General features: G+C 40.7%; 48 protein-coding genes and 1 pseudogene (1 of these 49 running past the window's edge). 48 read left to right on the forward strand and 1 reads right to left on the reverse strand.

Translation table 11 applies throughout. From position 1 onward, the window contains the following. The first annotated feature begins 137 nt into the window (after positions 1-137). The 43 genes and pseudogenes from OCV43_RS02435 (at position 138) to OCV43_RS02645 (ending at position 49,117) form a co-directional block, all read left to right on the forward strand. Positions 138-1,334, forward strand: coding sequence for a helix-turn-helix domain-containing protein (locus OCV43_RS02435; RefSeq protein ID WP_262623327.1), 1,197 nt, complete (start codon positions 138-140; stop codon positions 1,332-1,334). Between the two features lie 181 nt (positions 1,335-1,515). Continuing rightward, positions 1,516-2,421: a transporter substrate-binding domain-containing protein gene (locus tag OCV43_RS02440; RefSeq protein ID WP_262623328.1), complete on the forward strand. Its 906-nt coding sequence runs from the start codon at positions 1,516-1,518 to the stop codon at positions 2,419-2,421. 49 nt (positions 2,422-2,470) lie between these two features. Then, the gene (locus OCV43_RS02445; RefSeq protein WP_022243680.1) at positions 2,471-3,226 is read left to right on the forward strand and encodes an amino acid ABC transporter permease; all 756 of its coding nucleotides are present in this window, start codon (positions 2,471-2,473) and stop codon (positions 3,224-3,226) included. 11 nt (positions 3,227-3,237) lie between these two features. Then, on the forward strand, positions 3,238-3,978 hold the full coding sequence (locus OCV43_RS02450) for an amino acid ABC transporter ATP-binding protein (protein WP_262623329.1): 741 nt from the start codon (positions 3,238-3,240) through the stop codon (positions 3,976-3,978). A 15-nt stretch (positions 3,979-3,993) separates the two neighbouring features. Beyond that, positions 3,994-4,659, forward strand: coding sequence for a cytidylate kinase-like family protein (locus tag OCV43_RS02455; protein WP_227700658.1), 666 nt, complete (start codon positions 3,994-3,996; stop codon positions 4,657-4,659). Positions 4,660-4,904: 245 nt separating this feature from the next. Beyond that, positions 4,905-7,514, forward strand: a complete 2,610-nt coding sequence (locus tag OCV43_RS02460; RefSeq protein ID WP_262623330.1) for an ATP-binding protein — start codon at positions 4,905-4,907, stop codon at positions 7,512-7,514. Between the two features lie 17 nt (positions 7,515-7,531). Continuing rightward, positions 7,532-8,476 (forward strand): GTP-binding protein, encoded by a 945-nt coding sequence (locus tag OCV43_RS02465; protein ID WP_262623331.1) that lies wholly within the window; start codon positions 7,532-7,534, stop codon positions 8,474-8,476. Between the two features lie 414 nt (positions 8,477-8,890). Further along, complete coding sequence (locus OCV43_RS02470; protein ID WP_118541206.1) at positions 8,891-10,108, forward strand: aspartate aminotransferase family protein; 1,218 nt, start codon at positions 8,891-8,893, stop codon at positions 10,106-10,108. A 213-nt stretch (positions 10,109-10,321) separates the two neighbouring features. Further along, positions 10,322-10,927 carry a cytidylate kinase-like family protein gene (locus OCV43_RS02475; protein ID WP_022243674.1) on the forward strand — a complete coding sequence of 202 codons (606 nt, stop codon included), beginning with the start codon at positions 10,322-10,324 and terminating at the stop codon, positions 10,925-10,927. Between the two features lie 12 nt (positions 10,928-10,939). Further along, positions 10,940-12,463: an APC family permease gene (locus OCV43_RS02480; protein ID WP_262623332.1), complete on the forward strand. Its 1,524-nt coding sequence runs from the start codon at positions 10,940-10,942 to the stop codon at positions 12,461-12,463. 86 nt (positions 12,464-12,549) lie between these two features. Beyond that, positions 12,550-13,734 carry an iron-containing alcohol dehydrogenase gene (locus tag OCV43_RS02485; RefSeq protein ID WP_117841436.1) on the forward strand — a complete coding sequence of 395 codons (1,185 nt, stop codon included), beginning with the start codon at positions 12,550-12,552 and terminating at the stop codon, positions 13,732-13,734. A gap of 109 nt (positions 13,735-13,843) precedes the next feature. Then, entirely contained in the window at positions 13,844-14,407 is a 564-nt protein-coding gene (locus OCV43_RS02490; protein ID WP_022243671.1) for a helix-turn-helix domain-containing protein, read from the forward strand. 879 nt (positions 14,408-15,286) lie between these two features. Next, positions 15,287-16,678 carry a magnesium transporter gene (gene mgtE / locus OCV43_RS02495; RefSeq protein WP_227700669.1) on the forward strand — a complete coding sequence of 464 codons (1,392 nt, stop codon included), beginning with the start codon at positions 15,287-15,289 and terminating at the stop codon, positions 16,676-16,678. Positions 16,679-16,710: 32 nt separating this feature from the next. Then, positions 16,711-17,418, forward strand: a complete 708-nt coding sequence (locus tag OCV43_RS02500) for a YjjG family noncanonical pyrimidine nucleotidase (RefSeq protein WP_262623333.1) — start codon at positions 16,711-16,713, stop codon at positions 17,416-17,418. A 29-nt stretch (positions 17,419-17,447) separates the two neighbouring features. Continuing rightward, positions 17,448-18,392: a helix-turn-helix domain-containing protein gene (locus OCV43_RS02505; protein ID WP_262623334.1), complete on the forward strand. Its 945-nt coding sequence runs from the start codon at positions 17,448-17,450 to the stop codon at positions 18,390-18,392. Between the two features lie 227 nt (positions 18,393-18,619). Beyond that, entirely contained in the window at positions 18,620-19,897 is a 1,278-nt protein-coding gene (locus tag OCV43_RS02510; RefSeq protein WP_262623335.1) for an ABC transporter substrate-binding protein, read from the forward strand. A 55-nt stretch (positions 19,898-19,952) separates the two neighbouring features. Next, positions 19,953-20,840: a carbohydrate ABC transporter permease gene (locus OCV43_RS02515; protein ID WP_022243666.1), complete on the forward strand. Its 888-nt coding sequence runs from the start codon at positions 19,953-19,955 to the stop codon at positions 20,838-20,840. A gap of 3 nt (positions 20,841-20,843) precedes the next feature. Further along, positions 20,844-21,701, forward strand: a complete 858-nt coding sequence (locus tag OCV43_RS02520; RefSeq protein WP_022243665.1) for a carbohydrate ABC transporter permease — start codon at positions 20,844-20,846, stop codon at positions 21,699-21,701. A gap of 124 nt (positions 21,702-21,825) precedes the next feature. Then, the gene (locus OCV43_RS02525) at positions 21,826-24,453 is read left to right on the forward strand and encodes a GH36-type glycosyl hydrolase domain-containing protein (RefSeq protein ID WP_262623336.1); all 2,628 of its coding nucleotides are present in this window, start codon (positions 21,826-21,828) and stop codon (positions 24,451-24,453) included. Positions 24,454-24,457: 4 nt separating this feature from the next. Then, positions 24,458-26,752 (forward strand): hypothetical protein, encoded by a 2,295-nt coding sequence (locus OCV43_RS02530; protein WP_262623337.1) that lies wholly within the window; start codon positions 24,458-24,460, stop codon positions 26,750-26,752. Between the two features lie 214 nt (positions 26,753-26,966). Continuing rightward, positions 26,967-27,500, forward strand: a complete 534-nt coding sequence (locus OCV43_RS02535) for a hypothetical protein (RefSeq protein WP_262623338.1) — start codon at positions 26,967-26,969, stop codon at positions 27,498-27,500. A gap of 51 nt (positions 27,501-27,551) precedes the next feature. Continuing rightward, positions 27,552-28,079 carry a hypothetical protein gene (locus OCV43_RS02540; protein WP_262623339.1) on the forward strand — a complete coding sequence of 176 codons (528 nt, stop codon included), beginning with the start codon at positions 27,552-27,554 and terminating at the stop codon, positions 28,077-28,079. A 15-nt stretch (positions 28,080-28,094) separates the two neighbouring features. After that, complete coding sequence (locus tag OCV43_RS02545; RefSeq protein ID WP_331494958.1) at positions 28,095-29,447, forward strand: MATE family efflux transporter; 1,353 nt, start codon at positions 28,095-28,097, stop codon at positions 29,445-29,447. Between the two features lie 94 nt (positions 29,448-29,541). After that, positions 29,542-29,640: pseudogene (locus OCV43_RS13965) on the forward strand (hypothetical protein); the annotation flags it as partial. 9 nt (positions 29,641-29,649) lie between these two features. Beyond that, positions 29,650-29,826 carry a hypothetical protein gene (locus OCV43_RS02555; RefSeq protein ID WP_262623340.1) on the forward strand — a complete coding sequence of 59 codons (177 nt, stop codon included), beginning with the start codon at positions 29,650-29,652 and terminating at the stop codon, positions 29,824-29,826. Between the two features lie 132 nt (positions 29,827-29,958). Then, complete coding sequence (locus tag OCV43_RS02560) at positions 29,959-31,152, forward strand: ATP-binding protein (protein ID WP_262623341.1); 1,194 nt, start codon at positions 29,959-29,961, stop codon at positions 31,150-31,152. A 161-nt stretch (positions 31,153-31,313) separates the two neighbouring features. Continuing rightward, positions 31,314-31,862 carry a stage V sporulation protein T gene (gene spoVT / locus OCV43_RS02565; protein ID WP_022243657.1) on the forward strand — a complete coding sequence of 183 codons (549 nt, stop codon included), beginning with the start codon at positions 31,314-31,316 and terminating at the stop codon, positions 31,860-31,862. Positions 31,863-31,914: 52 nt separating this feature from the next. Beyond that, positions 31,915-34,026: a transglycosylase domain-containing protein gene (locus OCV43_RS02570; RefSeq protein WP_262623342.1), complete on the forward strand. Its 2,112-nt coding sequence runs from the start codon at positions 31,915-31,917 to the stop codon at positions 34,024-34,026. Between the two features lies 1 nt (position 34,027). Then, the gene (locus tag OCV43_RS02575) at positions 34,028-34,687 is read left to right on the forward strand and encodes a hypothetical protein (RefSeq protein ID WP_262623343.1); all 660 of its coding nucleotides are present in this window, start codon (positions 34,028-34,030) and stop codon (positions 34,685-34,687) included. Between the two features lie 143 nt (positions 34,688-34,830). Then, a complete protein-coding gene (srtB, locus tag OCV43_RS02580) occupies positions 34,831-35,946 on the forward strand; it encodes a class B sortase (protein ID WP_022243654.1) in 1,116 nt (371 codons plus the stop codon). A gap of 51 nt (positions 35,947-35,997) precedes the next feature. Next, complete coding sequence (locus OCV43_RS02585; protein ID WP_262623344.1) at positions 35,998-37,254, forward strand: leucine-rich repeat domain-containing protein; 1,257 nt, start codon at positions 35,998-36,000, stop codon at positions 37,252-37,254. Between the two features lie 335 nt (positions 37,255-37,589). After that, the gene (gene acpP, locus OCV43_RS02590; RefSeq protein ID WP_022243652.1) at positions 37,590-37,820 is read left to right on the forward strand and encodes an acyl carrier protein; all 231 of its coding nucleotides are present in this window, start codon (positions 37,590-37,592) and stop codon (positions 37,818-37,820) included. A 3-nt stretch (positions 37,821-37,823) separates the two neighbouring features. Then, the gene (fabK, locus tag OCV43_RS02595) at positions 37,824-38,750 is read left to right on the forward strand and encodes an enoyl-[acyl-carrier-protein] reductase FabK (protein ID WP_022243651.1); all 927 of its coding nucleotides are present in this window, start codon (positions 37,824-37,826) and stop codon (positions 38,748-38,750) included. A 10-nt stretch (positions 38,751-38,760) separates the two neighbouring features. Further along, positions 38,761-39,675: an ACP S-malonyltransferase gene (fabD, locus tag OCV43_RS02600; RefSeq protein ID WP_262623346.1), complete on the forward strand. Its 915-nt coding sequence runs from the start codon at positions 38,761-38,763 to the stop codon at positions 39,673-39,675. Next, positions 39,662-40,402, forward strand: a complete 741-nt coding sequence (fabG, locus tag OCV43_RS02605) for a 3-oxoacyl-[acyl-carrier-protein] reductase (protein ID WP_262623347.1) — start codon at positions 39,662-39,664, stop codon at positions 40,400-40,402. Before fabD ends, fabG begins: the two co-directional genes overlap by 14 nt. 94 nt (positions 40,403-40,496) lie before the next feature. Beyond that, positions 40,497-41,732, forward strand: coding sequence for a beta-ketoacyl-ACP synthase II (fabF, locus tag OCV43_RS02610; RefSeq protein ID WP_262623348.1), 1,236 nt, complete (start codon positions 40,497-40,499; stop codon positions 41,730-41,732). 14 nt (positions 41,733-41,746) lie between these two features. Continuing rightward, positions 41,747-42,184 (forward strand): 3-hydroxyacyl-ACP dehydratase FabZ, encoded by a 438-nt coding sequence (fabZ, locus tag OCV43_RS02615; protein WP_262623349.1) that lies wholly within the window; start codon positions 41,747-41,749, stop codon positions 42,182-42,184. 1 nt (position 42,185) lies between these two features. Next, positions 42,186-43,898, forward strand: a complete 1,713-nt coding sequence (locus OCV43_RS02620) for an acetyl-CoA carboxylase carboxyltransferase subunit alpha (RefSeq protein WP_227700682.1) — start codon at positions 42,186-42,188, stop codon at positions 43,896-43,898. Positions 43,899-43,909: 11 nt separating this feature from the next. Next, entirely contained in the window at positions 43,910-44,872 is a 963-nt protein-coding gene (locus tag OCV43_RS02625; protein WP_262623350.1) for a beta-ketoacyl-ACP synthase III, read from the forward strand. Positions 44,873-44,884: 12 nt separating this feature from the next. Further along, entirely contained in the window at positions 44,885-45,346 is a 462-nt protein-coding gene (locus tag OCV43_RS02630; protein WP_022243644.1) for a MarR family winged helix-turn-helix transcriptional regulator, read from the forward strand. Positions 45,347-45,584: 238 nt separating this feature from the next. Further along, the gene (gene gdhA / locus OCV43_RS02635) at positions 45,585-46,919 is read left to right on the forward strand and encodes an NADP-specific glutamate dehydrogenase (protein WP_022243643.1); all 1,335 of its coding nucleotides are present in this window, start codon (positions 45,585-45,587) and stop codon (positions 46,917-46,919) included. Positions 46,920-47,219: 300 nt separating this feature from the next. Then, entirely contained in the window at positions 47,220-47,915 is a 696-nt protein-coding gene (gene lepB, locus OCV43_RS02640; protein WP_022243642.1) for a signal peptidase I, read from the forward strand. A gap of 35 nt (positions 47,916-47,950) precedes the next feature. Further along, the gene (locus OCV43_RS02645) at positions 47,951-49,117 is read left to right on the forward strand and encodes a cation diffusion facilitator family transporter (RefSeq protein WP_022243641.1); all 1,167 of its coding nucleotides are present in this window, start codon (positions 47,951-47,953) and stop codon (positions 49,115-49,117) included. Positions 49,118-49,224: 107 nt separating this feature from the next. Here the strand turns inward: OCV43_RS02645 and OCV43_RS02650 are convergent, their stop codons facing one another. Continuing rightward, the gene (locus OCV43_RS02650) at positions 49,225-51,489 is read right to left on the reverse strand and encodes an LTA synthase family protein (RefSeq protein ID WP_262623351.1); all 2,265 of its coding nucleotides are present in this window, start codon (positions 51,487-51,489) and stop codon (positions 49,225-49,227) included. A gap of 262 nt (positions 51,490-51,751) precedes the next feature. Here OCV43_RS02650 and OCV43_RS02655 point away from each other — a divergent pair, with 262 nt between their 5' ends. The 5 genes from OCV43_RS02655 to OCV43_RS02675 all read left to right on the forward strand — a co-directional run. Next, positions 51,752-52,477: an ABC transporter ATP-binding protein gene (locus OCV43_RS02655; protein ID WP_227710795.1), complete on the forward strand. Its 726-nt coding sequence runs from the start codon at positions 51,752-51,754 to the stop codon at positions 52,475-52,477. Positions 52,478-52,491: 14 nt separating this feature from the next. After that, positions 52,492-53,409 (forward strand): SufB/SufD family protein, encoded by a 918-nt coding sequence (locus tag OCV43_RS02660; protein WP_117698645.1) that lies wholly within the window; start codon positions 52,492-52,494, stop codon positions 53,407-53,409. A gap of 229 nt (positions 53,410-53,638) precedes the next feature. Further along, the gene (locus OCV43_RS02665; RefSeq protein ID WP_022243637.1) at positions 53,639-54,490 is read left to right on the forward strand and encodes an EamA family transporter; all 852 of its coding nucleotides are present in this window, start codon (positions 53,639-53,641) and stop codon (positions 54,488-54,490) included. A 20-nt stretch (positions 54,491-54,510) separates the two neighbouring features. Next, the gene (locus OCV43_RS02670) at positions 54,511-56,814 is read left to right on the forward strand and encodes a glycoside hydrolase family 31 protein (RefSeq protein WP_262623352.1); all 2,304 of its coding nucleotides are present in this window, start codon (positions 54,511-54,513) and stop codon (positions 56,812-56,814) included. 41 nt (positions 56,815-56,855) lie between these two features. Next, positions 56,856-57,671, forward strand: partial view of a patatin-like phospholipase family protein gene (locus tag OCV43_RS02675; protein ID WP_262623353.1) — the 5' portion only. Its footprint extends 492 nt past the window's final position; the window shows 816 of its 1,308 coding nt (coding positions 1-816); it begins with the start codon at positions 56,856-56,858; its stop codon lies beyond the right edge, outside the window.

A 57,671-nucleotide genomic window follows, 5' to 3' on the forward strand; every position in this document is an offset into this window, starting at 1 on the left:
GATGCCGCCTGTACAATACAGGATAGCATCCATGTGTTCAGCCTAGTTCATAAATATGTGTCCAGGATTCTGGGTACATATCATCGCACTTCTCCGGGTTTTTTGCAACTTGCACACAACCAACAGAGGGAGACATTATGGTTACTTGTAGAGACGTCAATAATTTGGATCTGGATGGAGTAGAACTGCTGACAGGGGAAGTAGGACTGGACAGAGTGGTGTCCTGGACATATTTTGTGCAGACGAAGCCCTATGAAGAGCATATGAATCCTGGCAACTTCGCACTGATTGTAGTGGATTATCTGCGGTTTGACATCGAGAAGACCTTTGAAACAATGGTAGAACTGAATGCACTGGGAATTTCCGGGCTTGCAATATCGATTGTGGATGACCGGGAGAAGATTCCACAGAAAATGATAGACAAGGCGGTTGAATTGAAATTGCCACTGTTCTATGTCCGCTGGGAAGGCGCAACCTTCGTGGATATTGCACAGAGTATCGGGCAGCTGATACTGGAAACCAATATTACAAATAAGCGTACCGGGGACTATTTATATAATCTACTGTTTGGATATGAAGTAAATGATAAATATATTGAAAAAATATCCAGCCAGTTTGGACTGGCTTTCGACCGGGCATATCGTGTTGGAATCATTGTAATTGACCGGAAATATGGAATTAACCTGGAGCAGGATGAGCATACTTATCTCTATTATACGGACTGTCTGAACCGGGAAGTAATGCATATGGAAAATCGTCCGATGTATATGCGATTCTTAAATAAATTTGTGCTGCTGTTTGAGGCAACGGAGGATAAGGCGACAGAACGGCAGATTGAACAATTGCTAAAGAAGCTGGACAGCCGCCCACAGTTCGCTGGGCTGATACACAGTACCTGTATTTTGGGCGCAGCCTATACGGATCCGTCTGAATTTGGCAAGAGCTATCAGGAAGCAAAAAATCTGATTCCAAAGAAAGATTATCTGCCGAATCCTACTAATAAAAAAGTGCTTAGTGCCAGTTCCATGGGCATTTATAAATATATGTTTAACAATGGAAATCAGCAGGAGATATTGGACTACTGCAATGACAAATTAAAGAAGCTTGAGATGTATGACCAGACCAATGGGGCATTTCTGGTGGAGACACTGCTGACATATTATATGAGTGGATTTAATGTGGGAAAGACAGCAGAGGCTTTGTATATCCATCGGAATTCCCTGCAGTACCGCCTGAAGAAGATAGAAGAAATATTGGAGGTTGACCTGGAAGATTCCATGGAATATCTCGATATTGTAAACTGTATTCTGGTAAAAAGATTGATGTTTAATTAAGATGCTGTGCAAAATGCACAATCAAATTGTGCAATTTGAAAGTTGAAAAGAAGAAAAAGAAAGTATACTATACTGTCTATCAGCAAAGACGCTTTGAGAGAAAGAAATCTCAAGCGTCTTTTTTGATACTCTAGAGAAACAAAAAGTCGGCTTCACATTTGCATTTAAGGAGGAACATATTATGAATAAAAGAAAATTATTAGCATTGGTACTGACAGGAGTTATGGCAATATCTACATTGGCAGGATGTGGTTCATCAGATACAAAAACATCCGATACAGATGTGAAAGCCTCAGAGACAGCAGAGACATCTGATAAGAATGTATTAAGAGTTGGAATGGAATGTGCATATGCTCCATTTAACTGGACACAGGACAGTGATACAACACCGGATGGAAGCAAGGCGGTTCCGATTTATGGATCTGACTATTATGCATATGGATATGATGTGGCAGTAGCCCAGAAGCTTGCTGATGAGATGGGAATGGATTTAGAGGTTCATAAAGTAGAATGGTCTTCCATTGGAATCTCATTAGATGCAGGAGATTATGATGTAATCATCGCAGGAATGGGAAAAACAGCAGAAAGAGAAGCTTCTTATTCATTTACAGAACCATATTATTACAGAGATAACTGTATCGTAGTAAAAAAGGGAAGTGCTTATGAAAATGTAAAAGGACTTTCTGATCTGGCAGGAACCGGATGTAAAGTAACAACACAGTTAGGAACCGGCTGGGTACCTCTTTTGGATCAGATTGAAGGTGCAGAGCAGTCAGGAAATTATGAGACAACATCCGAATGTTTCATGGCAATATCCAATGGTGTTGCAGATGTATGTGTCGTAGATTTGCCAACCGCACAGTCAGCAGCACTTACCAATGATGACCTTGTGATTATTCAGTTAGATGCAGATGATTCTTTCACCGGTGATGATGAAATGGTAAATGTATGTATCGCTACCAGAAAAGATGATACCGCATTAAGAGATAAAATCCAGGATGCAATGGATGCCATTGGCTGGAATGATAAAGCCAAAATGGATGAGCTGATGGATACTGTTCTGACACAGCAGCCGGCAGCAAACTAGAAATATTTCCAGCGTGAGCTGAGTAACAGATAAAGTGAGGTAGAGAAATATGTTAGTAGAAAATCCGAGTAATTCGTTAGAGTGGATGATATTTTTAGCCCAGAAATATGCAAGTATGTTTATCAAAGGAACCTGGCTTACGCTGGAAATTGCTGTAATCGGAACGCTGGTTGGTTTTGTGTTAGGCTATATTGTCGGACTTGTAAATGATGCAAAAATCAGCGAGGGTGATAATGTTTTCAAGAAGCTTCTGATGCGGCTTTTGAAAATCATTTTTACCGTATATGTGGAAATCTTCCGTGACACTCCAATGATTGTTCAGGCAATGATTGTATACTATGGAATAAAAATGCTGGGAGTAGAAATGACACCGGTATTTGCAGGTATTGTGGTAACGGTATTAAATACCGGAGCTTACATGGGTGAGACAGTACGTGCCGGAATCGGCTCCATTGATATGGGCCAGCGTGAAGGCGCATGGGCAATGGGAATGTCGCCATTTAAGACAATGTTGTATGTGGTACTGCCACAGGCATTTAAAAATATTATCCCAGAGATGGCAAATACATTCCTGACAAACCTGAAGATGACATCCGTATTAAATGTAATTGCAGTACAGGAACTTTTCATGGCTGCAAAAACAGTCGGAGGAAATTATTACAAATACTTCGAGTCATACCTGGTAATTGCAGTGATTTACTTTGTATTGTGCTTTGTCTTTGATAAGATTTTCAAATTTATTGAAAAGAAAATGCAGGGCAAGACAGATTACGCACTGGCAATTGAGTATATGGATAATCAGTAGGAGGAACGGATATGGGAGAGACAGTAATTTCAATCAAGGATTTGAGCAAATCATTTGGGAATCATGAGGTTTTAAGAAAAATAGATATTGATATAGAAGCAGGAGAAATTATCTGTATAGTTGGTTCTTCCGGTTCCGGAAAGTCAACGCTGCTGCGGTGTATCAATAAACTGGAGCGGCAGACCTCTGGTAAAATCCTTTACCATGATAAGGAAGTCCGGAATGTACAGAAGGACATCAATGAATACCGCTCCAGGGTGGGAATGGTATTTCAGTCCTTTAACCTATTTAACAATATGACTGTATTGCAGAACTGCATGCTCTGCACCAGAAAGGTGCTTCACATTTCCAAAGAAGAGGCATTTAACCGGGCAATCACACATTTAAAGGATGTAGGAATGGCTCCTTATATCAATGCAAAACCATCACAGCTTTCCGGAGGACAGAAACAGAGGGTTGCCATTGCAAGGTCTCTTTGCATGAATCCGGAAGTACTTCTTTTCGATGAGCCGACTTCTGCACTGGACCCGGAAATGGTAGGAGAAGTATTAAATGTTATGAAAGAGCTTGCTAAGACGGGACTTACAATGATTATTGTTACTCATGAGATGGCATTTGCAAGGGATGTGTCCACCAGAACCATTTTCATGGATTCCGGCTATGTGGCAGAGGATGTAGCTCCATCCGAATTGTTTACCAATCCGAAAAATCCGAGAACACGGGAATTCTTAAGTCGTTATTTAGCAGGTTAAAGGAGGACAGAAAATATGGAGAATTTTGTAATAACCTTTGCAAGAGGATTCGGAACAGGCGGAAAGGCGATTGCTTCCCAGCTGGCAAAGGAGTTAGGTATTCACTGTTATGAAAACCGAATCTTAACGCTGGCAAGCCAGCTCAGTGGACTGGATGAGAATATTTTTCAGGAAGTAAATGAAAAAATGAGGGAGACCAGTGGATTTTCCAGCTTTTTAAGAGGGCTGCCACGGTCAAGACGTTACATTTCCAGAAATGAAAAATTCGTATCGGATGACAAGCTGTTTGAATATCAGAGTGAAATTATCAAGGATCTGGCAGAAAAAGAGTCCTGCGTCATCGTCGGAAAATGTGCTGATTATGTACTGAAGGGTAAACCAAATGTGGTGAGCATCTATATTGAGGCACCGAGAGCATTCTGCGTGAACCGTACCATGGAAAATATGGGTGTGACCGAAGAGGTTGCTAATGCAACCATAGAGCGGACGGATAAATTCCGGGCAGATTATTATGAATATTACACCCATGGAAATTACTGGACAAACCCGGTCAATTATGACATGACATTAAACAGTGAGCGGGTCGGCGTGCAGAACTGTGTAAAAACCATTGAGCAGTACCTGATTATCAAAGAGCTGATTACACCGGATATGATACATCCGGCAGGAGAATTAAAATAAGAGTTTGGGATAAGAGTTTGAAGTAAAAAGTTTGAAATAAAAGTTCAAAATAAAAGTTCAAAGTAGGAACAAAGTTGGAAAATTAGAAAAAGACAGAAAAAAGCAGGAACACCGAAACTGGAACGGAGCTCCTGCTTTTTTGCGGCAATAAGAAAATGCTGGTGGCAGCTTCTATAGGGATTGTTTTATTGCGAACAAACTGGATTTTATATATAATGAAGTAAAACAACTCGGGAGAAAAACTGATGGAAGCAGGTATGATTACAACAGTGCTTTTGGTAGCATGTGCAACTATATGTATTGGCGTTGGTATCTTTTATTTTTTTATTAATAATACGAAAAACAAGGGGCGGATTTGTATCCTGCTTCTGGGAATAGGAGGAGGAATCTGGGCACTGGGTTCAGCATTGTATGGAAATTGTACGGATGACAGATTGGCACAGGATTTCTTTTGCATGACAATTGTGGGCTTTAATTTATATGTCATTGCGATTGTAATTTATGTGGCGTGTCTGACTGGTGTAAAAATAAAGGGATATGGCCTGATGGTTGGATTAGGAATACTGACATCTCTGGTGGATGGTGTTTCTTTTGGAAGTATGCGGATCCGCCATTTTTACAGGGTCAATGGAAGAACCTGCTTTACCACAGAATTTCATGGCAGCGTGTTTTATCACTGGATGTATATTATGCTTTGCTTTTTGTGCTGCATCTATATTGTACTATATTGGTCGAAGAAAATTATGCGTAAAAGTCAGAGAAAATATGTGGCATATATCATTCTGGGAAATACAATTATGCTTCTTTCGGCAATTCCGGATACGGTGTTGCCATTTTATGGAATTAAATCTTATCCCAGTTCGGTTTATGGTGTAACAGTTTCATTTTTAATGACTGTATTTTTTAGTATCCGGTATGATACTTTTGGAATATCAAAATTAACAGTTTCAGATTATCTGTTTAATCAGATTGACTATGGTGTGATGGTATATGATTATCAGAGAACACATATTTTACATAATACAAATGCAGAAGTGTTGTTTGGCGCAGATGTGGAACAGCCTTTTGAAGAACTGGTAGCCTGCGGGGGCAAAAAGGAAGAATTTGCAGAACAGCTTTATCAGGGAAAATTAGAGCACTGCAAGGTGAAATGCCTGCAGGGCAATCAGATTTTATCGGTAACGTCTTCGATGGTCTGCGATGAATATGGCGAGATGCAGAACACTATCGTAACACTGGTGGATATTACTTACGAAGAAGAACTTTTAGAGCGGCTCCGGGTGTCAGACCGGGCGAAGACCGATTTTCTTACGAATATGTCCCATGAAATCCGTACGCCAATCAACGGTATTATGGGAATGAACAGTATCCTGCTCCGGCAGATTGATACGCTGCCAAGGGAGAAGATTGCAGAGTATGCAGGAAATATGCAGCGGGCCAGCAGAACCCTGCTTGCCATTGTAAATGACATTTTGGACATTTCCAAAATTGAATCCGGAAAGATGGAGCTGCTTTGCGAGGGTTATGAGCTGGCTTCCCTCATTAACGACTGCTATACGATAGTTGCCTCTAACTGCAAGAAAAAGAATCTGGATCTGTATATGGAAATTGATGAGAATCTTCCATCCATTTTATATGGAGATGATGTCCGCATCCGCCAGGTTGTAAATAATTTCCTGTCCAATGCGGTAAAATATACCAAGCGTGGTCATGTAATTTTAAAAATTTCTTATAGCAGGATAGACGAGGAAAATATCAACCTGCGTATCGATGTAAAGGACAGCGGAATTGGAATCCAGAAGAAGGATATGGAGAACCTTTTCCAGAATTTCACAAGATTAGAAGAGCATAAGAACCGCAATATCGAGGGAACCGGACTGGGACTGAGCCTGACGAAACGTCTGGTAGATATGATGCACGGAGAAGTGCTGGTAGAAAGCCGGTATGGTGAAGGCTCAACATTTACGGCAATCATACCGCAGAAGGTCATCTGCGAAGATGGCATTGGTGATATGAAGCAGATTTTCGAAAACTATGAGCTTTCTGTCGGTGCTATGATGCCGGTACCCCAGTTTGCCGGCGTGCATATCCTTGTGGTGGATGATATGGAAATGAACCGCATTGTGGCAAAAGAGATGCTGCTGCAGACTGGTGCAATCGTGGATGTGGCAGGCAGTGGGGAAGAAGGACTGACTCTGATGAAAGAACAGCACTATGATCTTATTTTCATGGATCAGATGATGCCGGATATGGATGGCATTGCCACCTTTGAGGAAATGAAGCGAATGAATCATCAGAATAAAACTACACCGGTAATTGCCATGACAGCCAATGCGGTAAAAGGAGCAAAGGAAATGTATCTGCAGCATGGATTTGCCTATTATATTTCCAAACCGATTTTTGAAGAGAAGATGTGGAAGATACTGGAACGTTTTCTGGTGGACAAGCAGACAGAGGCAGTGGAAAAGAAAAATTCTGACGGTGGAGCAGATGAAAATAAGAAATCATTGCAGGAGCGTTTTCCGTATCTTGATACGAAGCAGGGAATGTCCGTATGCATGGGAGATGAAGCGTTTTATTTTAAGATATTAAAAGTCTATCTGAAAGATGAGATGGTGGATACTCTGCAGCAGGATTATGAGGCAGGGGACTGGGCGCAGTATCAGATTCATGTGCATGGACTGAAAAATATGTCTGCGAATATCGGAGCCATGGAGTTGTCTGGGCAGTTTAAGGGATTAGAGTATGCCATCAAGAATCATGACATTCCGGATACGGATTATATCCGAAGTCATCATGATAAAGTAATGGAGGCATACCAGGAGCTCTTATGGCGGCTGGAGCGGGATATCTGAGAAGGAGGAAGACAAACATGGTAAAAATCGACTTAATTACCGGCTTTTTAGGTTCCGGTAAAACAACATTTATAAGAAAATACGCCCAGTATCTGATGGAACAGGGCATGAATATTGGAATCTTGGAGAATGACTATGGCGCAGTAAATGTGGACATGATGCTGCTGCAGGATTTGATGGGAGATAACTGTGAGCTGGAAATGGTAGCCGGAGGCTGTGATAAGGACTGCCACAGAAGACGTTTTAAGACAAAGCTAATCGCCATGGGCATGTGCGGATATGACAGGGTGCTGGTGGAGCCATCCGGAATTTTTGATGTGGACGAATTCTTTGATGCATTGCGGGAAGAACCGCTGGATCAGTGGTATGAGATTGGAAATGTAATTGCAATCGTAGATGCCAAGCTGGAAAAAGAGCTGTCTGATGAGGCAGATTTCATTCTGGCATCAGAGGTGGCAGATGCAGGCTGCATTCTATTAAGCCATGCTGATGAAGCTACAGCAGAAGAAATGGATGCAACGGTTGCACACATCAACGAAGCCTTGGAGAAGATTCACTGTAAGAGAAGACTGGGAAAAGAGATTCTGCGTAAGAGTACACCGCAGCTTACTTCGGAAGATTTGCATCGGATTATGAGCAGTGACTATGTGATGGAAAATTATGAGAAAATGGATCTGGAGGAACACTCCGGCTTCGAGTCACAGTATTTTATGAATGTACCTATGACGGCAGAAAAATTGCAGAAGGTCGCAAAAGAAATCTTAGAAGACAGTTCCTGCGGAGCAGTATTTCGGATTAAGGGATTTATAAAAGCAGAAGATAATTCCTGGATACAACTTAATGCTACCCATAACGGAGTGCGGATGGAACCGATTCAGGAAGGCCAGGAAGTTATTATTGTAATCGGAGAGCATTTACAGCGGGATAGAATCGAAGCTTATATCGGAGCGGAGAGTGTATAAAGTCAAAACGATACTATAGTGTACGAATGAATAATACAAATGTACAATATAATGTACAAAAACATACAATATATTCTATTAATTCTCATGAACAGACTGAAAAAAGCAGAAAAAACAGGAAAATGCAACTTTTTGTAAAAAAATATTGACAGAGCAAAAAAGACGTGATATTGTATAACTGTTCAAAATAATAGACAAACAAAAGCGAAGGCGCTTACCAATCGGTAAGTGCCTTTTTTTCGCGAGTAGCGAGAAAAATCGCATGCTTGCATGCAGATTTGGCGAGCACCGCGAAAACTCTAGAAACTCGCAAAGTGTGTTTCTAGAGTTGCGAAAGAAAGTCCATTGAACAAAACAAACCGGTTTAAAGAGAAAACAAAAAAGAGTAAAGAATATGTCAAGGAGGATTCAATTATGAAATTAAAAGACACAGGATTAAGCGTACAGGACATTAAAGATAAAGTAAATAAATATATGATTGAAACATATGAGCGTTTTGATTTTCTGGCTGAGACAGCAGAGGGCATGTACCTCTATGATGAGAAAGGAACACCATATCTTGACTTCTATGCAGGAATCGCTGTTAACAATGCAGGAAACCGTAACCCGAAGGTAGTAGCAGCAGTCAAAGATCAGGTAGATGATATCATGCATACCTTCAACTATCCATATACCATTCCACAGGCACTGTTAGCAGAAAAAGTTTGTAAGACCCTTGGCATGGATAAAATTTTCTATCAGAACTCCGGAACAGAAGCAAACGAAGCAATGATTAAAATGGCCCGTAAATATGGAATTGAAAAATACGGTCCAAATAAATATCATATCGTAACTGCTAAAATGGGATTCCACGGAAGAACATTTGGAGCAATGTCAGCAACCGGTCAGCCGGGAAATGGCTGCCAGGTAGGATTCGGACCAATGACTTACGGATTCTCCTATGCACCATACAATGACCTGGAGGCATTTAAAAATGCATGTACCGAAAATACAATCGCAATTATGATTGAACCGGTACAGGGTGAAGGCGGAGTACATCCGGCAACCATGGAATTCATGAAAGGCTTAAGAGAGTTTTGTGATGAGAAAGGAATGCTCTTATTATTAGATGAGGTACAGACCGGATGGTGCAGAACCGGTGCAGTAATGTCCTATATGAATTATGGCGTAAAACCGGATATCGTATCCATGGCAAAAGGTCTTGGCGGCGGAATGCCAATCGGTGCAATCTGTGCAACGGAAGAGGTCGCCAAAGCATTTACACCTGGTTCCCATGGAACAACCTTTGGTGGACATCCAATCAGCTGTGCAGCAGCTTTGGCTGAGGTGGGGGAGCTCTTAGACAATGACTTAGCCGGAAATGCAAAGAAAATGGGAGACTATTTCTCAGCAAAATTAGAAAAATTACCACATGTCAAAGAAGTAAGACATCAGGGCTTATTAGTTGGTGTAGAATTTGATGATACCATTTCCGGTGTAGATGTAAAACATGGCTGCTTAGACAGAAAGCTTCTGATTACAGCTATCGGTGCACATGTCATTCGTATGGTGCCGCCACTTATCGTATCCGCAGAAGAATGCGACAAGGCATATGCAATCATTGAAGAAACGGTAAAATCACTGGAAAAGTAAGAAATTTAGGAATCCGTGTCCTTCAAACCGGGCACCGGAAGAATAACAGAAAGATAAAAATAAGAAATAGAAAAGACGAGGATGTCACAGAAAATAAGTGCGCCCTCGTCTTTTTTATGCAGATAGTTGTCAGGCATCCATACGAAGCTGCCAGTGGCAGGTTCGTATGGATGAGAAAAAACGCATGTATATACATTAAGGAAGGGAAGCAAAATGGAACATCTTGTTATTACAATAGGATGCGAATATGGCGCAAAAGGAAATCAGATTGGGAAAAAGGTTGCACAGGATTTGGGCATCAAGTTTTATGACCGTGAAACGGTAGATGAGATTATCAAAGAAGTAGGAATTCCCAAAGATATTATGGAAAAGGTAGAAGAAGGAGTGACCATTGCCGGTAAAGGAGCAGAAGGCGATGTCAGGGGCTCTTTCTCCAAATACGCTGATTTGACAGAACGTGCAATTCACGTCCAGAAAACAATTATTCGAAAACTCGCAGCAAGAGAGTCCTGTGTGATTATAGGACGTTCTGCTGATTATATTTTAAAAGAACAAAAACCAATATTACGCATTTTCATTTATGCACCGGATGAAATACGGATAAAGAATGTAATGGAAAGCCACAATCTTTCGGCAGATGATGCAAAATTGCTGATTGTGGAAAAAGATAAACGTTATCACAAAAGACATATGGCACTGACCGGAAGCAATCGTGGAGACAGACATAACAGGGATATGCTGATTAACAGCGATTTGCTGGGTGTGGATGGAACTGCACAGTTGATTGAAGAAGTAGCCGGAAAAGTATTTCAGGAATAGGAGGTAGTAAATATGGAACAGAAGAAAACAGAATTCAATAAAGTATTTAATGCCTGGGATATTCTTGTCATTGCATTTGGTGCCATGATTGGATGGGGCTGGGTCGTATCCTCCGGTGGCTGGATTCAGAAAGGCGGAGTTCTTGGAGCAGCTATCGGATTTGTTCTTGGTGGAATCATGATATTCTTTGTGGGATTGACTTATGCAGAACTTACAGCAGCCATGCCACAGTGTGGTGGTGAGCATGTGTTCAGTTACCGGGCAATGGGCTCAAATGGTTCCTTTATCTGTACATGGGCAATCGTTCTGGGATATGTCGGAGTTACCTGCTTTGAAGCATGTGCATTTCCAACGATTCTGACCTATCTCTGGTCGGGATTTTTAAAGGGATATCTTTATACGGTAGCTGGATTTGATATCTATGCTTCCTGGCTGATTGTAGCAATTATCGTTGCATTTTTAATTATGATAATAAATATTTTTGGAGCCAAAACAGCAGCTATTTTACAGACCATTCTTACTATTATCATTGGTGGAGCAGGGATTTTGTTGATTGTTGCATCCGTCATCAATGGAAGTGTGGATAATCTTAACGGACAGATGTTTGCCGGCACATCAACCGGAGGTGGAATCAAGGCAGTACTCAGTGTTGCGGTGTTATCTCCATTTTATTTTATCGGATTTGATGTTATCCCGCAGGCGGCAGAGGAAATCAATGTTCCACCGAAGAAAATTGGAAAAATGCTGATATTATCTGTTGTACTGGCAGTGCTGTTTTACTCGCTGGTTATCATTGCAGTAGGTCTGGTATTAAAGCCGGATGCCATTGCAGCATCACAGACAGGAACCGGTCTTGTAACCGCAGATGCCATGGCAGTAGCATTTAAAACATCGGTCATGGCAAAAGTAATTATTGTTGGTGGAATGTGCGGAATCATTACTTCCTGGAACTCCTTTATGATTGGTGGTTCCCGTGCTTTATATTCCATGGCAGAATCCTATATGATTCCAAGAACTTTTGCAAAACTTCATCCAAAGCATAAGACCCCGTTAAATGCATTAATCCTGATGGGAATTCTTACGATGTTAGCCCCCTTTGCGGGACGTGTCATGATGGTATGGATTTGTGATGCAGGTAACTTTGGATGCTGTCTTGCCTATTGTATGGTATCCATTTCATTTCTGATTTTAAGAAAGAAAGAACCGGATATGCCTCGTCCGTATAAAGTGCCTGGTTATAAATTTGTGGGTGTAATGGCAGTCTTAATGTCAGGATTTATGGTATGCATGTACTGCATTCCGGGAACCGGCGGCAGCCTGATTCTTCCGGAATGGTTGATGGTTGGAGCCTGGAGCTTGCTTGGTGTTGTATTCTTTGTAATCTGTAAAAAGAAATACAAAGAGTCCTTTGGCAGTCTGGTACAGCTTATTTCAGATGAAGATGCAGCAACATTGATGCCGGGGGCAGATGATGTGGAGCTGGATCAGGTAATCGATGTGGCAATCGACCGTGTATTGGCGCGGCTGGCAGGATAATGGAATGTATAGAGTGAAGAAAGCAGAATATAGAAAAGTCGAGTAGTAAGTTCTGAAAATACCGACAGAAAATGAGAGGAAAAGCTATGAACGAATTTAATTTTTCAGTACCACAGAATATTATTGTAGGAAGAGGCTCTATGGCAAAACTTCCGGAAGTTGCAAAAAAAATGGGTGGAAAGCATGCGTTTATCATATCCGGACCGCATCTTAAGAAGATGGGACTGGTGGAGAAAGCTGCAGAATCTTTAAGAGCCGAAGGAATTTTGGTGGATGACTTTACGGATATCGAAGGAAATCCTTCCGTTACAACCGTGGAAGCAGCGACAGAAGCATTTCAGGCTTCCGGGGCAGACTTTATCGTAGCTTTTGGCGGCGGTTCTCCGATGGATGTAGCAAAGGCAGTCGGTGTAGTAGCAAAATACGGTGGAAGCATTACCGAATATGAAGGGGCACATAAAGTGCCGGGCAAAATTATTCCATTGGTGGCACTACCGACTACAGCAGGAACCGGTTCTGAGGTAACAGCATTTTCTGTAATTACAGACCACAGCAGAGACTATAAACTGACGGTATTTTCTTATGAACTGCTGCCGGCATATGCTATTCTGGACGCAGACCTGATTACAACGGCACCAGCCAGTGTGGCGGCAGCCTGCGGAATTGATGCATTTATCCATGCAGAAGAGGCGTATATTTCAACTGCGGCTTCTCCATTTTCCGACGCCATGGCAGAAAAAGCAATGGAGCTCATCGGAGAAAATATCCGGAGATTTGTGGCAAACCGCACCGATGTGGAGGCGGCAGAGGCAATGATGGTAGGCTCACTGTTTGCTGGAATTGCATTTTCTTTTGCAAGACTTGGAAATGTACATGCCATGAGCCATCCGGTCAGTGCATTTTTTGATGTGCCACACGGAGTTGCCAATGCAGTATTGCTTCCGGTAGTAGCGGAGTATAATGCCTTAGCTGACCATGGAAGGTATTATAAAATTTATAACTACATCAGTGAAATTCCGGCCTATGAAGATGAATTTGAACCGATGATGTTAGTGGATGCCATCCGTTCCTTATGCAAAGCCATCGGAATTCCGGCAAATCTTACGGAAGCCATCAATCAGGCAGGCAAAACAGGAAGCATCAGCCGGGAGACCATCGAAGAGAAAATAGAAGCAATGGCAGCAGATGCCATGAAGAGCGGCAATATTGCAGTGAACCCACGGTCATCCCGTCAGTGTGATATAGAAATGTTATACCGCAAGGCACTGTAAAATAGATATCTTTATCAAAAACATCGGTTAATATCATAAAAATTTGATGCGAAAAGTTTGATGTAAAAAATTTGAAGTGAAAGTTTCAAATGGAAAGAGAGGAAAATGTATGGATTACCTGTCACACAATGTATCGGAAAATTTAAAGAGACTGCGTCAGTCCAAGGGAATGAGTCTTGATCAGGTGGCAGAGCAGACCGGTGTAAGTAAGAGTATGCTGGCACAGATTGAAAAGGGAACGGCAAATCCATCATTGGGTGTACTTGGAAAGATTACAAGCGGACTGCGGATTGAATTTCAGACTTTAATTGAAGCTCCCCGTGTGGATTTCTGTCTGGTGAAGCCGGAAGAAATGATTCCAACCAAGGAACTGGAGGGACAGTATAAGGTCTTTACCTGCTTTCCATTTGAGGACTCCCAGTCCGTAGAAATCTACCGGATTGACGTAGAGCCGGGCGGTGTATACACCAGTGGAAGCCACGGTGAGCGGACGAGAGAATATATTACGGTAATTGACGGCGCGCTGACCATAGAATGCCATGACCACAGCCAGAAGGTGGAAAAGAGCCAGGTCTACAAATTTGAAACAGACCAGCCGCACATTTACCGGAATGAAGGAAGTGAGCGGGCAAGCTGTATGTGCTTTTTCTTAGACTATACAAATATTCGATAAATGTAGCAGGCAATTGCGAAAGAGGTAGAATATTTGGAGTAAAGGAATTTTGAGGTATTTCATGTACGTTGATTTTCAGATGATGAAATACCACAGTTCTAAAATGCGTGTTTTTCTTTTGGTCATAAAAACAGTCTTTCCAATGTTTGCCAGAATCACTGCACGGTTCGTCGAAGTACAGATGCCTGATAAGGGCTGTTAGGGGCACTTGGAATTTCGTCTGGCAACGGGCAACGCTGGTACAGGGATGTACCAGCGAGGCACAATTGAACATGGATGTGAATTTGTGCCGGTTGCCAGATGAAATTAAGATGATATCGAAATTCCCAGTGCCCCTTGCAGGCATTATGTGGCATCTGTTCTCGACGGACAGTGCAGCGATTCTGACAAAGCAACCGGAAAGACAGTTTACCAGCAAGAAAAACACGCATTCTAAGAACTGTTGGCATTTCACATCTAAGAAAATCAGCTGTACATGGAAAGCCTCAAAATTTTTTGCTCAAAATCTTTCTCAATCCCTCATTCACAATTGCCTGGAATATTTATGGAAGAAATAGAATAAAAAAATATATATTTTACAAAGATTATACAAATATCAGACAAAGCAAATCTTGACTTGATTCATTCCGAGGATTAGAATGGAAAAAAAGAATGAATTAGGAGGTGAAATGCATGGACAGTTGCGATAGTACTGGGCGAAGTAGTATCTGCGGTGGCAGACAGAAGATGATTTTGGCGCAATTGGCCATGGATTTCAGGTAAGAATCCATACAGGACAATTGCTCTTTTTACGCTGGAAATGCGATATGTGTTTCCTGTAATTGTGCGGGTATCATCGGGACTGCTGCCGCAGGAAAATGATATAAGGAGGCAGAAGCAGTGGACGAGAAATTAAAAGAGCAGAATTATGTAGAAGAGTTAATAGAGATAATCCGTAGTACGAAGAGCAATGAGGAACTGCGGGATAAATTATCCGATTATCATGAAAATGATATTGCGGATGCATTTGTGCGTCTGGATGAAGAAGAACGAAAGAGATTATACCCAATCCTGGGAGCGGAACAGGTTGCGGAAATCTTTACTTATATTGATGACCCGGATCTGTATCTGAATGAATTGGATCTGGATAAAGCGGCACGGGTTATTTCCTACATGGACTCCGATGATGCGGTAGATGTCTTAGACGAACTGGATGATTCCAAGCAGGCACAGCTGGTAGAGTTACTGGATGAAGAATCCAGTCATGACATTAAGATGATTCAGTCCTATGAGGATGACGAAATTGGTAGCAAGATGACCACGAACTTCATTGTGATTAAGAATGATCTTACCATCCGGCAGGCTATGCGGGAGCTGATTCGTCAGGCGGGAGAAAATGATAACATTTTGACAGTTTATGTTACCGATGAAGCAGGCAAATTCTATGGAGCCATCGATTTAAAGGACTTAATCATTGCCCGTGAAAATAATGCACTGGAAGATATCATCAGTACATCTTATCCGTATTTGCGGGATCATGAACAGATCAGTGAATGTATCGAGCGAATGAAGGACTATGCAGAGGACTCCATTCCGGTACTGGATGAAAATGATGAAATCTTAGGTGTTATCACATCTCAGGATATCGTAGAAGTTGTGGATGATGAGATGGGTGATGACTACGCAAAGTTAGCAGGTCTGACCGCCGAAGAAGATTTACAGGAAACGCTGGTAGAGAGTATGAAGAAACGTCTGCCATGGCTGATTATCTTACTGGTACTTGGCATGGGCGTATCTTCTGTAGTGGGGATTTTTGAGACCGTTGTAGCCGTAATTCCAATTGTCATGTGTTTCCAGTCGCTGATACTTGACATGGCAGGAAATGTCGGAACACAGTCGCTGGCTGTAACCATTCGTGTACTGGTAGATGAAAATCTTACATCAAAACAGAAGCGTCATCTGGTAGGAAAAGAAATGCGTGTTGGGTTTATGAACGGGCTTTTTCTGGGGATACTGGCATTTTCCTTTATCGGATTATATGTCTGGTTGTTAAAGAATAATCCGGTGAGTCATGCATTTATTATTTCAGGATGCGTGGGCCTTGCACTGATGATAGCAATGGTAATATCAAGCCTTGTGGGAACCTTGATTCCAATGCTTTTTCATAAGATTAAGATTGATCCGGCAGTGGCATCTGGTCCATTGATTACCACAATTAATGACCTGGTAGCAGTAGTAACCTATTATGGATTAGTCTGGCTGCTGTTGATAGATGTATTGCATTTTGCATAGCATAAAACCTTAGGATGACGAGGAAATAAAGGATGAATAAAATCCAGAATATAAAAGTCCTTTTTTGGGATATTGATAATACACTGCTTGATTTTGATGCGGGAGCAGAAGATTCCATGAAACAGGCATTTGCAGATTTGGGGCTGGAGTTTAAACCGGAAATGTTTAATGTTTTTCAGGAAGAAAATCATATTATCTGGGACAAAATCGAAAAGGGTGAATTATCAAGGGAAGACATTCCCTATGTCCGCTGGCAGATTATATTAAAACGGCTGGGATTAAAAGCCGATGGTGTGGCAATGGATCATGTGTTCCGAAGCTATCTTCATAATAGTGCAGTGCCGGTGAGCGGTGCATTGGAAACATTGGAAGCTTTAGCAGGAAAATACATATTCTGTGCGGCAAGCAACGGACCGTATGAGCAGCAGCTAAACCGCCTGGAACGAGGCGGCATGCGTAAATATTTTACACATTGCTTTGTTTCGGAAAAGGTTGGCGTAGAGAAACCGAGCCTTCGTTTTTTTGAAAAATGTATGGAAGAATTGCCTGGAATTGAACCGGAAGAATGCCTGATGATAGGTGATTCCCTGACAGCAGATATTGCAGGAGGGCATGCTGCAGGACTTAAAACCTGTTGGTATCATCCGGAAGATGCCATAACCAATGAAAAGTTAAGAGAGTTAGAGCAGCAGGCAGATTACAGAGTAGAAAAATTGGTGGATTTGACAAAAAAATTATAGCTTGGATGGGAGAGATTAACAGGAGAAAAATGGAAGACAAGAAAGAAATTATAAAAATCAAAGAACCCATATCAACTGCAAATAAGTTTCACTCTTCGGAGCTTTTTTATATTGAAGAGGCAAAATTACCGTTCTCAGCAGGAATTTATACTTTAACGGGGTGTGCGATGCACTGGCATCATTCATGGGAAATTTTGTGCCAGTTAGAGGGTGAAGCATATGTAAGATTTGGTGGGGAGAAGATTATTTCAAGACCAGGCGACATCACGGTCATTTCTGGGGAAGAACCACATGAAACGGAAAAAATTACAAAGCGACATAAAATATTGTTGTTACAGTTTCAAATGGAACCTGTTTTACCCTATTTTTCTGTGGCAAAGGAATATCAACACATTCCAAGTATATTATTAGATCCGTTTCGAAAAGTTGGACATTTTAATTTGAGAAGTAAAAAAGTAGAATCCATTATGTGGAAAATAGAGGGAGAATATAAAAAGAAGATTTTGGGATATGAGATTCGGATACCTGCGTATATTATGGAACTAATGGTATACTTTATGCGAAATGATTATATTTGTGCCAGAAGACCTGCGACAGAAGTTATGATAGCCTTGGAAAAAATCAGACCTGCGTTGTCTTACATAGAAGAAAATTATCAAAATCATATAGAGTTACAAAATGTAGCAGAATTGTGTTGCATGAGTATGTATACATTTTGCAGAGTGTTTAAACAGGCAACAGATTATACATTTGTAGAGTATTTAAATCATATCCGATTAAAATCTGCAGAAAAATTATTGCTTTCCACAAAACTCCCCATCAGTGAAGTGGCATATGAATCTGGTTTCTCAGGATTGAGCTATTTTAACCGGAAGTTTAAGGAAGTATATTCTATGGGACCAAGCAGATACCGTAAAATAAGTGGAAATGAAGAAATAAACAACTGTGAGGGTTATCATCATTCCAGAATTTAAAATATAGTAGTATATAAAGGAGACGAAATATACAAAATGTGATTAGTATATTTCGTCTTTTTTTAATTAAAAATGTCTTGCGCAAAATAGTGCAAAAATAAAGCAAGAATGAAATTGAATCATGAATATAAAATCGTTATATTTAAACTACAAAAAGCAAGGAGAATAAAGTAAAAGGCGCCAGGGGAGAAGAACAAAAAAGTATTAGTGTAAAAGGAGGAAAAAGAATGAAGAGATTAGTTGCAGTACTGTTGTGTATGACAATGGCAGTATCAATTACAGCTTGTGGTAACTCTGAAACAGAAAATAACAAAGTAGCAGGAACAGAAGCCGGAGATAAACCGGAAAGCATTAGCGTTATTTGTACAACCGACGAAGAAGGACTTTATGAGTATGCTGGAAAGAAGTACGAAGAAATGTATGGTGTAAAAGTGAATCTGATTTGTCAGTCCTATGATAGTACACACGAAAAAATTACTACAACATGGACCGGTGGAGGAGATGCGGATGTTTGCTATGTAGATATTCCCTGGGTTGCAGAATTTGAAAGTAAGGGAGTAACCATAGACTTAAGTGAATATATGGATGAAGATGTAAAAAACAGTTTGATTGAGAGTTCGTTAAATCAGATGATTTATAATGGAAAAACAGAAGCAATTCCGTTTGCAAATGGTGGAAAATGGATGTTTTATAATAAGCAGATGTTAGCGGATGCTGGATATGAGGAGCCACCAAAAACATGGGATGAATTAAAAGAAATGTCTCAGGATATGATGGATAAAGGCATTTGCAAGTATGGTATTGCGTGGGGGGCATCCCAGGCAGAAGGTTTGATTTGTGATTTGACAACCATGATTTACAGTTTTGGCGGAACATGGCAGAAAGAAGATGGCTCATTTGACATCAACAGTGAAAGTGCAAATAATGCAGTACAGTTTATGTATGATTCTATGCAGGATGGATGGGCAGATCCAGCATCAATTACCTACACGGACAGAGATTGCCTGGATCCATTCATGGCAGGAGATACAGCATTTGTTATGAATTGGGCTTATGTGTATGGATATGCAAATAATCCAGAAAATTCTACTGTTGCAGGAAATGTAGATGTATGCTTAATGCCTGGAACTGATAAAGCAGAAAGTGCTTCAGTAACTGGTGGCGGTGGCTTCGGAGTATTATCTACCTCAAAATATCCGGAGTATGCATATAAATATATTGAGTTATTTACTAGTGAGGATATTCAGAAATATGCATATGAGAATTATAATGTACTGCCGACAATTGATGCATTATATAAAGATGAGAATCTGGTGGCTGAACATGAAGAGCTGGCTAAGTTTTATCCGCAGTTTGCAACAGCACATCCAAGACCTCAGCTTGCTGATTATAGTGAGTGGTCTAATACAGTACAACCATTATTTTCGGCAGCACTGTCAGGTTCAACTTCAATAGAGGATGCACTAAATCAGGCAGAAGAAGTATCAGAAAGTTTTGTGAATTAAATAGAGAATGGCAGGTAGGTAAACTGCCTGCCATTTTTAATATGAGGGTAAGAATATGAAGAGGAAGAATAAATCAAGTATATCACAAGCAAGAACTGCTTATGGAATGATTACTCCTGCCATGCTGATTATCATGGGATTAGGATTATTTCCTGTTTTGTTTACATTGTGGTTCAGCTTAAATGATGTAAATCCAGGTAGTCTTGTAACGAAATTTGTTGGATTAAAGAATTATGCAGAAGTTATGAGTACCCATGCATTTTGGAATTCTTTAAAAATTACTTTATATTTTTCAGTTGTATCAGTGATAATTCAGATTATATTGGGAACACTTACAGCATTATTGCTGAATCAAAATTTTAAGGGAAGAGGCTTTGTGCGTGGAATTATTCTGATTCCATGGGCAGTGCCAACGATTGTAAATGCAAATTTGTGGAAATGGATTTTTAATGCGAACGCAGGAATTTTGAATAAAGTATTATTAAAATTACATTTGATAGATGAAAATATAGTCTGGCTTGGAAGTGGTAAGCTTGCAATTAATATGATTATATTATCAGATACATGGAAGATGCTTCCACTTGTTATCATTATGCTGCTTGCAGGACTCCAGACCGTGTCTAATGATGCAAAGGAGGCATCAATTATAGACGGGGCAAATGCATGGCAGAGATTTAAAGTAGTGTATTTTCCTGCATTAAAGCCAATGTATATAGTGGTTCTTGTTTTGCGTACAATTCAGACGATTCGAGTTTTTGATATTGTATATTCGTTGACGTCAGGTGGACCAAATGACAGTACACAGGTAGTAAGCTTTTATGCGTATCATGAAATCTTTGATTACTTACATTATGGTAAAGGTTCGGCAATATGCGTAATTATAGCAGTTGTTATATTGTTATTGAGCCTTCTTTACCTGAAAGCAGGAAAAACGGAGGATTAAGATATGAATCGAACGGTAAAGAGAAGAATAGGAAGGATATTATTATATTTGGCAGTGATATTATTGGTTCTTTGGACGCTATTGCCAATTATCTGGATGTTTATATCCAGTATCATATCAGAAAATGAATTGTTAAGTAGTGACAAAATACTGCCTACATCAATTACCTGGGAACGATACAAAATGTTATTGTGGGATAAAAATCCAACAAAACAAGTTGAAGTATTCCGAATGGCAATAAAAAACAGTTGCATTGTTGCGGGTACAACAACAGTAATTAGTCTTGTATTAGGTGCAGTGGCATCCTATGCGTTTGCAAGATTACGCTTTCGAATGAAAAAACCAATGTTATTTGGAGTAATGTTTTTTCAGCTGCTACCACCAATTGCATTGGTAATACCGTATTATATCATGATTAGCCGGATGGGGCTGCTGGATCATTTGGGAACATTAATATTAATTAATACAAATGCAGTTCTTGCCTATGTAATCTGGGTCTTGAACGGATATTTTAAATCGGTTCCATTTGAACTTGAAGAAGCGGGACGGGTAGATGGTTGTAGTTGGAATCAGGTGTTTTGGAAAATTATTATGCCGACAGCATTACCGGGATATGTTGCAGTAGGTGTTCTTGCATTCCTTATGGCATGGGATGAATTTCTGTATGCATTAATTTTTACTACATCAAAAACTTCGAAGACATTAACGGTTGCGGTATCAGAGTTTGGAACAAAGTATGGAATTGATTATGGAATGATGATGACTGCAGGATTGCTGGCTACAGTTGTACCAATGGTATTAGCACTAATTTTCCAAAGATATATTGTAGGAGGATTAACGGCAGGAGCGGTTAAGGGTTAAGAAAAAGGAGTAAAGAATGGAACACGGATTTAAGTGGAATTTTATTGACAAAAAAGGGACGTTTGTTTGTGAAAATGCCCGGGAAGTAAATCAATTATATTTTCCTATATGCAATGAGGCTGGAATGAAAGCATCGGTGACACCCTGCTTAAATGGAGATGCCAAAAAGAATCAAAATGAATTTTTGTATCTGCCAGTTTCAGTAGAGGACTTACATAATAATCGTTCTGGAAGAAATTTCTGGGTTTATACAAAAGAGCAGGGAGCATTTTCTGTGGTGGGAAATTCTGCAAGACAGAGAGCAGAGCATTGTTTTAAGGATGAAGAAAAATGGAATAAAATAGAGTGCGGATTGCTATATCACAGCTTGTATTATACAATTCCTGAATTGAAATTAAACTGTATTTTTACAACGTTTTGTCCGGCAAATGAGGATGTAGTAGAAATTAACAGGGTTATTCTGGAAAATTACGGGTCAGAGATTCTGGAATTTGTGCCAACAGCGGCATTCCCTATTTTTGGACGATCGGCAGATAATTTAAGAGATCATAGACATGCAACATCACTGATGCAGAGGATAACATTGGAAGAAAACGGGATTGTTGTAAAGCCAACGATACACCATGATGAAAGAGGTCATGAACCGAATGATACAAGTTATTTTGTATATGGATCAGATGAAAGCGGGCAGGCAGCAGTAGAAATGTTCCCTACAGTAGAGGAGTTTATTGGAAAGGGAGGAACATTGGACTGGCCTGGAACAGTAGTAGAAAATAGTATACCAGAACATGATATGACATATCGGAAAGATGGTATGGAATGCATTGGCGCAATGCGTTTTGCAAAGGTACGGTTAGCACCAGGCGAGAAAAAAGAATATATTATCTGCGCTGGAATTACTGAAAAAGAAAATTTTAACAAGGAGTTTGAAAAGTATAACAGTAAAGAAAAGGTTGAAGCTGCGTGGAAACAAAATGAAGAGCATTGGAATGGAGAAGCTGACAAGATAAAATTTCAGGGCAATTCAGATAAGTTTGATGGCTGGTTAAGGTGGGTAAGTATACAGCCTGTTTTAAGAAAAATATATGGTTGTTCATTTCTTCCATATCATGATTATGGAAGAGGTGGTCGCGGGTGGAGAGATTTGTGGCAGGATTATCTGACATTATTATTACAAAATCCAATGCGGGTTCGAAGTGTTTTTGTTCATAACATGAAAGGTGTCAGACTGGATGGAAGTAATGCAACTATTATTTTGGACGGTGAGGGCAATTTTCAGGCAGACAGAAACAAAATATCCAGAGTTTGGATGGATCATGGTGTCTGGCCATTATTTACACTGTTGTTATATATGAATCAAACTGGAGATATTTCTATTTTAGATGAAGAAGTGTCTTACTGGAAAGATGCACAAATTGAAAGAGCGAAAAGGATTGACACAAATTGGAAAAAAGAAGATGGAAATAGTCAAAAGACAAAGGATGGTGAATGTTATACCGGAACAATATTAGAGCATTTACTTTTAGAAAATTTAATTTGCAGCTTAAATATTGGAGAACATGGGAATATAAAGCTTGAAGATGGGGATTGGAATGATCAGTTGGATATGGCTCCGGATAAAGGGGAAACAATACCATTTACGGCTTTTTATGGAAAAAATATATGTGATATAGCAGATTTACTTGAGATTCAAATAGAGAAAGAAGACCGAAAAACGATTTCTGTATTTGAAGAAATGGAAGTACTGCTTGAGGGATTAAAGGAAAAGGAACCCCAAAAAGAAGTGGAAGTATTAAAGAAATATTATGAACACATAAGATTTGGAATAAGCGGAAAAAAGAAAAAAATACCGGTTTTAGAATTAAAAGATATGTTGCGCTGGAAAGGAAAACAATTATTGCAGCAGGTCCGAGAAAATGAATGGATTGAATTATCATCAAAAGAAGGCTTTTTTAATGGTTATTATAACAATGATGGAAATGCAGTTGATGGAATTCTTGGAGATGGAAAATTGCGATTTGGATTGACAGCCCAGACCTTTTCTATTATGTCAGGGGCGGCAACGGATGAACAGGTTCAAAAAACAATCCATGCTGTAAATAATTATCTTCCAGATAAAAATACCGGAGGAATCAGGCTGACGTTACCATTGGGAGATAATACCTGGAATTTTGGAAGAGGATTTGCACTTATTTATGGAGAAAAAGAAAATGGTGGCATGTTTAGTCATATGACAACTATGTATGCTTATGCGTTATATAGCAGAGGGTATGCAAGGGAAGGTTATCAGATTATAAAATCTATTTATGAACTTTCTACAAATACACAAATGGCACAAATATATCCTGGTGTACCGGAATATATCAGCAGTAGAGGAAGGGGAATGTATTCCTATGTTACTGGTGCAGGAAGCTGGACAATTTTTCTGATGCTGACACAGGTATATGGCATACGTGGACAACTTGGAGACTTATTAATTGAACCAAAACTAGTAAAGGAGCAGTATGATTCCGGTGAAGTTTTAACAGTAGACACATTATTTGCGGAAAAAGAAGTATGTGTTTCCTTTTATAACAGAAAACATTTGGATTATGGAGAATATCAGTTGGGTGAACTTAGCATAAATGGAGAAGTATGGAAGAATCAGATAAATAGTACCTCTGTTGTGCTACATCAGGCTGAACTGGAAGAAAAGCTTATAGCAGGTAGGAAAAATCAAATTTGTATCGAATTAGTGGAAAGGAAGGGATGATGTGATGGAACTTAAATTTCCGGTGGGATTAGAAAAAAATGAAGTTTTAATAGAAAGGGACGGAATAAAAATAGAAGTACCGTGGCCGGTTCAGATTCAGATTTTAAAGGAAAGAAACAAGAAAGCAAAGTATGATGTAATAAGAAATGAAAAAAACATTTATATTGCAGAAGCAGACGTAGAAGTAAATAAAGAAAATAGATTTCATATTACTGATATGTGGGAACAAAATACAAATAATATAAAATTGAGCAGAAAGGTGGCCTGCATTTCAGCAGAAAAAGAGACTGCTATCCGGATATCTACGGAATTCCATTGTAAATCAAAACATGCAAAAAATTTTGACGATTATCAATTTGTAATACCGGGAGCTTTTTATAATAAGAATGATACAGACCAGAATGGACAGGATGATTATCTTGGAACTTTCGAGCAGGATTATAAGGATGATAGAAATCCAAATTTGTCAGTGACAGGATTTGCAAAAAATGACAAGCAATTTATTTCACTAATTCGGGCAGATATTCCAAAGGTGGATACTACAATAACCAGAAAACAGATAGCGGAAAGGCATTTTGTTCATAATACAGATATTGGATCCCTGGGAATTGCACCGTCTGCAAATAGAATGGAAGAATTTTTGTTACGTTGTGATTATCCATTTTATGAAAGAAATTCATTTTGCTTAAATGTAGATGGATCGGAGTGGGCTGCATATCGAAAGATAAAACAGGGAGAAGAATTGGAAGTTTCATATATCCTGCAGTTTGGAGAAGCTGAAAATCTGACAGAAGCATCGTGGAAGACGAGCGTATTTCAGATGGAACGAATTCTTAATGATGATATCAGGCATCCATTTAGTTTAGAAGAAACAATACCATACAGAAGAGACTTATTACACAATAGTTTTAGAGATTTTCCGGAAAAGAAAAATCATCCTTGTGGTTATGTGTGTCATTTCTCGCCGAGAGAAAATTATGGAAATCAAAACGTACTGGAATATGGATTTTCCGGAAATCAGACTATGGTTTGCTATGAAATGTTTCGGGCTGCAGAAGAAACAGGAAAGGAAGAATATAGGGAAAGGGCATTAAAAACAATACAATTTTTTGTGGAACACTGTATTGCAGAAAGTGGTTTGCCGAATGCGATGTACAGTGTAGAAAAAGAAGAATTTGTTTATTGGTGGACTGGCGTATTAATGCCATTTCAGTATTCGGAAAACAGAGAAGAATTAGAAAAATTTCTGGGCAATCAGGTCGTAGGTGCAATGATGGGAATTGCAGAAAAATTAAAAGGAACAAAAGGAAATTATTGCCGGACTATGACGGAGGCTATGTATTATTTAATGCTCTGTTTTCTTGAGGAAAAGGAAAATGGAACATTACATAAAGACTGGCTGGATGTAGTGGTTGCATTTTGTGATAAAATGATTGAAATTCAGAATACAGATGGCTCCTGGTATCGGGCATATACGATGGAAGGTACTCCAATGACTTATCCGGAAGAATGGTTTGGAAGTAATGTGATAGAGCAGGGGTCAGGAACAATTTTTCCGGGAGAAGTATTAGCATTAGTACATGAATACACCGGTAATGAGAAATATAGAAGTGCATTGTGTAAAGCTGCTGATTTTATTATGGAACATTATATAGAAGATGTTTTATATCTGGGAGGATTAAATGATACAACACATAAAAAGTCTGTAAAGATAGATGCTGTTGGAGTAATGTATAATATGCGGACATTGTTGTTGGCTTATGAAACTACCAAAAAAGAACGATATTTGTATGGCGCAAAATCAGCAGCACAGATTCTTGCATCATGGACTTATCTTTGGGATATTCCGTTTGATGAAAATACACTTCTTGGAAAGAATGATTTTGGAACAACTGGCTGGGCAGGGTGTGATGTTATTCCGGGATGTAGCTATGTGGACGATGAATTTGTAGAATTCGTACCAGATTTAATGCGAATTGCAGAGTATAGCGGGAATAAAAAACTGGCTATATTGGGAAAAATTGTAACATTAGGAATGCAGCACGGTTTATCTATGCCACAAAGAATGTATGGATATACAATGCCTGGAATTCAGTGTGAAGGATTTCTGACATCCTTATGGCTTTCTGATACAGATGATTTGGAATTTTCGGGAGCTGTAGCAAAAAATAAAGGAGATGATAATGATACTTGTAATGGACTGATAAATGGTCAGGCACTTTACAATCTCGATTCATTAAAAAGAAGATATCACACATTAGAGTTTGATAAAATAATTGAGCAGATATTTGCCGAGTAAAGTTATAATGCCTCATAGACATTTTATGCGTCTATGAGGCATTTTCTATAGAAGTCGGTATCGCACCGATTAGTATCAGCAGTGCTCCCAGAATTTCAAAAGGAGTCAGAGTTTCGTGCAAAAGCAGAACAGCAAAGGTAACAACCGATAGTGTTTGACAGAATAAGCAGTGTTCATTACAATGTTTTTAGAAAAAAGAAATGGGGGAACAGAGATGTTAGAATGTGAAATTGAAATCGGAAAAGAAGAGCAGGATGCGCTGCTTGAAATCACTTTGAATTCGAAGGAGTATCGAAAGAAAAGAAAAGCGGAAGCAATAAAATTTTCAATTCTGATTGTAGCTTGTATTTTGATTATAATATGGAGAGTAACAAATAGTGATACAAGGCTTGTTGTACTTTGCTCACTCCTGGCTGCATATAGTCTTTTTATGATATGCGGAGGAAGCAAGCTGATGCAGAAGACGGTATTAAAGAAATCTGTTACAGCAATGGATAAAGAACTAAAATCCGGTTATCGGAAGTATACTTTCAGTGAAGAGGGAATTCTTTTAAAATCAGAAGTTTCAGAAGGAAATACTGCATGGACACTTTATAAGGATTGGGAAATCTATGGAAATTACATCTGCATCAGGAATCTGTCGAATGAAAATGTTCTTGTAAAACAGGATAAATTGTCGGCAGAAGAGAGGACATGGCTGATTGATTTACTGACCCGTCATCTGGGAAAAGCAGTAAATGAGAAATGAATGGAAAGAAAATAAATAAAAAATAGATGAAAAGAAAATGGGGGAACAGAGATGTTAGAATATGAAATTGAAATCGGAAAAGAAGAGCGGGATGCGCTGTTGGAAATAACTTTGCAATCGGATGTATACCGGAAGAGAAGAAAAGTGGTAACGATTACTTCTGTGATTATGTGCATAATCTGTCTGCCGTCCGGAATGTTAAGCTTTATGCTTGGCAGGGCAGAAATGGGTTCACTTTTTATGATTCTTTGGGCAGCTTTTCTATATTTTGCATGCGGCGGGAAAAAGGTACAGCAGAAAGCACGACTTAAGAGATTTTACGCAAATGCACAGAAGGCACTGGTAAGTGGCCACCGCAAGTATATTTTCAGTGAAGAAAGCATCAGCATAAAATCAGAAATAGCGGAGGGTGTGAATCTGTGGACTGCCTATAAGGACTGGGGATTCTATGAAAATTATATTTATATCAGAAATCTGTCCAATCAGGTGATTCTGGTAAGACAGAGTGAGCTGTCAGCAGAAGACCATGCATGGCTGGTGGATTTGCTGACCCGTCATCTGGGCGCAGCACTGGCTTAGAGGAAGCAGAATGAAATGATGGAACGGAATCTTACTACAGGAAGTGTATTTAAAAATGTAATTATATTTTCGCTGCCATACCTTTTATCTTATTTTTTACAGACATTGTATGGAATGGCAGATTTATTTATCATCGGGCAGTTTGAAGGAGTTGCCAGCACTACGGCGGTATCCATTGGCTCACAGGTCATGCATATGATAACAGTTATGCTGGTGGGACTTGCCATGGGAACAACGGTCAGCATCGGACAGGCGATTGGAAGCAAAGATAAGAAACGGGTGGCAGAAGGAATTGGAAACACGGTAATCCTATTTATGGGAGTTGCCCTTGTGCTGATGATTGTGCTGCTTTTGCTGACAAAACCAATTGTAACAGTAATGTCTACACCACAGGAAGCAGTAATGGGAACGATATCCTATCTTACCATCTGCTTTATCGGGATTCCTTTTATTACAGCATATAATATTATCAGTGCAATTTTCCGTGGCATGGGTGACAGCAAGAGTCCGATGTACTTTATTACCATTGCATGTGTAGCAAATATTGTCTTGGATTATGTATTTATCGGCGGACTGCATCTTGGACCGGCAGGTGCAGCTCTTGGAACTACCTGCGCCCAGGTCATTAGTGTAATGATTTCCCTCGTTATGATTATAAGACAGCGGGAGAAATTTTCTCTTAGCAGAAAAGATTTCAGACCGAACCGAAATGTAATGGGACAGATTTTAAAAATCGGTATTCCCATTGCATTGCAGGACGGTTTCATCCAGGTGGCATTTATGATTATCACCATCATTGCGAACCAGCGTGGATTAAATGATGCAGCGGCTGTGGGAATCGTGGAAAAGATAATAAGCTTCCTGTTCCTGATTCCGTCCTCCATGTTATCAACAGTATCTGCACTTGGTGCACAGAATATCGGAGCGGGAAAGAGGCAGCGTGCCAATGAAACACTGCGCTATGCTGTGATGATTACAGTGGGCTTTGGAATTATCGTAGGAATCTTCATGCAGTTCTTCGCCAGTCCGGTGGTGGCGTTATTTACAGATGCATCGGATGCATCGGGAGCGGAAGTGGTACGTCTGGGAGGTCAATACTTAAGGGGATATGTCTGGGATTGCATGTTCGCAGGAATTCATTTCAGCTTCAGCGGATATTTCTGTGCCTGCGGCAAATCCGGCATCTCATTTTTACATAATATCATTGCAATTACACTGGTAAGAATTCCGGGCGTTTATCTGACTTCGACTTTATTCCCGGATACCTTATTCCCGATGGGGCTGGCAACGGCAGCAGGCTCCCTGCTTTCCGCAATCATCTGTGTTGTTGCATTTACAATCTTAAACCAGAAGGAAAGGCAGAAATGAACCAGCCATCTCTTAAGAAAATGACAGGCTTGGAGCGCCGATTGCGCTGCAGGATTTACTGGCATCCATTTTCTCTTCAGATGAAGCGGTTATTCTGGCGGCGGCAGATTACTTAAAGGCATACGCCATTGACTGCATGTTTACCGCAATCTTTTTCTGCTATACCGGATTTTATAATGGAATCGGCAGGACGAGATTTGTCATGCTTCAGGGAATCATCGGAGCCTTTGGTGTCCGTGTTCCGGTGTCCTATTTTATGAGTCTTCGTCCGAATCCGTCCTTATTTGAAATTGGACTGGCGACACCGATGTCATCCATTGTGCAGTTGATTTTATACCTTGGATTTATGGCGATTTTAAAGAGAAGAGAAAAACAGTAGTAAGTAGGAACTTAATTTCACAATATATAATATGTGTTTAGTTACAACTGTTAGCCAAAATTGAAAAAAGATTGATATTGGCTAATATACACAATATAATAAGCACATAATATGTATAAAGGATGGGTGTACATGAAACTGATAGAACGGCGACAGTATTTGAATAAGTTAATTAATGTACTTGGAACTCCGGATATCAAAGTTGTTACAGGTGTAAGACGAAGTGGAAAGTCTAAATTGCTGGAAGCGTTTAGAACATATGTTGAAAAAGAAATTCCAGATTGCAACATTATTCAGATTAATTTTAATTTACCGGATTATGATGACTTGCTAACATATCGTGCATTATATGATTATGTAAATGAACATTATGTGGCAGGCAGGGAAAACTTCGTATTTATTGATGAAGTGCAGATGTGCAAGGATTTTGAAAAAGCAGTAAATGGACTGCATGCAAGTGAAAAATATGATATTTATATTACGGGTTCTAATGCCTTTTTACTAAGTTCTGATTTGGCAACATTATTTACCGGACGTACTTTTGAAATAAAAATGTATCCTTTTTCATTCGGGGAATATATGGAGTATTTTGAATTAAAGAATCAGTATAAGGCATTAGATGAGTATGTGCTTGAAGGTGGAATGGCAGGTTCCTATCTTTATAAAGATCAGGAAGCTAAATTTGATTATGTGGCTGATGTATTTGATACTCTGATTATACGGGATATCAGAAAAAAATACAAAATACGGAATGTGCAGCTTATGGATAGAATTGTGGACTTTTTAATGGATAATATTTCAAATTTGTCATCTGCCCGTAGTATTACAAATACATTAGGAAGTATGCATGAAAAAATTCATCATACGACTGTAGGCTCTTATATGCAGTATTTGTGCAACGCATTCGCATTTTATAAAGTAAGAAGGTATGACATTAAAGGAAAAAAATATTTGTCGAGCAATGATAAATACTATCTGAGTGACCATACTTTTCGTTATGCAAAACTTGGAACAAAAAACATGGATTATGGTCGAATACTTGAAAATATTGTGGCAATTGAGCTACTTCGTAGGGGATATGAGGTTTACGTGGGAATATTGTATAAAAAGGAAATAGATTTTGTTGCAATTAAACGTAGCGAAAAAATTTATATTCAGGTATCTGATAACATAAGTGATGATAAGACTTTTGAAAGAGAGGTATCACCACTACTGCAGATTAAAGATGCATACCCTAAGTATGTTATTGCCAGAACGAGACATGATGCATATCAATATGAGGGAATCAAGATAGTCGATATTGCGGATTGGTTATTGGATAAATGAACTATTAGCCAAAAATGAAAAAAGATTGATTTTGGCTAATAAAAACACCAGTGATTTAAAAATGTAAATACGAGGAAGGTTTGCATAATTCCTCCTGTTTTCCACATACTACCCATACAGCACAAAAATGGAAAGTATGTAGGAAACAGGAGGAATTTTTAATGAAAGCAACAGGAATTGTACGTAGAATAGATGATTTGGGGAGAGTTGTAGTGCCAAAGGAAATCCGCAGGACACTGCGAATCCGGGAAGGTGACCCACTGGAAATTTTTACAGACCGGGAAGGTGAAATCATTCTTAAGAAATATTCTCCGATTGGAGAACTGAGCCAGTTTGCCGGACAGTATGCGGAGAGCCTGGCACAGAGCACTGGGCATCTGGTATGTATTACCGACAGGGACCATGTGATTGCGGCTGCAGGAAACGGAAAGAAGGAATTCGAAGGAAAGCCAATCAGCAGGCAGTTAGAGGAACTGATCGAAGACCGGAAAAATATTCTTGCACAGCAGGGAGACAGCAAATTTGTACGAATTACCTTAGATGATACCGGGAACTATCATGACCAGGCAATCAGCACGATTATCTGTGAAGGAGATGCCATCGGAGCAGTTGTTTTATATGAGAAAAATGAAACTGCAAAAATGGGAGAAACCGAAAGCAAGCTTGCTATTACAGCGGCGGGATTTTTAGGAAGACAAATGGAACAGTAGCCTTGTAACTTTTTATGGAACAGTGTAAAATAGAGCAATATGGAGGAATCCCATGTCCCATAAAGAGAAGAAAAAAAGAAAAAAGAAATACCGTGGTTTCTGGCTTTTTGTAAAGCTGCAGATAGTTCTGATACTTCTGGTAATCGGCGGGCTGGCGTATTACTATTTTGGCGGGTATGCCAGTCAGGTCAGTGCCATGCATGAAGAGGCAGTCCGGTTTGTAAAAGAGTCGACGAAGGACACATTTCGGGCGGAGCAGACCAGCCAGGTTTATGATGTGAATGGAACGAGAATCATGTCACTTCGTGGCACCAAGGATGTAAGCTATCTGACCAGTGATGAGATACCGGAAGAAGTCAAAGAAGCTATGGTCAGTATTGAAGATAAAAAATTTTACAGTCATGGCGGAATCGATTTTAAGGCAATTATCCGTGCAGTCTGGGCAATGGTGCGTAACGGAGAAGTAACCCAGGGCGGAAGTACCATTACGCAGCAGCTTGCAAGAACCATTTTCCTAAATAATGACAGAACGTGGCAGCGAAAAATGGAAGAAATTTTCATTGCCACAGAGCTGGAAAAGAAATATACCAAGGATGAAATCTTAGAGTTTTATCTTAATAATATTTATTTTGGAAATGGATATTATGGCATTCAGGCGGCGAGCCGGGGATATTTTGATACAGATGTTTCATTTTTGTCATTGTCCCAGATGGCATATCTTTGTGCGATACCGAATAATCCGACGATGTATAATCCTTATAAGAACCCGGATAATACGTTAGGAAGACGTGACCGCATTTTAAAAAACATGTATGAGGATGGCAAAATCAGCCGCAGGGAATATAAGGATGCCAGACAGGAAACGATTGTACTCAGCACAGCAGAGCCAACAAAGCGTTATGATGCGGTAGAGACCTATGCCTGCTATTGTGCAACACGGGCATTGATGGAGCAGCAGGGCTTTGAATTCCGGACAGATTTTTCTTCGGAGGAAGATCGAAAGACCTATGAAGATGCCTATCAGGAGCAGTATAAAACCTGCGAACAGTCTCTTTATACAGGAGGCTATAGAATCTATACTTCCATTGATTTAAATATGGAAGAGCAGCTTCAGAATGCAGTGGATGAGAAGCTGCAGGATTTTACCGATGTCAATGAAGAGGGCATTTATACATTGCAGAGTGCGGCAGTATGCATTGACAATGAGACCGGTTTTGTAAAAGCAGTCGTAGGCGGAAGAAGTCAGGAATATGACGGGCATATGCTAAACCGCGCCTATCAGAGTTACCGGCAGCCGGGCAGTGCCATCAAACCGTTGATTGTATACACACCGGCGTTGGAGCGGGGCTATACCCCGGATACTGTGGTGGAAGATGCACCGATTGAGGATGGACCGGAAAATGCCAGTGGCAGGTATCTTGGTAGCGTAACCTTGCGTTATGCAGTAGAAAATTCCATTAATACAGTGGCGTGGAATCTTTTAGAAGAGATGACTCCCGTTACAGGAATTTCCTATCTGAAGGAGATGAATTTCGCAAAGCTGTCCCCGGAGGATGAAAGACCTGCCGCATCCCTGGGTGGATTTACCAATGGAGTCTCTCCGGTAGAAATGGCGGCGGCTTATGCCACCATAGAAAATGATGGAAAATACCGGGAGCCTACCTGCATTGTAGAGATACAGGATGCAGACGGAAACGCTATCTATCAGAAAATTGTCGATGAAAAGCAGGTTTATAAAACCAATGCAGCCCGTTGGATGACCAATATATTAGAGGGTGTTCTGACACAAGGAACAGCAAAGGGAATGGCATTGTCCGAGACTGCCAGTGCAGCGAAAACAGGAACCACCAATTCCAATAAGGATGGCTGGTTTGTAGGCTATACAAAGTATTACACCACCAGCGTCTGGGTTGGATATGATATTCCGGCAGAACTTCCAGGACTGACAGGAGCCAGCTATCCGGGAGAAATCTGGTATGATTATATGGAAAATTTACATAAAGAATTACCGTATGCAGATTTTGTGGCACCTCTTGGTACAGGCAATGATGCTGATGCGGAGAGTGGCACAGATGTGACAGAGGGTAATGCGGCAGAGAATGACACCATAGAAAATGACACTACAGGAGATAATACAGCTCCGGCAGAGGAAGAAAGGCGATAATATGGAAAAGAAAGCTGATTTAAAGACAATGACCTGGAAACAGCGGATCGGATTTGTCTGGGACTATTACAGACTTGTAATACTGGCAGTAGTTGCAGTGATTATTTTGATTGGTATGACGGTATATCATTATATGACCACAAAGGAAGATATTTCCCAGATTGTATTAGTAAATGCAAAGAGTATGCCAGCAGATGAAGAACCGGATTTCTCAGAATTCATGGAGCAATATGGATATGATACAGCAGCCCAGGAGGTTGTGGTAAATGATGCATATTATGTGGATTTAACCAGCACAGATACCAGTAATCTCTATTCCTATCAGTCCCTGCAGACAGTGATTGCAGGCGGTGGAGTAGATGTTTTGGGTGCTGATGAAATGGTTTTTGAAAATCTTGCCCAGTCTGGTGCCATAGCAGATTTGACGCAGTACTTTTCCAAAGACGAGCTGGAACAGTTAAAGGATTATATCTTCTATGTAGAGGATAAGGACACCGGAGATACTTTTGCAGCAGGCATCCGTCTTGGAGCCGGAAGCTGGCCGGTTGAACACGGTTATTATGAAAAGGAATGTATTCTTGGTATTGCCCTTGGCTCCGAACATAAGGAAGCAGCGGAGCAGATGTTCCGTTATTTGCTGGAAAAATCCAATTTAGACTAAAGAAAGTGCAAGATATAGACGATATAAAAATAAGAAATGGTACATTGTGTATATCTTGCGGAAAAATCTTGCGAAAGATGACAAAATGACCTATAATAAAACTACCTGGACCATGAGAAGATAAGGCAGATGAATCATAAATTATGGATGAAAAGATTTATAAAATAGGTGATTATGAATTCGAAACCTTAAGGGAATACAGGCAGGCGCAGGAAGATTTAAAGAAAATCAAGTATATTACCGATGAACTGGATATTTATGATCCAGAAGTAGCAATCCGGTTGTATACCATGATGCGCACGAAGAAAATCCGTTTTAAAAGTGAAATCGGAAAATCGTTCTTCTGGTGCATTTCAGATATTGTTGCGGATAGTTCGCAGAACATGATAGAAGAAAAAATTGCCAAGGAAGAAGCGGAAGCAGAAGCAAAGCTGCCATTTCATTTTACCTGGCAGAAGGTGGTCGGCATCGTATGCATCATTGTTGCGACAGCCTGTATCGGATATTATGCGATTTCGGAATATGCGGATTATAAAGCTGCTAACAGGCTTAAGGATTTACAGAATAAGAAACAGAATAATGTAGTAGAGCACCTTGTAACAGGAACGGAGCAGATGAATCCGGAAATCACAGAAGATGCAACTGAAACAGGAGAGACAACAGAGCAGCCACTGATTATGTTAGAGGATTATGTTTCCCTGTATGCGGAAAATCCGGAATTAATCGGATGGTTACATATTCCGGATACGGATATTGATTATCCGGTCATGCAGTCTTCACAGGAAGAACCGGATTATTATCTGAAACATGATTTTGATAAAAATGACGACCTGAATGGCACCCTTTTTATCGATGCCAGAAATGATTACATAAACAGGGATACCAATATCATCATTTACGGACATAATATGAAAAGCGGAATGATGTTTGGCGAATTAAAGAAATATCTGGACGAAGATTTCTACAATGCCCATAAGACGATAGAATTTAATACTCTTTATGAAAGAGGAGTCTATGAAGTCATTGAAGTGGGATTATCGGAGGTCCAGTATCAGGATGAAAATGTATTCCGGTATTATAATTTTCTGAATGCAGATTCCGAAGAAGAATATCAGGAATATTTAAATAATGTGGCACAGCTTTCTGTATATGGCACAGAGATAGACAGTACTTATGGAGACCAGCTACTGACTCTTTCTACCTGCAATAATTATACACAGGACGGAAGAATGTTTATACTGGCAAAGCGTGTACAGTAAGCAGATAAGAAGTATAATGTATCAAGCAGATAAAGCTAGGAGAGATGAGAGATGCAGATATTGAAAAAAGGATTTTCTATTTTTGCAGCAGTATGTTTGCTGCTGGCAGTGATGCCGGGACAGACAGTCCGGGCAGACGAGACAACAGATGAAAATGGATTTACAGTAGATGACAGTGGAACACTGGTTGCCTACAGCGGAGCCGGTGGAGCAATTACAATTCCAGAGTCAGTATCTACAATTGCAAGTGGTGTATTTGCATCCAATACATCCATTACAAGTGTAACGATTCCATCTTATGTGACTGGAATGGGAACCGCAGTTTTCTATAACTGTACAAGCCTTGGTTCTGTCAGCATAGAAGGAGATATCGGTTCTATTCCGGCAGAGACATTTTATAACTGTACAAGCCTTACCAGTGTATCTATTGGAACTTCAATTTCATCCATTGGTTCCCAGGCATTTGCAGAGTGCAGTTCATTATCCCAGTTTACAATTCCTGAATCCGTAGGAAGCATCGGGGATAAAGCATTTTATGATTGTACGTCTTTAACCGGAATTACAATTCCGGCTGGCGTTTCCAGCATCGGAAGCAATGTATTTACCGGCTGCAGCAGACTGGCATCCATCAGTGCTGCATCAGGAAATGGTACATATGCATCCAGTGACGGATGCCTTTATAACAAAGCAATGACCAGGTTAATCCGTTGTCCGGAGGGAAAATCCGGTGCAAAAATTGCGACCAGTACTGTAACCATCGGAGCAGGTGCTTTTGCAAACTGCAAGTCGGTTACTTCACTGACAGTTCCGGATTCTGTTAATACCATTGAAACAGATGCGTTCAGCGGCAGCAGTATCAGTACAATTTTGATTCCGGCGAGTGTAACGTCAATCGGAAGCCAGAGCAGCTGGAGTCCATCCACAATTTCCGGTTATTCAGGAACACAGGCACAGGTATATGCAACCGGAAATGGAATCAGTTTCCAGAGCCTTGGAGGAGAGAATCCACAGCCGACTCCGGATAATGGAAATAATTCCAATAGCAATGGTTCAACAGATACTTCCAACAGCAACAACGGAAGTGGTTCCGCTACTACAGTAACCGGTGGAGGCACAGCAGTGACTGGCGGAAATGTGATTGGCGCAACCAAGTACAGCAATTCCGGTAAGACAGTAACTTCAGGCAGCCATGAGAAGGACAGCACACCGAAGACAGGTGACGGTATCAATCCGGTATTCTTCTTATGCATCGGAGTATTATTAGTAGGTGTTTACTTTGTAGTATCAAATCGTAAAAAAGCTGCATAAGTGATAAAAAATAAAAGAAGTAACTAACATAAGACAGTGAAAGAACAGAAAGTTCCGACACTGTCTTTTTTACGCGAGTAGCGAGAAAAAATCTGAGAGAAAAGAAAGAGCCAGGCTTGCCTGAGCGAATTTCTTTTCTCAGCAGATTTTGGCGAGCACCGCGATAACTCGAGAAATACGCAAAGCGTGTTTCTCGTAGTTTACGCGAGTAGGTAAAAATATAGTTGACAACAGAAATGCTTATGTATATACTTTGAGTTGCAAATAATTTGACAATCAAAATATTTGCAACTCAAAGTATTATCAAAGAAAAGACAAAAAAGGAGAACGAAATAATGTTAGAAAAATTAGCAGAATTAATCAAAGAGCAGTTAAACTATGATGGAGAGGTAAAAGCAGAATCCAATTTCAAGGATGATTTAGGAGCAGATTCTTTAGACTTGTTTGAACTGGTTATGAGCATGGAAGAAGAATTCGGTGTAGAGATTCCGTCAGAAGATTTAGAGAAAATCGCAACTGTAGGAGATGTTATTGACTACTTAAAAGCAAAGGGCGTTGAGGAATAAAATATGAAAACAAGAATCACAGAACTGTTAGGAATAGAAGAGCCTGTTATTCAGGGCGGAATGGCATGGGTTGCAGAATATCATCTGGCTGCTGCAGTATCTGAAGCAGGTGGACTTGGTATTATCGGTGCAGCCAGTGCTCCACCTGAAGTGGTTCGGGAGCAGATTCGCAAGGTGAAGGAACGCACCAGCAAACCATTTGGTGTAAATGTCATGTTGATGAATCCGAATGCACCGGAAGTGGCAAAGGTGGTAGTTGAGGAGCAGGTTCCGGTTGTCACAACAGGAGCCGGAAATCCAGCCAAATTCATGAGCCTCTGGAAAGAAGCAGGTGTTAAAGTAATTCCGGTAGTAGCAAGTGTAGCTATGGCAAAACTTATGGTCCGCGGTGGCGCAGATGCTGTTGTGGCAGAGGGAATGGAATCTGGTGGCCATATCGGTTCCACTACAACCATGGCATTGGTGCCACAGGTGGCAGATGCCATTGATGCACCGGTGATTGCAGCCGGAGGAATTGCAGATGGAAGAGGAATGGCTGCAGCATTTATGCTGGGTGCAGAAGCAGTTCAGATGGGAACAAGATTTGTGGCAGCCAAAGAATCTATCGTACATGCAAACTACAAAGAGAAGCTGATAAAATCCAAAGACATTGATTCTGAAATAACAGGTTCCAGTACCGGACATCCAATCCGTGTCATCCGTAATAAGATGAGCCGTGAGTATCTGAAGATGGAAAAAGAAGGCGCAACATTAGATGAATTAGAACAGCTTACCCTTGGTTCCCTCCGCAAAGCAGTGATGGACGGCGATGTGGTAAATGGAAGTCTGATGGCAGGTCAGATTGCCGGAATGATACAGGATGAATTGTCCTGTAAGGAAATTATTACTTCTATCGTATCAGAAGCAGAACGTCTGATGAATCGAAAATAAGGAGAAGAAAATGAGTAAGGTTGTATTCATGTTCCCTGGACAGGGAGCGCAGTATATTGGAATGGGCAAAGATTTCTATGATGCCTGTGAAGAGAGTAAAGCCGTATATGAGCTTGCTTCAAAAGTAACCGGACTTGACATTGCAAAGCTTTGTTTTGAAGAAAATGAAGAAATCAATATTACAGAGTATACACAGATTGCCATGCTGACCACAGAGGCAGCAATTTATGCAGCATTAAAGAAAGCTGGAAAAGAACCGGCAGCTTGTGCAGGATTAAGCCTTGGAGAATACGGTGCATTGATTGCATCCGGTGTCATGAGTATGGAAGATGCATTCCGTGTCATTCGTGTAAGAGGAATCTTTATGCAGGAAGCAGTACCAACCGGCGGAGCAATGGCAGCCGTTTTAGGACTGGATGCGAAGGCAATTGAAGAAGTATGCAGCAATACCGAAGGAATTGTATCTATAGCAAATTATAACTGTCCGGGACAGATTGTAATTACCGGAGAAGAAGCAGCAGTAGAAAAAGCCGGTGCAGCATTAAAGGAAGCTGGAGCAAAGCGTGTGGTTCCGTTAAAAGTAAGCGGACCGTTCCATTCCGCCATGTTGACCGGAGCCGGAGAAAAATTAGCAGAAGTATTGGAAAATACAAAGCTGCAGGAATTTAGCATTCCGTATGTAACCAATGTGACAGCAGATTACGTTACCACAACAGAACCGGTAAAAGAGCTGTTAAAGAAGCAGGTATCTTCTTCTGTAAGATGGCAGCAGAGCATTGAGCGTCTGATCGCGGACGGTTATGATGAATTCGTAGAAATCGGACCGGGACATACTTTATCTGGATTTATGCGTAAAATCAACCGGGATGTCAAAACGGTAAGCATTGAAAAACTGGAGGATTATAAAGCTTATGTTGGAGAATAAAGTAGCACTGGTAACCGGTGCAGCCAAAGGGATTGGTCGTGCCATTGCACTTCGTCTGGCAGAAGACAAAGCAACGGTAATTGTAAATTACAATGGCAGTAAAGAGCGGGCAGAAGAAGTAGTAAAAATGATTACCGATATGGGTGGCAGAGCAGAATCCTATCAGTGCAATGTGGCAGATGACGAGGCATGTCAGACCATGATCAGGGATATCATAAAGAAATACGGACATCTGGATATTCTTGTAAATAATGCAGGAATTACAAGAGATAATCTTGTGATGAAGATGAATGATGAAGAATTTGATGCAGTTTATGAGACAAACTTAAAAGGCGTATTCCATACCATTCATCATACATCCCGCTATTTCTTAAAACAGAAAAGTGGAAGGATAATCAATATATCATCCGTATCCGGAATTACCGGAAATGCCGGACAGGCAAATTATTGTGCAGCCAAAGCCGGAGTCATCGGATTGACTAAGAGTGTTGCAAGAGAACTGTCCTCCCGTGGTATTACTGCAAATGTAGTAGCACCGGGAATGATTGAGACCGATATGACAAAGGATTTGCCGGATACGGTAAAAGAAAATATGCTTCATAACATTCCGCTGGGAAGAATCGGAAAGCCGGAAGAAATTGCGGCAGCAGTTGCATTCTTAGCATCCGAAGAGGCAGGTTATATCACAGGACAGGTGCTGGCTGTAGATGGCGGAATGACTATGTAGATGCAGAAATAATACTGGCTGATGAAAAAGCTTAGAAAGAACAGCGGATGACGAATGACATAAGATGGATTGTTTAGATAGAGAGGATAAGAACATGAATCGTAGAGTTGTAGTAACAGGATTGGGTGCAATTACCCCGATTGGAAATAATGTGCCGGAATTCTGGTCTGCAGTAAAGCAGCAGAAGGTAGGTATTGGCGAGATTACACATTTTGATGCAACAGACTATAAATGTCATCTTGCAGCAGAAGTAAAGGATTTTGATGCAAAAGAATATATGGATTTCCGCTCTGCAAAGAGAATGGAAGCATTCTGCCAGTTTGCCGTAGCGGCAGCCAAAGAGGCACTGGAGGATTCCGGACTTTCCATGGAAGCAGAGGATGCATACCGTGTGGGTACTTCCATCAGTTCCGGAGTCGGAAGTTTACAGGCAATCGAAAGAGAGCATAGCAAATTATTGGAAAAGGGACCGGGAAGAGTAAATCCTTTATTTGTTCCGATGATGATTTCCAATATGGCAGCAGGAAATGTATCCATTCAGTTTGGATTAAAAGGAAAGAGCTTAAATATCAGTACCGCCTGTGCATCCGGAACGAATGCCATTGGTGAAGCCTTCCGTACCATCCAGTATGGTGATGCAGAAGTGATGGTAGCAGGTGGAACAGAAAGCTGCATTACTCCGCTTGGAATAGCAGGATTTACATCTTTAACCGCACTTACTTCTTCAGATGATCCAAAACATGCATCCATTCCGTTCGATAAAAACAGAAGTGGATTTGTTATGGGAGAAGGTGCCGCAATTGTAATTTTAGAAGAATTGGAGCATGCAAAGAAACGTGGAGCAAAGATTTATGCAGAAGTAACCGGATATGGATGTTCTTCGGATGCATACCATATTACATCTCCGGCAGAGGATGGTGCAGGTGCAGCAACTGCAATGATAAATGCAATGAAGGATGCCGGTGCAAATCCGGAAGAGATTACTTATATCAATGCTCATGGAACCAGCACCCATCATAATGACTTATTTGAGACAAGAGCAATCAAGCTGGTGTTTGGTGAGCATGCAAAGGATATCCGGATTAATTCCACCAAATCCATGATTGGACATCTTCTTGGAGCAGCAGGAGCCATCGAGTGCCTGACCTGTGTAAAGGAAATCGAGGAAGGTTACATTCATGCAACCGTAGGTTATGAGACACCGGATGAAGAACTGGATCTGAATTACTGCAAAGAGGCATATGAAGAAGAAGTACCATATGCCATCAGTAATTCACTGGGCTTTGGCGGACATAATGCAAGTCTGCTTCTGAAAAAATATCAGGCATAAAGGAGAAGGGAACAATGTCAGTACTGACAACGAAAGAAATTATGGAAATCATCCCACATCGTCATCCGTTTCTTCTGATTGACACGATTGAAGAACTGGTGCCGGGACTTCGTGCAGTAGGAAAAAAATGTGTTACCTTTGATGAACCATATTTTGCAGGACATTTTCCGGGAGAACCGGTAATGCCGGGTGTTTTAATTATAGAAGCACTGGCACAGACCGGCGCGGTAGCAATGCTCTGTCAGGATGAATTCAAAGGAAAAACCGCATATTTTGCAGGAATCAGCAATGCAAAATTTAAGAAAAAGGTAGTTCCGGGGGATGTACTTGTTTTGGAAACAGAAATCATAAAAGTAAAGGGACCGATTGGAGTTGGAAAGGCAACCGCAACAGTAGATGGAAAAATAGCTGCAACGGCAGAGTTGACATTTGCGATTGGAAGTGGTGAGTAAAGTGAGCAGATTACTGGATAAAATCAAGGAAAATAGAGCCGTAAAGGATGCCACAGAAGGTATTTTACAGGAAGAAAAAAAGAAAGAGGAAGTACTTTGTAAAGCCTGTGGCAAAATGGTAAACAAAGCAGAGGTAGTAAGAAACCGCTATGTCTGTTATGAGTGTGGAGCATATTTCCGCGTAAAAACCGGAAACCGCCTGAAGATGGTATTAGACCCACAGAGCTTTGAAGAATGGTTTGCCGAAGAGCATGGAACGAATCCGCTGGATTTTCCGGGCTATGTCGATAAGCTGACAGCAGTTCGTGAGAAAACCGGATTGAAGGAAGCCGTAACCGTAGGAAAAGGTAAGATTTACGGAGAAGATGCGGTCATTGGTGTGTGTGATGCCAGATTTATGATGGGAAGTATGGGGCATGCCGTCGGAGAGAAAATTGCGGGGGCAGTAGAACGTGCCACGGAAGAAAAACTTCCGGTTATTCTTTTCTGCTGTTCCGGTGGAGCCAGAATGCAGGAAGGTATTGTATCCCTGATGCAGATGGCAAAGACGGCAGCAGCTTTAAAGAAACACTCCGATGCCGGACTTTTATATATTTCCGTATTAACTGACCCGACAACCGGAGGAGTGACAGCAAGCTTTGCCATGTTAGGTGATATTATTTTAGCAGAGCCTGGTGCACTGATTGGATTTGCCGGAGCAAGAGTAATTGAGCAGACCATCGGACAGAAGCTGCCGGAGGGATTCCAGAGAGCAGAGTTCCAGTTAGAGCATGGTTTTGTGGATGCCATTGTAGAACGGAAGGATTTAAAGAAACGTCTGTATGAAATCCTTCGTATGCATAAAGTAAGTGGATATGCCAAATTTGATCCGGCAACTGAAGTAGACGGAAGACCGACAGAGTTGATGCGGGAACGCGCTTACAATACAAAAGAAAAGAGTGCCTGGGAAAAGGTTAAGATGGCACGTAAGGTAGACCGTCTGTCAGCAGAGGATTATATCAACAGTATCTTTACCAAATTCATAGAATTTCATGGAGACCGTTATTACAGGGATGACCCGGCAATTGTGGGCGGTATCGCATACCTTGACGGACAACCGGTTACGGTAATCGGAATCCAGAAGGGAAAGGACATGAAGGACTGCATGCGTCATAATTACGGAATGCCATCTCCGGAAGGATACCGTAAAGCAATCCGCCTGATGAAGCAGGCAGAAAAATTCCATCGTCCGGTTATCACCTTTGTTAATACAGCCGGAGCATTCTGCGGTATGGAAGCAGAGGAAGGCGGACAGGGAGAAGCTATTGCAAGAAATCTTTATGAAATGTCAGGGTTGAAAGTTCCGGTTATTACCTTTATGATAGGAGAAGGTGGAAGCGGCGGTGCATTGGCACTGGCAGTTGGAAATGAAGTCTGCATGATGGAGAATGCAACTTATTCCGTACTTTCTCCGGAAGGCTTTGCATCTATTCTCTGGAAGGATGGCAAGCGTGCCAAAGAAGCAGCAGAAGTAATGAAAATAACAGCAAAGGATCTTTTAGAACTTGGCATTATCGAGAAAATTATACCGGAGTATGGTGGAGCAGATGATGAGGCATTGAGTTCCATTGCAGTTTATATGCATAAATGTATCCGCGAATTTTTAGAATCATATGAAGGAAAAAGCGGAGAAGAGATTGCAAAAGCACGTTATGAACGTTTCCGTAAATTTTAAAGGAGCAGAGCATGAACATTCGAATATGTGGAACTGGAAGTGCGTTACCGGAAAGAAAAATTACCAATGACGATTTAAGTCAGATTATGGATACTTCCGATGAATGGATTTCCAGCAGAACAGGAATAAAAACAAGACACCTTGCAACGGAAGAGACAACAACATCACTTGCCACAGAAGCTGCAAAAAAAGCACTTGCAGATGCAGACATGAAGCCGGAAGAAGTGGAACTTATCATTGCAGCGACGGTAACACCGGATCATCTTGTGCCGACACTTTCCTGTGAAGTGCAGCGGGAAATCGGAGCAGTGAATGCCGTAGCCTTTGACCTTGGTGCAGCATGTTCCGGATTCTTATTTGCATTGAGTACAGCACAGGCATATATTGCCAGTGGCAGATTTAAAAATGCACTCTTAATCGGAGCAGAAGTACTTTCTAAAATTATGGACTGGAATGACCGCAGTACCTGTGTTCTTTTTGGAGATGGCGCAGGAGCAGCGGTAGTCCGGGCAGACGAAGAAAATATCTGTCATGTGGTGCAGGGCTCAGACGGTGCGAAGGGACTGGTACTGGCATGTGAGAACCGTCCGGTCAATAATCCATATCATAAGATGGAAAGTCCGCTGGGTTATGTAAGCATGAATGGACAGGAGGTTTATAAATTTGCTGTCCGCACAGTTCCGGCAACCATTACAAAGGTGCTGGAAGAGGCGGATTTAGAGACAGAGGAAATTTCACTTTTCGTATTACATCAGGCAAACTTAAGAATTATTGAAGCGGTAGCAAAACGATTGAAACAGCCGATGGAGAAATTCCCGGTAAATTTGACGGAATGTGGCAATATTTCGGCAGCAAGTGTGCCGATTTTACTTGATAATATCAACCGGCATGGTATGATACATAGAGGAGATAAAGTTGTACTGGCTGGTTTCGGCGGCGGACTCACATGGGGCGCAGCGGTACTGGTCTGGTAAAAGGAGATAAGAATGAATGCGGATAAAACCTTAAATGACATTCTGGTAAAGCTGTTTAATGATTTGATGGAAATTGAGGAAAAATGCTTAATCTCCGGAGAATTCATGAACATTTCCGGAAATGATATGCATATTATTGAAGCAATTGGTCTGGATGAACCAAAGCGGATGTCGGAAGTGGCGGCGAAGATGAATGTTACAACAGGAACCCTGACAAAAGCAATTGAAGCACTGGAACAGAAAGGTTATGTAAATCGTTGCAGAAATGACAGGGATAAAAGGGTGGTCCGTGTATCACTCACCGATTCCGGAGTCCGGGCATATGAGCATCATGCACGTTTTCACAGCAATATGATACATGATATCAAGGAAAGCCTGACTGACCAGGAGAGTGAGATTCTGATTGGAACACTGGGAAAACTGGTGAAGTTCTTCCAGAAGAAATATGAATCATATCTGAAAAATAAAAAATAGTATATTTATACAAAAAAAGAAGTGGAGAAGGGAAATAAAAAACTGTTTTCTACTTCTTTTTAATTATAAAAATGAATTTTACTGGTACAAAACTTGCAAAAAAGAAGAAAAAGTACACAAAAGTATAAAGTTTTTGACACAAATATGAAAAAAACGTTGCGAAAAAATTCATTTCATACTAAAATAGTAGTGTTGATGTATATATAATACTCAAATTAATATGTAAAGGAGATATAATATGAGCTACGTTGATGAAGTATTAGAAAGAGTAAAAGCAAAAAACGCTTCTGAGCCAGAATTCCTTCAGGCAGTAGAAGAAGTACTGGAGTCTTTAAGACCGGTAATCGAAGCAAATGAGGAGAAATATCGTAAAGAAGCATTACTTGAGAGAATAACCGAGCCGGATAGACAGCTTAAATTCCGTGTACCTTGGGTAGATGACAAGGGACAGGTTCAGGTTAATACAGGATACAGAGTACAGTTCAACAATTCTATTGGACCGTACAAGGGAGGTCTTCGTCTCCATCCTTCCGTAAATATCGGAATCATCAAATTCTTAGGATTTGAGCAGGTATTTAAAAACTCTTTAACAGGACTTCCAATCGGCGGTGGTAAAGGTGGTTCTGACTTTGATCCTAAGGGAAAATCAGACCGTGAAGTAATGGCATTCTGCCAGAGCTTTATGACCGAGCTTTGCAAATATATTGGTGCTGACGTTGACGTTCCGGCAGGAGATATCGGAACAGGCGCAAGAGAAATCGGATACATGTTTGGACAGTATAAGAGAATCCGTGGAATGTACGAAGGTGTTCTGACAGGTAAGGGACTTACCTATGGTGGATCTTTAGCTCGTACAGAAGCTACCGGATATGGTCTTTTATACATTACAGAAGAATTAATGAAATGCCATGGTGAATCTATGGAAGGTAAGACAGTTGTTGTATCTGGTGCTGGTAACGTTGCAATCTACGCTATCCAGAAAGCACAGCAGATGGGTGCAAAAGTTGTTACCTGTTCTGATTCTACCGGATGGATTTATGATCCGGAAGGAATCGATGTTGCATTATTAAAAGAAGTAAAAGAAGTAAAACGTGCTCGTCTTACCGAGTATGCTGCTGCAAGAAAGAGCGCAGAATATCATGAAGGCCGTGGCGTATGGCAGATTAAATGTGATATCGCTCTTCCATGTGCTACACAGAACGAGCTTCTTATCGATGATGCAAAACAGTTAGTAGCAAATGGATGTAAAGCAGTTTGTGAAGGTGCTAACATGCCTACAACCTTAGATGCAACCAAATACTTACAGGATAACGGAGTATGGTTCATCTGTGGTAAAGCTTCTAACGCAGGTGGAGTTGCAACTTCTGCATTAGAGATGAGCCAGAACTCAGAGCGTTTAAGCTGGACATTCGAAGAAGTAGATGCTAAGTTAAAACAGATTATGGTAAATATCTATCATAACATTGATGATGCTGCAAAACGTTACAACATGGAAGGTAACTATGTGGCAGGAGCTAACATCGCAGGCTTCGAAAAAGTAGCTGAGGCTATGCTTGCTCAGGGCGTTTGCTAGGCATTGAACACTTAGAGAACGCGAGCCATAGGCGAAGCGTGAACTTAGTGTGAAAGCCCATCCCGAGACTTGATGAAAACGAGTCGCAGACGAAGTTTGAATCCTAGCCGAGTGGATGTCATTGAATACTTAGATAACGCAGATGTCATTGAACACATAGAAAACATCCCCGAAACGTTATGTTTCGGGGACTTTTTAATTTACACGAGAAACTCACAAAGCATTTCCGGTGGAATTTCTTTCCTGTTTGGAGTATAATAGAACGAACAACGGGAAGGAAAGAGACCGGAGGCAATTTAGATGCAGAAAAAAGAAAGAAATGAAGAATTAGAATATATAGATGACTTTGAGAATATCGAAGAACCGGAAGAGTCAGAGGACAACCGGGAAGAATTAGAAGAACCAGAAGAGGAATATTCAGAAGGCGGCAGACGCAGGAAGAAAGGAAGAAAATCCGATACAAAGAATGCAGCTTCTGTGGCAGGGGAATTTCTAAGCTGGGTAATTACGATTGTAGCAGCGGTGCTGATTGCTATGTTTTTAAATCGTTTTGTGTTAATTAATGCAGAGATTCCATCCGGTTCCATGGAAAATACAATCATGACCGGAGATAAGCTGATTGGATTCCGATGGTCATATCTGTTTTCCGGACCGGAGCGGGGAGACATCATTATCTTTAAGTTTCCGGATGATGAGAGCCAGAACTATGTAAAACGTGTCATTGGCTGTCCGGGTGATACGGTAAAGATAGAAGATGGCAAAGTATATGTCAACGGAGAACTCTTAGAGGAGGATTATCTCAAAGAGACATGGACGGTAGCTACAGGACCGTATACCTTTGAAGTGCCGGAGGACAGCTATTTTGTAATGGGAGATAACCGGAATAACTCCTATGATGGAAGATACTGGACCAATACCTATGTGAAGAAAGGTAAAATACTTGGAAAAGCGATTTTCCGGTATTGGCCACTGAAGAATTTTAAAATATTGAATTAGTGCGGAACGAATAAGGGAACAAAAGGAGAAGATTTATGATAACATTATTAGCCCGGATATTTATCCGGGAAGATGACAAGCCGGAGAAGGTACGGCTTGCCTACGGTATTTTATGTGGTATTGTAGGTATTTTGCTAAATGTATTATTATTTACAGGAAAATTTATTGCGGGAACCATCAGTAAATCCATTGCAATTACAGCGGACGCATTTAATAACCTGTCGGATGCCGGCTCATCCATTGTAACATTGCTGGGCTTTAAACTGGGAGCAGCAAAGCCGGATCCGGAGCATCCATTTGGACATGGAAGAATGGAATACGTTTCCGGGCTTGTGGTTGCTGCAGTTATTTTAATTATGGCAGTGGAACTGATACAGGATTCCATCAGAAAGATTCTTCATCCGGAAGCAACGGAATGCTCTGCATTAATTATCGTGATTCTGCTGATATCGATTGCTGTAAAGCTGTATATGACCTTCTACAACAGGAGAGTCGCAAAGAAGATTAATTCAGCGGCTATGCGGGCAACGGCCATGGACAGCTTAAGCGACAGCATTACCACATCTGTGGTTTTAATCACCACATTGATTGCAGAATTTACGTCAGTCAATATTGACGGCTACTGTGGTGTGGCGGTAGGACTGTTTATCTTATATGGTGGAATTAATGCAGCGAAGGAGACTTTAAATCCACTGCTGGGACAGCCGCCGGAGGAAGAATTCGTAAAAGAGATAGAACATCTGGTGCTGGAAGAAAAAATGATTATCGGTATTCATGATTTAGTCGTACATGATTATGGACCGGGACGTCTGATGGTATCACTACATGCGGAAGTGCCGGCAGAAATGAATATCCTTGTAATACATGATATGATAGACAATGTAGAAATGAAATTGAAAAGGGAACTGAATTGTGAGGCTGTCATACATATGGATCCGGTGATTACCGGAAGCAAGGAACTGACCGAGATAAAAGAAACGGTTACAGGTATTTTGAAGGATATTGATGAGGTCATTACCATGCATGATTTCCGTATGGTTCAGGGACCGACCCATACCAATCTTATCTTTGATGTAGTGATTCCATTTGGCTACCGTTCCAGTGATGAAGCAGTGTTAAAAGAACTGGAGCATCAGGTAAAGGAAAAGCTGGGCGAACAGTATCATATCGTGGTCAACGTAGACAAAAATTATGTGAAATAAAAGAAATAACAAAGCCCCGATGGGAGAAATCTGATAGAAGAATTCATCCCATCGGGGCGTTCTGTTTATGCGGGAAACTCGCAAAGCGTGTTTCTCATAGTTTACTTTTAATTCTGTTTCAGTGGAGTATTGACTGTATGCTCTACAGACTGGTCAGTTGCTGTACCGGCACCACTTAAAGACTTTTCAGAGGACTGCTCAGTGGATTTCTCAGTGGTCTGGGTAGAACCTTCTGTATCAGTAGAAGGCTGCTCCGTTTCGGTTGTCGGTTCTTCGGTATCTTCTATATCCGGATCCTCATAGAGGAATTCGTTGGAACTTCGGAAGATGGTACTGCTGGAACCTACAATGTTAGCAACAATCGTATCGCCGTCTTCAATGTCATCCAGATTAATCTTTAACATGGTGCTTCCTAAGAAGGAAGTGGATACCTTCTCTCCATTGACATAAATTTTCGTCCAAGGAGTAAATCCGGAACCGTAAATACATAACTTATTGTCATCGGATTTCCATACACTGTTAATCGTAACATCATCAATACCCATAACCAGATCACTTGCAGGATATTTATCTGTTCCTTTGTAAGCATAACGTTTTCCGTAAAGAAGGTCATACTGTAAATTCTCTAAGTTCTCGTCGTAAGAAGCAGAACCCTTCTGGCTCTGGATGTAAGAGAACATGGTTCCTTTGTGGATGTCAAGCTGGTTGGTGATGTTTGCCAATAATTCATAAGCAGCACAGTCAGCATCCTGTTTTGGTAAATTAAAGTTGTTCCAGGTAACATATTTGGTTTTGAAAATGTCACCGGATACCATATCATCATCGGTCAGTCCCATGGTAGGAAGGTGGTCGCCGAAGAATACCACGATGGTCTTTTCATCCCGTTTGGAAAGCTCTTCGGTTAAGTTGCCGATGAATTTATCTACTTCGTGAATCATGTTAATGTAATATTCCCACCGATTGTTAGAAGCCTCATCTGCAGCACCGCTTACTGCAATTTCCGGATTTTCAAGAATCTTTTCAGTAGGATAATCACCATGTCCCTGTACGGTAATGGTATATACCAGATCTGACTGGTCAGGGGTAGAATCCATAGCCTTTAAGGTTTCACTGATTAAGATGTTATCGGTTGGCCAGGAACCAAGTGGTGTGTACTCCTGAATGTTCATACACTCTTTACTGGTGAAGCTGTCAAATCCCATCAGGGAGAAGGCATTGGCACGGCTGTAGAAGTTACCACCGTTGTTATGTACAACATGTGTACCATAGCCGAGACTTCCAAGGTCGGAAGCAATACTTTCGCAACTGTCGATTTCTTTTAAAGTAGTCTTATATGGGTATTCGCCGGTACCAAAATACTGCATGCTCATACCGGTTAATACTTCAAATTCAGTATTGGCTGTTCCGGCACCTACAACAGGAACTTTTAAGTAACCGGAAGAATAGTTGTTTAATAAGTTATGAAAATTTGGAACCGGATCTTCTGAAGTCTGTAAGAACTTAACATCAGAGGGATCTACAAAGGATTCCAGTAAAACAACAATAATATTTGGCGCATCTTCGGCATCTTCGGTAGTTTCTTCCGGAACGGAAGCCCCTATTTTGGCAATACGCTCTTCGGAATAACTGTCCGGTTTACTCATACCACGGTCAACAACGCTGGATGAGAAGCCGTAGACAAAACCATAATTTTCATAGCCCTGTGCAATATTGGCAAAATAGGAAGCAACAATATTATTGGACTGGGCTGCCTTGGTAGTTACCGGTAACATCAGGAAGATAACAGCAACCATAAGCGGACTTACAATCCAGTTGATTTTGCCCTGATATTTTGGCCCTTTGATAAAAAGCCAGATACAGAAAAGCAGGAAAAGACCGACTACGATAATAACGGCGAGTGCTTCACCAAAGGTAAAGTATTTGGTGTTCTGCATGGCAAATAAGTCAGACAGACATTTCAAATCTGTAAAACCAAATGGAGTTACACGTTTGGAAAGAATAACACCATTGATGGTTCCAAGGAAAAGCCAGAAGCCGCTGATTAAGAGACGGGCAAGTGTTCTTCTTCGAATCAGATAGACCAGGGATAAACTTGCAAAAATAATAAATGAGTTATAAAGGTAAGCAATGGTGTGTCCTGCAATAAAGGAAAATGCAGAAAGCACATTTCGTCTGGAAATACATTCAATCACCAGAACGAGGAAACAGGACAGTAACAGATGGAATACCAAAGAGTATTTGTTCATAATCACAACTGCACGGTCAAGGTGTGGATGTGGTTTCTTCTCCCGGTTCTTAAAAGTATTTATTTTGTTTTTTAGTTTAAAAAATAAATTCTTACACTTACTTGAAAAAGAATGTTTTTCTCTCATAATAATGGTTCTCCTCCCAGTAGATTACACACTTTTTACATATAATTTACTTTTGACTGAATAAGGATATATCTATTTAAGAAAAAAAACAACGGTAAATCTCGATAAAAATTTATTAATATTTCATTAAAAAGAATCCAAAATGTATAATAGAAGGGAAAGAAGTTGGCAAATAAGCCATTTTGTGCTATCCTTTTTTTATAAAAACCAGGTTCGCAGAGAGGCAGATAGGTGAATCTGACAGTAAGGTGAGGAAAGAGAAATGCTGGAATTAAAAGACATTAGTTTTCAGGTAAATGATGAAACAGCAGACAAGGAAATATTAAAAAATATCAATCTGAAGATAGAAGACCGGTTTGTGGCAATTACCGGACCAAACGGTGGAGGTAAATCCACGCTGGCGAAGCTGATTGCCGGAATAGTAACACCAACTTCCGGACAGATTTTATTGGATGGAGAGGATATTACAGGATTATCCATTACCGAACGGGCAAGAAAGGGAATCAGCTTTGCGTTTCAGCAGCCGGTAAGATTTAAGGGATTGACCGTAAAGGATTTGATTACACTGGCATCGGGAAAAGATATTTCCATCAGCCAGGCATGTTCCTATCTTTCAGAAGTAGGACTTTGCGCAAAGGATTATATTGGCAGGGAGGTAAATGACAGCCTTTCCGGTGGGGAGCTAAAGCGTATTGAGATTGCAATGATAATTGCAAGAGGAACCAAATTATCCATATTTGATGAGCCGGAGGCAGGAATTGACCTTTGGAGTTTTAACAATCTGATTCAGGTATTTGAGAATATGTATCAGAAAATCAATGGCTCGATTCTGATTATTTCACATCAGGAGAGAATCTTAAACATTGCAGACCGGATTATTGTAATTGCAGATGGAGAAGTAAGCGCAGCCGGAAGCCGGGAAGAAGTGCTTCCAAAGCTGTTAGGCAGCAGTGAAGCCTGCTCTACTTTGATGGAAAAATTAGTCTAGGAAAAGGTGAGAAAATGGACAGTATAGAAAAGAATCTTTTAGCAGAGATATCAGATTTGCACAGCGTGCCGGAAGGCGCATATAACATCCGCAACAACGGAAAACTGGAGGCAAGAAATACAACTGCAAATATTGATATTGTAACTAAGAAGGACAAGCCGGGAATTGATATCTATGTAAAACCGGGAACAAAGAATGAGAGTATGCATATTCCGGTTATCTTAAGTGAAAGCGGCTTAAAGGACCTGGTGTATAATGATTTTTATATCGGGGAAGGTGCAGATGTGACAATCATTGCGGGATGCGGTATCCACAACTGCGGAGACCAGACATCACAGCATGATGGAATACACACCTTTTATATAGGAAAGAATGCAAAAGTAAAATATGTAGAAAAGCATTATGGTGAAGGGGATGGAAATGGAGCCAGAGTCTTAAATCCAACTACCGTGATCCACATGGAAGAAGGCGGATTCATGGATATGGACAGTGTTCAGATTAAAGGAGTAGACTCCACAATCCGTACAACCGAAGCAGACCTTAAAGAAGATGCGTCCCTTGTGATTCATGAACGTATTATGACTCATGGACAGCAGAAGGCAGAGACAGATTTTACGGTAGATTTAAATGGAGCACATTCCAGTGCAAATGTGGTATCTCGTTCGGTAGCAAAGGGAGATTCCCACCAGAAGTTTGTTTCTTATATTCGTGGTAATAATGCATGCAGCGGACATACAGAATGTGATGCCATCATCATGGACAATGGAAAGGTGGAGGCAATTCCGTCTCTTGCAGCAAATGATATCGATGCAGCATTGATTCATGAGGCAGCAATTGGAAAAATAGCAGGAGAACAGCTGATTAAGCTGATGACACTGGGACTGTCTGAAAAAGAGGCAGAGGAGCAGATTGTAAATGGATTTCTGAAATAGGATATGTATGGGGAATGAAGGGTGCAGGAAAGAACAAACAAGAGAAGAGAAATACCGAAAGAGGCGGAAGAATGGAATAAGATAATATTTGAAACATTATGACGGGTATGGATATTAAGTGAAGTGGCATCTGTATTTGAACGATGCAAAAGTGGGTGGTAAAAATAAAGTCTGTTGCAGTGCAGATTAAGACAGAATTTTCCCGGGATAATAGAAAAGAGGAATAAATATGTGGCTTGCATATGCATGTGGCTCTGCTTTTTTTGCAGGTATTACGGCAATATTGGCAAAAGTTGGAATTAAGAAAATAGACTCGAATCTTGCAACAGCAATCCGGACGATTGTAGTATTGATTTTTGCATGGATTATGGTACGGCTTACCGGATCTTATACTCCAATCGGAAGTATAGGAACGCGGACGTTAATTTATCTTACATTATCCGGAATAGCAACCGGGGCATCCTGGCTTTGCTATTTTCGGGCATTGCAGCTAGGAGATGTAAATAAAGTAACACCGATTGATAAATCCAGTACAATCCTGACGATGATTCTGGCAGTCATTTTCTTAAATGAAGGACTGAACGAGAAGAAAATCATTGCCATGGTATTGATTGGCGTTGGAACGATGCTTATGATTACCAGAAAGAAAAGCAGTGGCACAAAGAGCCGGGCGTGGCTTATCTATGCACTGCTGTCGGCAGTATTTGCCAGTCTGACGTCCATCCTTGCCAAGGTGGGAATAGATGGTGTGAATTCCAATCTTGGAACGGCATATCGTACTGGAGTGGTACTTGTTATGGCATGGGTGGTAGTATTTGTAACAAAGAAACAGAAACAGGTCCGGAGTATGACCTTCCGGGATGGAATGTTTCTGATTTTATCCGGAATAGCAACCGGAGCATCATGGCTTTGTTATTACCGGGCGCTGCAGCTGGGCGAAGCCAGCGTAGTGGTGCCGATTGATAAACTAAGCATTGTAGTTACAATTGTATTTTCATCTGTGTTTTTAAATGAAAGACTACAGCCAAAGGCATTCTTTGGATTACTTATGATAGTGGGAGGTACATTACTGCTAATATAAGCAAAAACGGAGGAAAAAGTATGCTGGGAAAAAGAAAATCTTATTATGTGGAGAATGGAATCATTCATTTTGCATTTGAATATGGCAAGGGAAGTTTAGAGGTTCTGACAGATAACATTGTAAATGTGTTTGTTCCGTTCGAATGTGAGGAACATCGTTCAAAAGCCATCGAGGGAGAAAAGTCAAAGCATATACATTTTGATGTACAGGAAGGAATTGACTATCTTGAGGTTCGGACTGCAAAATTAATTATACGCATATATGATAATTTTATGGTGGACTTTTATGATACAAGAGGGCAACTTCTCTGTGCGGACTATCGTGGTGGAAGGGAATTTGTAACACAGATTAGTGAGAAATTTATCGAATTCTTAAAAGCAGAGGGACATGAGGTGCCGCAGGCAACAGATAAGAATTACCATGTACAGGCGGTGAAACGCATGGAAGGAGACGAAGCCTTCTATGGCTTTGGTGATAAAGCAGGTGTATTAAATAAGAAGAATTATGATTATGAGATGTGGAATACGGATAATCCGGCGGCGCATACGGAAGCCTTTAAAGCATTGTATAAATCCATTCCATTTTTTATAACATTGCGTGAAAGCTGCGTATACGGACTCTTTTTTGATAATACCTGTAAGACTTATTTTGATCTGGCAAAAGAAAATAAGGAATACTATTTCTTTGGCTCAGACCGTGGCAATCTGGATTACTATTTTATTGCCGGGGATAATATGCCGGAGGTTGTAGCTGATTATACTTATCTGACCGGAAGAACACCGCTTCCGCAGCTTTATACATTAGGCTATCATCAGTCGCACTGGGGATATGAGACTTCCGCAGAGATCCGCGCAATTGCGGATAAATACCGTGCATTAAAGATTCCGATTGATACGATTCATCTGGATATTGACTATATGGATGGCTACCGGGTCTTTACCTGGAATGAAAAGGACTTTGGCAGGCCTGGTGAAGTGATTGCAGATTTAAAGAAAAAAGGATTTAAAATTGTTACTATCATTGACCCGGGTGTCAAATTAGACCCAGGTTATGATATGTATGATGAAGGCATGGAGCAGGGATATTTTGCCAAGACACCGGAAGGGGATACCTATGTAAATGCAGTATGGCCTGGAGATGCGGTATACCCTGACTTTGGAAATCCGAAGGTAAGACAGTGGTGGGGCGAGAAACAGAAATATCTTGTGGACTTAGGAGTCCGCGGTGTATGGAATGATATGAATGAGCCGGCAAGCTTTCGTGGAGAACTGCCGGAAGATGTCGTATTTACAGACGAAGACAGACCATGTGACCATGGCCAGATGCACAATGTCTATGGACATCTGATGGCAAAGGCTACCTATGAAGGCTTGAAGAAGCAGGACGGCAGAAGACCATTTGTAATCACCCGTGCCTGTTACAGTGGTTCCCAAAAGTATACCACAGCATGGACAGGAGATAATCAGAGCCTGTGGGAGCACCTGCGGATGGCAATTCCACAGATGTGCAATCTGGGATTATCCGGTATGGTATTTATCGGAACAGATGTAGGTGGATTCGGTGCAGATGTGACGCCGGAGCTGTTGTCAAGATGGGTACAGGTTGGCTGTTTTTCACCGTTGTTCCGGAATCATTCTTCCAAGGGTTCTACCAGACAGGAGCCGTGGCTTTTCGGAGAAGAGACATTAAATATTAACCGGAAATATATTGAACTTCGTTATAAATTACTGCCATACCTTTATGATTTATTCCATGAGACGGAGCAGAATGGTATGCCGGTAATCCGTCCACTGGTATTGCATTATGAGAAAGATAAAGAAACCTGGAATCTCAATGGAGAATTCCTGTTTGGAGAGCATATGCTGGTAGCTCCTGTAGTAGAGCAGGGAATGACGAAGAAGCTTTTGTATCTGCCGGAGGGAACCTGGTATGACTATGATACAAGGGAAAAATATACCGGAAAGCAGTATATTGTAAAAGACGCACCTCTTGATGTATGCCCGGTTTTTGTAAAAGCAGGAAGCATTATCCCATGTTTTGAACCGATGCAGTATGTGGGAGAGATTGAACTGGATACCCTGATTCTTGATGTATATCCGGGAGAAGACCGTTATGTGCATTATCAGGATAACGGAGAAGATTTTACATATCAGGATGGTGTATATAATGAATATGAGATGACCATCACAAAGGATGAGACATTAACGGTCCGGATGCTGCATAAAGGTTATGAAAAAGTATATAAGAAATTTGTGATATGTTACAAAGGACGTAAAAATGAGTTCGCATTCAATGGAGAGAAACTGACAGTCTGGCTTTCTTAAAAGAAGGGCAGAAGCCGGGAGATAACCGGAGGAGGACTTATATGAAACGTGGAATTGCATTAAGTGGAGGCGGTACGAAAGGCTCTTATGAACTGGGAGTCTGGAAAGCATTAAATGAACTTGGCATCGATTATCAGATTGTAACCGGAACATCCATAGGTTCCATTAACGGAGCCTTAATGGCAACGGGAGATTATGACAGGGCTTATGAACTATGGAGCACCATAACCATGGAAGATATGATGGAGGATGGAATCAATCTGACGGATACCATAGAGGGCATGTATGACCAGAGAGAGGCAATTGGTCCATTCCTGAAAAAATATGTAAAGAATAAAGGTGCAGATATTTCACCTTTTACTGCTTTTATTGAAACACTGATAGAAGAGGATAAGATTCGGAAATCAAAGACAGATTTTGGATTGGTTACGGTGGAATTTCCGTCTTTAAAACCCTGCGAACTGACAAAGCGTGACATTCCGGAAGGACTTATGAAAGATTATATTCTGGCATCTTCTGCAATTTTTCCATTATTCCCGATGCATAAAATCGGAGAGACAACGTATCTGGATGGATGCTATTATGATGATCTTCCAATTGACCTTGCCATCCGAATGGGAGCACAGCAGATTATTGCTGTTGATTTACATACATCACCGGCACACGATGCCTATGCCAAGCGGCCGTATGTAACTTATATCAAGCCAAGCCGCTCCCTTGGAACCATGATGAATTTTGACCATGCTCTTTTAATGGCAAATGCCAGAATGGGATACCAGGATACCATGAAGGTTTATGGAAAATATTATGGCTATGTATATACCTTTGAAAAGGAATCCATGGAGAAATACCGCAGG

Origin of the sequence: Roseburia amylophila, from assembly GCF_025567465.1 — a bacterium.
Lineage (GTDB): Bacteria > Bacillota > Clostridia > Lachnospirales > Lachnospiraceae > Roseburia_C > Roseburia_C amylophila.

What these genes read in the sequence shown, in the direction of transcription:
- OCV43_RS02575 (WP_262623343.1), top strand. Translation starts at nt 34,028, where the DNA reads ATGGAAAAGAAAGCTGATTTAAAGACAATGACCTGGAAACAGCGGATC.
- OCV43_RS02480 (WP_262623332.1), top strand. Translation starts at nt 10,940, where the DNA reads ATGGAACAGAAGAAAACAGAATTCAATAAAGTATTTAATGCCTGGGAT.
- spoVT (WP_022243657.1), top strand. Translation starts at nt 31,314, where the DNA reads ATGAAAGCAACAGGAATTGTACGTAGAATAGATGATTTGGGGAGAGTT.
- OCV43_RS02505 (WP_262623334.1), top strand. Translation starts at nt 17,448, where the DNA reads ATGGAAGACAAGAAAGAAATTATAAAAATCAAAGAACCCATATCAACT.
- OCV43_RS02650 (WP_262623351.1), bottom strand. Translation starts at nt 51,489, where the DNA reads ATGAGAGAAAAACATTCTTTTTCAAGTAAGTGTAAGAATTTATTTTTT.
- fabG (WP_262623347.1), top strand. Translation starts at nt 39,662, where the DNA reads ATGTTGGAGAATAAAGTAGCACTGGTAACCGGTGCAGCCAAAGGGATT.
- OCV43_RS02660 (WP_117698645.1), top strand. Translation starts at nt 52,492, where the DNA reads ATGGACAGTATAGAAAAGAATCTTTTAGCAGAGATATCAGATTTGCAC.
- OCV43_RS02665 (WP_022243637.1), top strand. Translation starts at nt 53,639, where the DNA reads ATGTGGCTTGCATATGCATGTGGCTCTGCTTTTTTTGCAGGTATTACG.
- OCV43_RS02460 (WP_262623330.1), top strand. Translation starts at nt 4,905, where the DNA reads ATGGAAGCAGGTATGATTACAACAGTGCTTTTGGTAGCATGTGCAACT.
- acpP (WP_022243652.1), top strand. Translation starts at nt 37,590, where the DNA reads ATGTTAGAAAAATTAGCAGAATTAATCAAAGAGCAGTTAAACTATGAT.
- OCV43_RS02555 (WP_262623340.1), top strand. Translation starts at nt 29,650, where the DNA reads ATGCTTCAGGGAATCATCGGAGCCTTTGGTGTCCGTGTTCCGGTGTCC.
- OCV43_RS02510 (WP_262623335.1), top strand. Translation starts at nt 18,620, where the DNA reads ATGAAGAGATTAGTTGCAGTACTGTTGTGTATGACAATGGCAGTATCA.
- OCV43_RS02445 (WP_022243680.1), top strand. Translation starts at nt 2,471, where the DNA reads ATGTTAGTAGAAAATCCGAGTAATTCGTTAGAGTGGATGATATTTTTA.
- OCV43_RS02500 (WP_262623333.1), top strand. Translation starts at nt 16,711, where the DNA reads ATGAATAAAATCCAGAATATAAAAGTCCTTTTTTGGGATATTGATAAT.
- fabK (WP_022243651.1), top strand. Translation starts at nt 37,824, where the DNA reads ATGAAAACAAGAATCACAGAACTGTTAGGAATAGAAGAGCCTGTTATT.
- OCV43_RS02630 (WP_022243644.1), top strand. Translation starts at nt 44,885, where the DNA reads ATGAATGCGGATAAAACCTTAAATGACATTCTGGTAAAGCTGTTTAAT.
- OCV43_RS02490 (WP_022243671.1), top strand. Translation starts at nt 13,844, where the DNA reads ATGGATTACCTGTCACACAATGTATCGGAAAATTTAAAGAGACTGCGT.
- OCV43_RS02475 (WP_022243674.1), top strand. Translation starts at nt 10,322, where the DNA reads ATGGAACATCTTGTTATTACAATAGGATGCGAATATGGCGCAAAAGGA.
- OCV43_RS02625 (WP_262623350.1), top strand. Translation starts at nt 43,910, where the DNA reads ATGAACATTCGAATATGTGGAACTGGAAGTGCGTTACCGGAAAGAAAA.
- OCV43_RS02540 (WP_262623339.1), top strand. Translation starts at nt 27,552, where the DNA reads ATGTTAGAATATGAAATTGAAATCGGAAAAGAAGAGCGGGATGCGCTG.
- OCV43_RS02520 (WP_022243665.1), top strand. Translation starts at nt 20,844, where the DNA reads ATGAATCGAACGGTAAAGAGAAGAATAGGAAGGATATTATTATATTTG.
- OCV43_RS02585 (WP_262623344.1), top strand. Translation starts at nt 35,998, where the DNA reads ATGCAGATATTGAAAAAAGGATTTTCTATTTTTGCAGCAGTATGTTTG.
- OCV43_RS02515 (WP_022243666.1), top strand. Translation starts at nt 19,953, where the DNA reads ATGAAGAGGAAGAATAAATCAAGTATATCACAAGCAAGAACTGCTTAT.
- fabF (WP_262623348.1), top strand. Translation starts at nt 40,497, where the DNA reads ATGAATCGTAGAGTTGTAGTAACAGGATTGGGTGCAATTACCCCGATT.
- OCV43_RS02545 (WP_331494958.1), top strand. Translation starts at nt 28,095, where the DNA reads ATGATGGAACGGAATCTTACTACAGGAAGTGTATTTAAAAATGTAATT.
- OCV43_RS02535 (WP_262623338.1), top strand. Translation starts at nt 26,967, where the DNA reads ATGTTAGAATGTGAAATTGAAATCGGAAAAGAAGAGCAGGATGCGCTG.
- OCV43_RS02525 (WP_262623336.1), top strand. Translation starts at nt 21,826, where the DNA reads ATGAAAGCATCGGTGACACCCTGCTTAAATGGAGATGCCAAAAAGAAT.
- OCV43_RS02440 (WP_262623328.1), top strand. Translation starts at nt 1,516, where the DNA reads ATGAATAAAAGAAAATTATTAGCATTGGTACTGACAGGAGTTATGGCA.
- OCV43_RS02645 (WP_022243641.1), top strand. Translation starts at nt 47,951, where the DNA reads ATGATAACATTATTAGCCCGGATATTTATCCGGGAAGATGACAAGCCG.
- OCV43_RS02435 (WP_262623327.1), top strand. Translation starts at nt 138, where the DNA reads ATGGTTACTTGTAGAGACGTCAATAATTTGGATCTGGATGGAGTAGAA.
- fabZ (WP_262623349.1), top strand. Translation starts at nt 41,747, where the DNA reads ATGTCAGTACTGACAACGAAAGAAATTATGGAAATCATCCCACATCGT.
- OCV43_RS02530 (WP_262623337.1), top strand. Translation starts at nt 24,458, where the DNA reads ATGGAACTTAAATTTCCGGTGGGATTAGAAAAAAATGAAGTTTTAATA.
- srtB (WP_022243654.1), top strand. Translation starts at nt 34,831, where the DNA reads ATGGATGAAAAGATTTATAAAATAGGTGATTATGAATTCGAAACCTTA.
- OCV43_RS02570 (WP_262623342.1), top strand. Translation starts at nt 31,915, where the DNA reads ATGTCCCATAAAGAGAAGAAAAAAAGAAAAAAGAAATACCGTGGTTTC.
- OCV43_RS02560 (WP_262623341.1), top strand. Translation starts at nt 29,959, where the DNA reads ATGAAACTGATAGAACGGCGACAGTATTTGAATAAGTTAATTAATGTA.
- OCV43_RS02455 (WP_227700658.1), top strand. Translation starts at nt 3,994, where the DNA reads ATGGAGAATTTTGTAATAACCTTTGCAAGAGGATTCGGAACAGGCGGA.
- OCV43_RS02670 (WP_262623352.1), top strand. Translation starts at nt 54,511, where the DNA reads ATGCTGGGAAAAAGAAAATCTTATTATGTGGAGAATGGAATCATTCAT.
- OCV43_RS02450 (WP_262623329.1), top strand. Translation starts at nt 3,238, where the DNA reads ATGGGAGAGACAGTAATTTCAATCAAGGATTTGAGCAAATCATTTGGG.
- OCV43_RS02465 (WP_262623331.1), top strand. Translation starts at nt 7,532, where the DNA reads ATGGTAAAAATCGACTTAATTACCGGCTTTTTAGGTTCCGGTAAAACA.
- fabD (WP_262623346.1), top strand. Translation starts at nt 38,761, where the DNA reads ATGAGTAAGGTTGTATTCATGTTCCCTGGACAGGGAGCGCAGTATATT.
- lepB (WP_022243642.1), top strand. Translation starts at nt 47,220, where the DNA reads ATGCAGAAAAAAGAAAGAAATGAAGAATTAGAATATATAGATGACTTT.
- gdhA (WP_022243643.1), top strand. Translation starts at nt 45,585, where the DNA reads ATGAGCTACGTTGATGAAGTATTAGAAAGAGTAAAAGCAAAAAACGCT.
- OCV43_RS02485 (WP_117841436.1), top strand. Translation starts at nt 12,550, where the DNA reads ATGAACGAATTTAATTTTTCAGTACCACAGAATATTATTGTAGGAAGA.
- OCV43_RS02470 (WP_118541206.1), top strand. Translation starts at nt 8,891, where the DNA reads ATGAAATTAAAAGACACAGGATTAAGCGTACAGGACATTAAAGATAAA.
- OCV43_RS02655 (WP_227710795.1), top strand. Translation starts at nt 51,752, where the DNA reads ATGCTGGAATTAAAAGACATTAGTTTTCAGGTAAATGATGAAACAGCA.